Genomic DNA, 56,704 nt, shown 5'->3' on the forward strand with positions numbered 1-56,704 from the left:
CTTTCTGCCGCGTGAAGGCTATCTAAGCTACAGCCATGGCAACTTCGGCGCGGTACTGCGCATGCAGCGCTACCAGACGCTGCAGGACCCCACCAACCCGGTGGCCGTGCCCTATGCCCGCCTGCCGCAACTGACCGTGAACTATCAGCCCGCCCTGCCGGCGCCGTTCCGGCTGGATCTGAATGGCGAAGCCGTCTCCTTCCATCACCCCACCCAGCTGACCGGCGAGCGGGTAGTGGCCTATCCCAGCCTGAGCATGCCCATGGAGCAGGCCTGGGGCTTTGTCACACCCAAGGTCGGCCTGCATCTGAGCCATTACAAGCTGGACGATGGCCGCAGCCTCAGCCGTAACCTGCCCATCTTCAGTGTGGATTCCGGCCTGTATTTCGACCGCGAAGGCCAGTTCTTCGGCAAGGACATGGTGCAGTCGCTGGAGCCACGGGCCTACTATGTGCGCATACCGCACCGTGATCAGTCGGCCTTCCCCAATTTCGACTCGGGCGTGGCCGACTTCAATTTCGCCCAGATGTTCAGCGAGAACCAGTACACCGGCAGCGACCGCATCAACGATGCCAATCAGCTGACCCTGGCACTGACCTCGCGCCTGTTCGAGGCCGATAGCGGTATAGAGCGTGCCCGCGTGGCCGTGGGCCAGCGCTTCTATTTCGACCGTCAGCGGGTCACGCTGAACGAAGCGGCACGCAGCCAGGACACCAGCGCCTCCGACCTGATCGCCACCGCCGGCGGCCAGCCCTTTGATCACTGGTGGATGGATGGCGCCGTGCAGACCGACGGCAACGGCCACCAGACCCGCAAGGCTGCGCTCAACCTGCGCTACCAGCCCGAGGCCGGCAAGCTGCTCAATCTGCGCTACCGGCTTGATCGCCTGACCGATATCAAGCAGATAGACCTGTCGGCCCAATGGCCGGTCAGCGCCCGCTGGCACGTGGTCGCTCGACAGAACTGGTCCATCCGCGACAAGCGTTCTTTGGAGCGCTTGCTCGGCCTCGAATACAATGGCGGCTGCTGGGTATTCCGCATGGTGTCGCAACGCTTCGTCACCTCGGGCAACCAGACCAGCAGCCCCTTCTTCCTACAGCTGGAACTGAACGATGTAGGTCGACTCGGCTCCAATCCGCTGCAAACGCTCAAAGAGAGCATTCCCGGCTACACCAAGTTGAACTGACCATGACCGCTACCTTGTCCCGCCTTGCCGCCGCCCTGCTTGCCGCCAGCCTGCTGGCCACGGCCCATGCCGCCGACCCTCTGACGCTGGATCGCATCGTGGCGGTGGTGAACAAAACCGTCATCACCGAATACGAGCTCAACACCCGGGTACGCAGTGTGACTGCCAACCTGCAGCGGCAGAAGATCGCCCTCCCCGCCGAGGACGTACTGCGGCGCCAGGTGCTGGATAGGCTGGTCAACGAGAAGGTGCTGTCCGACTACGCCGCCGATACCGGCATACGGGTGGATGAGCGCCAACTCGACCAGACCATGGAACGGATAGCCGGCCAGAACCAGCTCAATCTGTCCCAGTTCAAGGCCGCACTGGAAAAGGAAGGCACCAGCTACCCGGCCTTCCGCGAGCAGATACGCCAGGACATGCAGATACAGCGTCTGCGCGAGCGTGAAGTGGATAACCGCATCTACGTCACCGATGCCGAGATAGACCAATATCTGGCGGCCAACCCGGATCAGGCCAAGGCCGAGCTGGAATACCGGCTGTCGCACATTCTGGTCGCCATTCCCGAAGGCTCGGGCCAGGACGTGGTCAACACCAAGGGCCAGCGTGCTGCCGAAGCCGCCCGCCAACTGGCGGCTGGCAAGCCGTTTGCCGAAGTGGCAGCAGCCTTCTCCGATGCGGGCGATGCCCTCAGCGGTGGCGAGCTGGGCTGGCGCTCGGCCGGCCGTCTGCCGCCGTTGTTCCTGGAAGCGCTGAACAAGCTGGAAGCCGGTGGCGTAACCCAGGTGCTGCGTAGCCCGGCCGGTTTCCACCTGGTCAAGCTGCAGGAAAAACGCCAGCGTGATGGCAAGGAAATCATCAAGCAGACCCATACCCGCCATATCCTGGTCAAGGTCAACGAACTGACCTCGGATACCGACGCCAAGAACCGTATCCAGGAGCTGCGCGAGCGCATCGTCAACGGCGCCGCCTTTGAGGAACAGGCCAAGCTGCATTCCGAGGATGGCTCGGCCCAGAAGGGTGGCGACCTGGACTGGATCTCGCCCGGCGATACCGTACCCGAGTTCGAGCAGGCCATGAATGCACTCCAGCCTGGCGAGCTGTCGCAGGCAGTGCGCTCGCCCTTCGGCTGGCACCTGATACAGGTGATGGAACGCCGCGACCAGGATGTGACCCAGGACAAACGCCGTACCCGCGTGCGGATGGAACTGCGCGAGCGCAAGTCGGACGAGCAGTATGAAGACTGGTCACGCCAGCAGCGCGACCAGGCCTTTGTGGAAATCCGCCTGGACGACAAGTAAGCATGACAGCGGCACCGCTACTAGGCAGCTGCCTCTGTGGCGGTGTCCGTTACCAGATAGATGGGCCGCTGTCGCCCATCGATCTCTGCCACTGCGGCATGTGCCGCAAGGCCCACGGCACGGCCTACTCCAGCAATGCCGTGGCGGCTGCAGCCGATTTCCGCTGGCTGGCCGGCACCGCCCTGCTGACCGAGTATGCGTCCTCGCCCCGCCGACGCAAGTACTTCTGCCGCCAGTGCGGCTCCCAACTGCAGATACGCCGTACCGACAGGCCCGAGATCGTGGTGATCTGCATGGGCAGCCTGGACAGCCCGACCGCTAGCCGACCAGCGCACCATGTATTCTGCGACGCCCGCGCAGACTGGGACGAACCGGACGCCGACCTGCCGTGCTACCGCATCTACCCTGGGCACGAGCCCGAGGACACCCCCGCATGAGTACGCCACGCATCGCCATCACCGTTGGCGAGCCAGCCGGCATAGGCCCGGAACTCTGTACCGCACTCCAGCCCGGCCAGCACGCCGCCAGGCTGATACTGCTGGGTGACAAGCCGTTATTGCAGGCGCGTGCGCGCCAGACCGGCAGTAGCGTGCAGTTGGTAGACTACGCGCCGGAGACCCCGCCCGCACCGGGCAGCCTGGAAGTGCTGCATATTCCCCTGCCTGCCCCCTGTGTGGCAGGCCAGCTTGACCAGGCCAACGCCCCACAGGTGCTGGCCCTGCTGGACCGGGCCGTGGCGGGTTGCCAGTCGGGCGAATTTGCCGCCATGGTGACCGCCCCCTTGCACAAGGGCATCATCCGCGATGCCGGCTATGGCCGCTTTACCGGCCATACCGAATACCTGGCCGAACTGACCGACACCCCTCAGGTGGTGATGCTGCTGGCAGGCCGCTGCGATGCCGTCAAACCCGGCTATGCCTTGCGCGTGGCCCTGGCGACCACCCATCTGCCGCTGCGCGAGGTGGCCGATGCCATTACCCAGGCCAGTCTGACCCAGACCCTGCGCATCCTGCATGCCGATCTGCAGCACAAGTTCGGCCTGGCCCAGCCCACCATACTGGTGGCGGGCCTCAACCCGCACGCCGGCGAGGGCGGCCACCTGGGCCGAGAGGAACTCGACACCCTCATTCCCGTATTGGACAGCCTGCGTCGCGAAGGCATGCGCCTGATCGGCCCGCTACCGGCCGACACCCTGTTCAACCCACCGGTGCTGGCACAGGGTGATGCCGTACTGGCCATGTACCACGACCAGGGCTTGCCCGTGCTCAAGCATGCCACCTTCGGCCAGGGCATCAATCTCACCCTGGGCTTGCCGTTGATACGCACCTCGGTCGACCACGGCACGGCCTTGGACCTGGCAGGCACCGGCCGCGCCGATGGCGGTTCGCTGGTCGCCGCCGTAGACCTGGCCATCACACTGGCCGGCAACCAGGCACACGCCCAAAGGGCCGGCTAGCCCGCGCCCCTTCCGCCAGGTTTTTCCTGGGCGGTGCATGGCAGGCGTAATGCCTAAGAGCCTGGCCATGTTCCAACTCAGCCCTATGGGCCAGCGCGCAGCAGCTGGCAGGTGGGTACGCCTAGCTTGCACCACCAGGCCAGCACGGTTTTGTTCGTAGCGCTTAGCTACAGAGGGCCGACGGCCCTACAATACAGCCTATGAGCTCCCATATCCCCCGCAAGCGCTTTGGCCAGAATTTCCTGCAGGACCAAGGCGTGATATCCGACATCGTCAGCTGTATCAACCCGCAGCCGGCCGATGCCATGATAGAAATCGGTCCCGGCCTAGCCGCGCTGACCGAGCCCCTGCTGGCCAAGCTGGACGTATTGCACGCCGTGGAAATCGACCGCGACATCGTCGCCAAGCTGTCCGGCCGCTTCGCGCCAAGCAAGCTGGTCATCCACAATGCCGATGCACTCAAGTTTGACTTTGGCCAGTTGGCCGCACAGATCGCATCTGGCCGCCAGGTGCGCCTGGTCGGCAACCTGCCCTATAACATCTCCACGCCCTTGCTGTTCCATCTGGCCAGCTATGCCAGCCTGATCAGCGACTGCCATTTCATGCTGCAGAACGAGGTGGTGCTACGCATGGTGGCCGAGCCCGCCTGCGCCGATTACGGCCGGCTCTCGGTCATGCTGCAGTATCACTTCCATATGGAAAAACTGCTGGATGTCCCGCCCGAAGCCTTCTTCCCGCCACCCAAGGTGGATTCGGCCATTGTCCGCATGATTCCCCGCCCCTTCCCCACGCCAGTACGCAATCTGGATGCACTGGAGAAGCTGGTGGCACAGGCCTTCGCCCAACGCCGCAAGACCCTGCGCAACAACCTCAAGGGCATCGTCGATGACGCACTTTTCGATGCCACAGGCATAAATGCTGGCGACCGTGCGGAAAACCTGTCGGTACACGACTACGTGCGGCTGACCAACGCCCTGCCAGACTAGCAGGCCAGCCCCCTTTTGTGTGGGCTGTAGCCCACACAAAAGGGCCTGAAAAGGGCTTGAAAACCACCGGATTACTGCGGTTTTCCCTGCTTTCCCCCCATTATTAGGGATTCCCCGCTTGTTGCGCCTATGCCGGCCGCTACACTTTGCCCATCCCGACGAGTCGCCGTATCCACCGGCAGCCCTCCATGACGGTTCAAGGACTTACCTGTCCTGAAGCACAAGGCCAGCCTGCCATCCCTGATGCAGGCTCGCGTATGCCGGCATGTTGCAAGGTCGCAAGACACGCAGCAGTACAAACCCACGGAACCGATACGAATTGATGCCTAGGCCATGCCGGGAGCAGCTATAGTCTTTTCGTGAAGTGCGATGATCGAACAACCCTAAAGGAGCAAACCGCAATGCAGAAGTCCCTGATCCTGTCGGCCGCCGTAGCAGCCGTCCTTGCTGGCGGCGCACACGCCGAGGAGCTCACCGGCACGCTGAAGAAAATCAACGATACCGGCATCATCACCGTGGGCCACCGCGAGTCGTCCATCCCCTTCTCCTACCTGGATGACAAGCAAAAACCCGTCGGCTATGCCATGGACCTCTGCCATCAGGTTGTCGCTGCCGTGAAGAAGAAGCTGAACAAGCCTTCGCTGGTGGTCAAGCTGGTGCCCGTCACCTCGCAGACCCGCATCCCGCTGATGGTCAATGGCACCATAGACATGGAATGCGGCTCCACCACCAACTCCAAGGAACGCCAGAAGCAGGTCGGCTTCAGCTACTCCTACTATGTCACCGCCGTACGCATGGCCGCCAAGGCCAGCGCAGGCATCAAGACGCTGGACGACCTGAACGGCAAGCCCGTGGTGACCACCACCGGCACCACCTCCGACCGCTATATCAAGCAGAACGAGCAGGGTAAGGCCATCGACGTGAAGAACGTCTACGGCAAGGACCATGCCGAGAGCTTCCTGATGGTGGATACCGGTCGCGCCGCCGCCTTCGTGATGGATGACATCCTGCTGGCCAGCCTGATCGCCAACTCGCGCAACCCCAAGGACTTCGCCATCGTCGGCCCTGCCCTGTCGGTCGAACCCTACGGCATCATGCTGCGCAAGGATGACCCCCAGTTCAAGAAGGTTGCCGACGACACCCTGGCCGCCATCTTCAAGTCGGGTCAGATCAATACCATCTACAACAAGTGGTTCATGACACCGATTCCGCCGAAGAACATCAATATCAACCTGCCCATGAGCGACAAGCTCAAGGAAGCCATCAAGACCCCGACCGACGCCGGTATTTGATCTCGTTGTCACCTGCTTGATGGCATTGCCTGCGGCCGCACCCTGCGGTGTGGCCGCTGCGAGGGGAGCGTAATGCTCCCCCTGTGTTTAAGGAGTTACCCATGGGTCAATACCAATGGAACTGGGGCATTATCCTCGAAGAGGTATATGGCACCGGTGAGTACTACTACCAGTGGCTGATAACCGGCCTGGGCTGGACGGTTGCGACCGCCCTCAGCGCCTGGGTCATCGCCCTGATACTGGGTTCGCTGATAGGTACCGTGCGTACCATGCCCAACAAATGGCTGGCTGGCCTGGCCACCGCCTATGTGGAGCTGTTCCGCAATATTCCGCTGATCGTCCAGCTGTTCCTGTGGTTTTTCGTGCTGCCCGAGGTATTGCCCGAGCAGATGGGCACCTGGATGAAGCAGGACATGCCCATGCCCGAATTCATCACCGCCGTGATCGGCCTGGGCCTGTTCACCAGCGCCCGGGTGGCCGAGCAGGTACGCACCGGCATCATGGCCCTGCCACGCGGCCAGCGCTATGCCGGCCAGGCATTGGGCTTCACCCTGGGGCAGACCTATCGCTACGTGCTGTTGCCCATGGCCTTCCGCATCGTCATTCCGCCGCTGACCTCCGAATTCATGAATGTGTTCAAGAACTCGGCCGTGGCGCTGGCCATAGGCGTGACCGAGCTGACCTTCCAGATGCGGCAGATCACCGGCGAATATGCCCCAGGCAACCCGATTGAAGTCATGACCATGGTCAGCGTCATCTACCTGATCATGGCCTTCTCGGTGAACCGCCTGATGGCCTTTATCGAGCGCCGCGCCCAGGTGCCCGGCTACATCAGCGGAGGAAGCAAGTAATGGACTTCAATTTCTCCGCCATTGTCGATTCCAAGGACTTCCTGCTCGAAGGGCTGAAGTACTCGCTCACGCTGACCCTGTTTGCCACCTTCTTTGGCATCGTGTTTGGCACCCTGCTGGCCATGGCTCGCCTATCTAGCATCAAGCCACTCAACCTGGCGGCGTCGGCCTACGTCAACCTGTTCCGCTCGGTGCCGCTGCTGCTGGTGATCTTCTGGTTCTACATCCTGGTGCCACTGATCAGCGGGGTACAGGTGGGGGCAGACAAGTCGGCCTACATCACCTTCGCCATCTTCGAGGCGGCCTATTTCTGCGAGATCATCCGGGCTGGCATCCAGTCCATCTCTCGCGGGCAGGTATCGGCAGGCCAGGCCATGGGTTTCACCTATGCCCAGAACATGCGCTACGTAATCCTGCCGCAGGCCTTCCGCAACGTGGTGCCGCTACTGCTGACCCAGACCATCATCCTGTTCCAGGATACCTCGCTGGTCTACGTGGTGGGCGCCACCGATCTGCTGGGCGCCGCCAGCAAGATCGCCAACCGCGACTACATACCTGTAGAGATGTATGTCACCGTCGCCGTCATCTATTTCACCATCAGCTTTGTGCTGTCGCGCCTGGTCAAGCGCCTGCATACCGCGATCGCAGTGATACGCTAAGGCATTGAGGACTCATACCATGATTTCCATCAAGAACGTTTCCAAGTGGTACGGCAACTTCCAGGTGCTGACCGATTGCACCACCGAGGTCAAGAAGGGCGAGGTCGTGGTGGTTTGCGGCCCGTCCGGCTCAGGCAAGTCCACCCTGATCAAGACGGTGAACGCGCTGGAGCCCTTCCAGAAGGGTGACATCGTGGTCGACGGCATCTCCATTGCCGACCCCAAGACCAATCTGCCCAAGCTGCGCTCGCGGGTAGGCATGGTGTTCCAGCATTTCGAGCTGTTCCCGCACCTCACCATCACCGACAACCTGGCCATCGCCCAGCAAAAGGTGCTGGGTCGCAGCCGCGATGAAGCGCTTGCCAAGGGTGCCAAGCTGCTGGAGCGGGTAGGCTTGTCGGCGCATGCCGCCAAGTTCCCTGGCCAGCTCTCGGGTGGCCAACAACAGCGCGTCGCCATTGCCCGCGCCCTGGCCATGGACCCCATCGTCATGCTGTTCGACGAGCCCACCTCGGCCCTGGACCCGGAAATGGTCAACGAGGTGTTGGACGTGATGGTGCAGCTGGCCCACGAGGGCATGACCATGATGTGCGTCACCCATGAGATGGGCTTTGCCCGCAAGGTGGCCAACCGGGTGATCTTCATGGACAAGGGCAAGATAGAGGAAGACTGCTCCAAGGAGGACTTCTTCGGCAGCCCCCGTGGCGAGCGGGCGCAGCTGTTCCTGTCCAAGATCCTGCAACACTGAGCCAGCGGCCACCGTCCCGTTCATAGCAAGCTGGCCCTACCAAGCAACAGGCCCGAATCGGTGATTCGGGCCTGTTTCATTACCGCGCCACGGCGCCCGTATCCCGCCTCAATGCTTGGCTGCCCCCTGGTAGGGCGCCAGCAGGCCTTGCATGGCCTTGTTGCGTATCAGCCGCTGTATGCCAGCATCCAGCGCATTGCGCAGTGGCACGGCCTGCTTGATGCGGCGGCTGACCAGGAAGTGCAGCCCTACCGGCGCCTCTTCCGGTACCGGCCTGATCTGCAGGCTGCCATCTGTCAGCATGTCCTTCAGACGGGTATCGACCAGATGCAAGGCGGCAATCACCTCGCGCTTGTCCAGAAACAGATCACAGTGGCCGGCATGCAGTTTGGCAATCAGCTGCGGATAATTGGCTGCCCCCACATCCACCTTGGCATTGTCCAGGCCATAGCTCTCGAAGGTGTGTCCCATCAGGCCGCACACCCGGTAGCGATGCAAGTCGTCCAGCAGCCTGATCGGCAAGCCATTGGCGAAGTAACGGCTGCTGTAGAGATAAACGCTGTTCAGCTGCACATAGGGCTCGGTCACCAGAAAAGGCGCCGGGTCGACCTGGGCCGTGGCCACATTCAGCGCCAGGGCATAGCGCCCCGATTGCACCAGGGCCAGGCAGCGTCGCCAGGGCAGCATCTCCACTTGGGCGGCAGGCAGGCCGGCCTCCTGCAGCAGGCGTGCCAGCAAGTCCACGGCCATGCCTATGGTGCGGTTATGCTGGCTATAGCTAAACGGCGGGAGTTGGGCATCGGCAGCACAGGCCAATAGTGGCGCGGGTGCTGCCATGGCAGGCGCTGCCAACAGCAGCAGGGCGATAAACAGAGATAGCAGGCGCGGCATGGCAAAACCCGGTGAGACGCTAGTTCGGTATAGCACCCCGCGCCCCTCCCCGCCCCGCAAACACAGGCGCCCAGGCTGACCGGGCGCTTGCGCCGCTCAGTCGCGGAAGGTCGGCTTTTCCTTCATCACATGTGCCATAGCGGCTGCCTCCAGGTCACGCGAGATCAGCATGGCCGCATTCCAGGTCGCCACATAGCGCAGGCCTTCGGCCACCGTATGGTCACGCGCATAGTTCAGGTTGTCCTTGATACCACGCGTGGTCAGCGGCGCCTTGGCAGCGATCGATTCGGCCACCGTCATCACCTCCATCAGCAGGCTGGCCCGGTCGGCCAGGCAGTTGCTGACCAGCCCCATCCTGGCGGCGTCCTTGCCGCTGACTTCACGGGCGGTGAAGGCCAGCTCGCGGGTACGGCCATCGCCTATGATCTTGGGCAGGCGCTGCAACACCCCCACGTCAGCCACGATGCCCAGGTCCACCTCTTTCAGGCAGAAGCTGGCATCGGCCGAGCAGTAGCGCAGATCGCAGGCGGCGATCAGATCCAGCCCGCCCCCCACACAACTGCCGTGGACAGCGGCAATGACCGGCTTGCTGCAGTGCTCTATGGCGGTCAGGCAATCCTGCAGGTCCAGGATAAAGCGCCGTAGCTTCTCCGCCTGCCTGCCCTGGCAGTCGTCCTGTATGCGGCCCTGCACGGCCATCAGCATGCCCAGGTCTATGCCCGAGCAGAAGTTGGCACCGTTTCCCGATAACACGGCCACCCGTGCAGCCGGCTCGCCATCGAGCCAGCGCATGGCATCGCGCAGCTCGCGCCACATGGGCTCGTTCATGGCATTGGCCCGGTCGGGTCGGTTCAGCGTGATCTGGGCAACATGGTTTTCCAGAGTAAGGGACAGGGTGGTATAGGTAGGCAGGCTCATGGATGGACAGGTATTCGCAGGCAGATACTTACAGGATAGTCAGTTCCTGCCGCACTACACGGCTGCGGCAGGATTATTTCTTTGCCCTCAAGCGACGGGCGTTCAGTTGCGCTTCTTCGGTATCCAGGCCCAGACCATTTCACAGATGATGGGTTCATTACCCGATTCATCGGTCACCGTCACCGGCACCAGTACATCGCCCTTCTCCAGGGTACGGACGCTGTTGATCTGCTCGGCCGTCAGGGCAGCCACAGCCTTGAGGTCGCCCTGGGCGCGCTTCTTGTACTCCACCTTCATGGACTTGAGCAGGGGCAGCTTGTCGTCCGGCAGGTTCATGCCCACGGCAAAGCCGGTGGCCGTCTCAGCCAGCAGCGCCATGGCGGCGGCGTGCACGCCCTTGATATGGTTCTGGTTCTTGCTGACATTGCGGATATGGCAGATCACCCTTGCGGTGCTGACTTCCTCGAAGTCGATACCGGCAGTGCCGGCAAACTTCACATAGCGGCCAAAAGCCTTGGAGCGCGCCCAGCGGCGCAAGGGGCCGGGGACCTTCTCAAACTTGGCGACGATACGGCTGAAGGCATTGCTGAAGGTCTGTTCCATCGTGTTTCCTTGGTGTGTCCCGTTATAGCCAGTGGCCGTTTTGCTCGAACGATACTGCGCGGGCACCGCTTTCAGCGGGCACCCAGGTCCAGCCTGAGCTGCTTCTTGACCGCATCCATCCAGGTCGGATCAAAGCGGGCAAGCTGCAAGGCACCTTGCAAGGTAGCCAGCAGGGTGGCCGCCTTGTCCTCGCAACTGCCAGCGAACTGAAAGTACCCGCCTGCTATGCCCTCGCGCAGCACCCCCAGGCACCATTGGTACAGCTCCTGCATAAAGGCGCGGGCTTCCTCCCGCACCGGCTCCGGCAGGGTAGCCCACTCAGCAGCCAGCATGCCGGTCGGGCACAGCCGTTCGCTGTCGGCATAGTCCATGGTCAGCAGGTCTACATACCATTCCAGTTTCAACCAGGGGTCCTGGGTGGTAGCGGCATGGTGCTCCGCCGTACGCCGTATCCGCCGCCGGTAGCGGCCCACCAACGCCAGGCCCAGATCGGTCTTGGTCGGGTAGTGGTAATGGATAGCCGCATTCTTCAATCCCAAGGGCTGCGCCAGATGGTGGTAGCTGAAGCCATTGAAGCCCCGCTCCAGCCAAAGTGCCTCCGCCAGATCGAGTATGCGTTTCGCGGTATCGTTCATGTGGCGCTCACTGTAACCAAGCAAGTGCTTGAAAGGCAACTAATCCTTACGATATAGCCGGGGCTGACGGCTCCCCTGCGACACGACCGCAGCGGTCGCCCTCGCCACCCTATAGCAGGCTGATACCCGGCAGGCTGCTGGCACAGGTGGCCCTGACAGTATCGACAAAGTCCTCCACATAGGCGAGGCCAGCGCGGCTGGGCGGCACTGCCGCGTACAGCTCGCCAAACAGGCCCTGCTCGCCTATGGGCCTGGCTGTCACATAGCGACGCTCCAGATACGGCGCCACCGCCCACTCCGGCAGGGCCGCCACACCACGCCGGCTGGCCACCAGCTGCAAGATGGCCACCGTCAGCTCACTGCTGCGGCGGCGCGGCTGCACGCCAGCCGGCCGCAATACCTGGCGTATCACATCCAGCATATCGTCCGGCACCGGGTAGGTGATCAGGGTTTCGTCGGCAAAATCCTCGGCCTGCAAGGCAGTACGCCCGGCCAGCTGATGATCATTGGCCAACAGGGCCACGATCTCGTAGCGGAACAGCGGAAAGTAATGCACCGGCTCAGCCTCATCGCGCTCCGAGACGATGCCCAGGTCGGCCTCGTTCTGATGGATCAAGCCCACCGGATCGGCATGAAAGCCAGAGACGATATCCAGCTCCACCTCGGGCCAGCGGGGGCGGAACTCGTCCATGGCCGGCATCAGCCAGTCAAAACAGGTATGGCACTCCACCGCAATACGCAGGCTGCCCGCCGCGCCATCGCGGATACGGCCGATATCACGCAAGGCGTCACCCACCTGGGGCAGCACCTGGTCGGACAGTGCCAGCAGGCGCTGGCCGGCTGGCGTCAGCTTGAGCGGCTGGGACTTGCGCTCGAACAGGCTGAGCCCGAACTGGTCCTCCAACTGCTTGAGCTGGTGCGACAGGGCCGACTGGGTCAGATTGAGCCGCTCGGCGGCGCGGGCCACCCCGCCGGTTTCCACCAGGGCGGCAATGGTACGGAGGTGGCGGAGTTCCAGTGCTGTGCTCATGAGTAATTTCGATAACAAACCGTAAAAAGATGCGTTTTGATCATAGACGGAGCACGCGCATCATGCAAAGCGTTCATTGATGCATTACTCCATCGAAAGGATTACTCATGTTAACCACCCATACCCTGGGCTTCCCCCGCATAGGCAGCCAACGCGAGCTGAAGTTTGCCGTCGAGCAATTCTGGCGCGGCGAGCTGGACGAGGCCGGCCTCAATGCCACCGGCCGCGAGCTACGCCTGCGCCACTGGCAATGGCAGCACGCCGCTGGCTTGCGCTTTGTCTCCGTCGGCGATTTCTCCTATTACGACCAGATACTGGATACCACCGTACTGCTGGGTGCCATCCCCAAGCGCTTTGGCTTTGATGCAGCCCAGCTCAGCCGCAGCCAGTATTTTGAACTGGCGCGTGGCAATGCCGCCCAACCGGCTTGCGAAATGACCAAGTGGTTCGACACCAACTACCATTTCCTCAAGCCCGAATTCGACCATGACACCCGCTTTGACGGCGGCCCGCAATGGCTGCTGGACGAGCTGCAGGAGGCCACCCAGGCCGGCTTCCAGGCCAAGGTGCAGTTGGTGGGGCCACTGACCCTACTCAAGCTGGCCCGAGTACAAGGCATAGACGCGCTGTCCCTGCTGCCGCGCCTGCTGCCTGCCTATGTACGCCTGCTCAGGCAGCTGGCAGCCGAAGGCTGCAACTGGGTGCAGCTGGACGAACCCATCCTGGGCCTGGATCTCGACAGCCCCTGGCTGAATGCTTACGCCCCGGTCTACCGCGAGCTGGCAGAAGCCCATCCCGGCATCCTGCTCACCACCTATTTCAGCAGTGTGGCCGAGCATGCCGAGCTGCTCAAGAGCCTGCCGGTAGCCGGCCTGCACCTGGACGCTGTGCGCGCCCCGCAACAGCTGGGCGCCTTTGGTGACTGGCCCGCCGGCAAGGTACTGTCGATCGGCATCGTCGATGGCCGCAATGTCTGGAAGACCGACTTGGATGCCGCGCTGGACAAGCTCACTCCGCTCTACCACCGCCTGGGCGACAATCTCTGGGTGGGTAGCAGTTGCTCCCTGCTGCATGTACCGGTCGATCTGGACCAGGAAACCCGCCTGGCCGAAGAGATCAAGGATGGCCTCAGCTTTGCCCGGCAGAAACTGGCAGAGTTAGCTACCCTGTCGCGCGCCCTGTGCCTGGGCCGCAGCGTCTGCTTCCAGGCGCTGGAGCAGAACCGGGCGGCACTGGCACGCTACCGCACGCTGCCTGCCCGCAACGATACCGCCGTCGCCCGCCGCCTGGCCAACCTGCCCGAGATTGAACGCGGGCTCAGCTACGGCGAACGCGCCCTGCTGCAGCGCGAGCGCTTGAAGCTGCCACTACTGCCCACCACGACCATAGGCTCCTTCCCGCAGACCAATGCCATACGCGCCCAGCGCGGCGCCTATAAGCGTGGCGAGCTGAGCCAGGCCGATTACACCCGCGCCATGCAGGCGGAGATCGCCCACGCCGTCAGCCGGCAGGAAGCCCTGGGGCTGGATGTGCTGGTGCATGGCGAAGCCGAGCGCAGCGATATGGTCGATTACTTTGCCGAGCAGCTGGCTGGCGTGGCGGTCTGCCAGCATGGCTGGGTGCAGAGCTACGGCTCGCGCTGCGTCAAGCCACCCATGATCTGGGGCGACGTCAGTCGGCCGCTGGCCATGACAGTGGAGTGGACCCGCTATGCGCAGTCCCTGACCCACCTGCCCATGAAGGGCATGCTGACCGGCCCGGTCACACTGGTGCAATGGGCTTTCGTACGCGATGACAAGCCGCGCGCTGAGGTGGCCTACCAGATGGCCCTGGCCCTGCGCGATGAAGTGGCCGAGCTGGACGCCGCCGGCATCGCCGCCATCCAGATAGACGAGCCGGCTTTCCGCGAAGGCCTGCCACTGAAGCGCGCCGACTGGCCGGCCTATCTGGACTGGGCGGTGACCGCCTTCAAGCTCAGCGCCGCTGGCAGCCGACCAGAAACCCAGGTGCACACCCATATGTGCTATTCGGAATTCGAGGACATCCTGCCTGCCATCGCCGCCATGGATGCCGACGTGATCACCATCGAGACCTCGCGCTCTGCCATGACCCTGCTGGATGCCTTTGGCGAGTTCCGCTACCCCAATGAAATCGGCCCCGGCGTCTACGATATCCACTCGCCGCGGGTGCCGCCCGTCGCGGAAATGACCACCTTGCTGGAAAAGGCTCTCAAGGTGATCCCGGCAGAGCGGCTGTGGGTGAACCCGGATTGCGGCCTCAAGACCCGCGCCTGGCCGGAGACCGAAGCAGCGCTGATCAATATGCTGGCAGCCACTCGCCAGTTGCGCCAACGCCTGGCCGCCGGCACGGCAGAAACCCTCGCGGCAGCCAGCGTAGCCACGGCAGCGCATGTGCATGAGGGCGAATGCTGCGGCCCACGCGGGGAGTAATCAGGCCACGGCCGGCTTGCGGGCCTTGGGCGCCTTGGCGGCCCGGGCCCGCGACCGGGCCCGCAACGCCACCTCCAGCGCGGCGCGCGCCCATTGCAGTAGCGCGCCGCGCTCCTCCAGCACCTCGTCCGGTATGCGGTAGTAGTTCATCTTCGACAGCTTGCCGTCCTTGCCGCTGTATTCAAACGGCCCACAACCCTGTGCCGTGTAGGCGGGTATGGTCTGCGCATCAGCCTTCAGGTAGGGCACCTCGTCCACCACGATGGCAAAGATCAGGCCATCGCAATACACGCTCCAGCCACCAAACATGGCCCGGCTGCTCATATGCCCCATGGGCGACAACTGCTCACACAGCCATTCGACAAACTCGTTACGCATCCAGATACCTTCTATGGGTTTGGCCTTTATACCCGGCACCAGCAGGCCCGCTGGACTGGGCTGGCAGCGAACCACCGGGTTCCCATTGGGTTCCCATCAGACTCCCGTCAATCCCCGGCCACCTTGGGCGGCCAGGCCTCGGCGATGCGCTGGTATTCGCCCCGCTGCAACAGCGCCACCATGCCCTGATCAAATAACCGCAGATAATGGGCCGCCTTGGGGTGACGCTTGCTGAACACCGCATAGACGGGGAAGCGCTCGAACACGCCATAGGGCACCACCTTGCCCGCCAAGCCGTGACGGGCAATCAGATAGCGGCCTATCTTCTCGTCCATCAGGGTCACGTCCACCCGGCCCAGGGCGATATTACGCAGGTTCACCGCATCGGAATCTGCTTCGACCTTGATGATATCGCGATCATTGGCAATGGCAGCAGGGTACTCATAGCCCTTGACCACGCCAAACTGGCGATGGCGCAAATCCGCATGCGCCAGACTGCCGCTGACCAGCCCCGGCCGCCCCCAAAGCACGCCCCGGACTTCCAGCAGGGGCTGTTTGGGCCACAGATAAGCAGGCTCGCGGTCTGCCGTCCTGGCCATGTTCAGGGTCAATACATACCTGCCCTGCTGGGTGAGCCGGATACAACGCTGATAGCTACCGCTCTCGAAGCGAGCCGTCACCCCGCCATGGGCAAAGGCCGCCCTGGCCAGCTCAACCGACAGGCCGACCGAGGTGCCGTTCCGTAGGGCGGCGTAGGGGTACCAATCATCCTCAGCGCAGATGGTCAGACTCTCGGCCCTGGCCGGCGCCGCCAGCAGCAAGGCCAACCCACACAGACCGATGGCAAGTCCCTGCGTCAGCAAGCGGTATCGCACCATGGCAGCCTCCTCCCCTCAGCATAGGTGATGGCTACCTCGGTACAGCAAAAACCGGCGCCTGGGCGCCGGTCGGTTGCACGGTGGAATCAGGTCGGCTGGTGGGGATCAATCAGGGGAGAGCCGCTGCTTGAGATGACTCACAGGGTAAGCACCCGGGTTTCCCGGGTGCTAGCACGACATGTCGCCCTGCCTTGCCGTATGAGGCAAACAAAAGGCGCCATCGAGCGTAGCGAGGTTCCCCGCCAGCGGGCGGGGCGGAGGGGTGGGGATCAATCAAGGGAGAGCCGCTGCTTGAGATGACTCACAGGGTAAGCACCCGGGTTTCCCGGGTGCCAGCGCGACATGTCGCCTTGCCTTGCCGCTTGAAGCAAACAACTAGGCTCTCAACCGTCGCTGTTGATCTTAGCCACCAGCTCCGCCAACACCGCCACCGCCTGGTCGTTCTCCACCTGACAGGTGCCGGCCGCGCCGTGGCCACCGCCGCCGTACTTGAGGCACAGCTCGCCGACATTGGTCACCGAACTGCGATCCAGTATGGACTTGCCGATGGCGAAGACCGTGTTCATTTTCTCCCTGCCCCACATCACATGGATGGAGATGTTGGTCTCCGGGAACAGGGCGTAGATCATGAAGCGATTGGTGGCGTAGATGGTTTCTTCATTGCGCAGATCGAACACCGCCAAGTTGCCATGTACGGTGGTGCAACGCAGTATCTGCTCCTTGGCCCTGGGCTCGTGGTCAAAGTACAGCTCCACCCGCTCACGTACATCAGGCAAGGTCAGGATGTCTTCTATGCCATGGGTGCGGCAGTAGTCGATCAGGTCCATCATCAGCTGGTAGTTGCTGACCCGGAAATCGCGGAAACGGCCCAGGCCGGTGCGGGCGTCCATCAGGTAGTTCAGCAGCACCCAGCCTTCCGGGCTCAGTATCTCGTCGGCGGTGAAGTCGGCTGAATCGCCCTTGTCCACCGCCTCCATCATATCCTCCCGCACCCGCGGGAAGGCCTTCTTGCCACCGTAATACTCATACACCACGCGCGCCGCCGAGGGGGCACTGGGGATGATGATGTGGTTGTCGCGCTTGTCGTTGCGCAGGGTTTCCGACAGATGGTGGTCGAACGCCAGATGTATGCCCGGCACAAAGGGCAGGTTGGTGCTGATGTCGCGGTCGGTGACCGCCACCTTGCCGTCCTGCATGTCCTTGGGGTGGACAAACAGGATGTCGTCTATCAGGTCGAGCTCCTTCAGCAGCACGGCGCATACCAGGCCGTCGAAGTCACTGCGGGTGATCAGGCGGTATTTCTGTTGTGACATGGGTGGCTCCTACGGGGTCTCGACGATGGCTTCGCCTGTATAGCGGTGGACGACTTCCTTCAGTTTCGGACTTGCTGCCAGTTTTTTCCAGGCCGCATTTAAACGCTGCAAGGTATCGGCAGGCAGATGCCGCGACACCAGCAGGTGGATATCGAGCTCACCCGCATCCAGCGGCTGCCAGCGCAGGCGGCTGCTGAGGCCGACGCGGTCGGCCGATATCTGCATGGCACTTTCCAGGCCAAAGGCAAACCGCCCACGCCCGGCCACCAGCTTCTGCAGCATCTGTTCCACATCCACCGGCGCGGCGTCCAACACCAGGCCGGTTTGCTTCAGCAGTAACGTATGCGCCGTGGTGCCTGGTATCACCAGCACGGCAGCCCGTTCACCATGCGTCGCCAGCGCGGCCAGGCTGTCTACCCGCAGCGGCTCATCGGCACGGCTCAGCAAGCGCAGCCTTACCCTATGGATGGCCGGTTCCAGTACATGGTAGCGGGCGCCCCGCTCCGGCGTTTTGCCACCGAGGGCCAGATCCAGCCTGCCGGCATTCATTTCTTCCACTACCCGTCGCGCGGTCAGAAAATTATCCAGCCCGACAAACTGCAGCCCAGGGTCCAGCCGCGCCATCTCGCGCAGCAGCTCAACCTCCATGCCGGCCGGCTTACCGTGCTCCAGATAGCTGTAGGGCGGGGTATTGCCCACCCCTACCCGCAGCGGCAGTATCTCGGCCTGGGCCACCAGGGCCACGGCCCAGGCCAGCAAGAGTGCCCTTAGGAACATGGTCAGCTGTTTTGCTGTTTCACCACGTTCATGGCCGTTGCCACCAAGCCGGCCACATCGGCGGCATTGGCCGGCAATATCATGGTGTTGCCTTCCTTGGCGATATTGCCAAAGGCCTCGATATAGCGCTCCGCCACCTTGAGATTGACCGCCTCATAGCCACCTGGCTGGCGTATGGTCTGCGCCACCATATGGATGGCTTCGGCCGTGGCACGGGCCACCAGCCGTATGGATTCCGCCTCACCCTCGGCCCGGTTGATGGCAGCCGCCTTGTCGCCCTCGGACTGATTGATCGATGCCTGCCGCTCGCCTTCGGACGCCTGGATGGCGGCCTCGCGCTGGCCGGTGGCGATATTGATCTGCTCCTGCTTGCGTCCTTCCGAGGCCGCGATCAACGCCCGCTTCTCGCGCTCGGCGGTAATCTGCGCCTGCATGGCATGCAGTATCTCCTTCGGCGGGGTCAGATCCTTGATCTCATAGCGGAGCACCTTCACCCCCCAGTTGGCGGCAGCCTCATCAAGTGCAGTCACCACCGTGTGGTTGATTTCATCACGCTCCTCGAAGGTCTTGTCCAGCTCCATCCGGCCTATCACCGAGCGGAGCGTGGTCTGGGCCAACTGGGTGATGGCCAGCTCGAAATTGCTGGAGCCATATGAAGCCTGCTGCGGATTGGTCACCTGGAAATACAGGATGCCATCCACCTGCAGCTGGGTATTGTCCTTGGTAATACAGATCTGGCTGGGTACATCAAGCGGCACTTCGCGCAGGTCGTGCTTGTAGGCGACCCGGTCAACGAGCGGCACCACGATTTTAAGGCCTGGTTCCAGCGTGCCGTGAAAACGCCCCAGGCGCTCCACAATCCAGGCATGCTGCTGAGGCACAATCTTGATTGCCTTCATGGCAAACACCAGCGCCACCACAAAAAAGACTATGGCAAATTCCATCTAACTACCCTCCTACGCGAGTTTTTATTAAAAGTGATGGTCATCAAGCGGCTGGTGGCTCAGCCGACACCACCCAGGTATTGCTCCGCTGGGCCACGATATAGAGAGAGGTCGGCCTATCTGGCAGGGGCGTCTGCAGGGGCACCAACAGCTCAGCATCCCAGCTAGTGCCGCGATAACGCACCCTTAAGTGGGTGTCCGTCTTCCAGCTTTCCACCTCTACACGCTGCCCTATATCCAGCGAATCGCTGCCCTTGTGCTTCGCGCTCACTGGATGCAAGCGCAACCAGACCGTACCGCTGACAGCCCCGAGCGCACCCACCACCAATTGCGGCACCACCGGCAGCCCAGCCCAGGCAGCAACGCCGCCCAGGGCGCACGCAAGGCCGTACACCAGCAGGTAAAAGGTGCCCACCAGCATCTCCAGCCCTATCAAGGCCGCAGCCAGTACAAACCAGATCAGATAATTTTCCATAAGTCCTTGCAAGATCACACAATCAGTCAGCCCCACGGCCAGGACAGCCCGGCCACTCCCAGTGGCAATCCGCCTTGTACACCCCCCGGGCAGCCCCTATGTTATAGCCTTGGCCAGCCCTGACGACCAGCCCCACACAGCCCCTGTGTGGGTTTTAACCTAGCGCATCAGCCGCAGTGCAGCATTTTGTCGTACAATACCGACCCTTTGCCTTTGATATTCAGGCACTTAACCAACAGGCACCCAATATGCTGTACCCCGAACGTTTCGATGTGATTGTGATCGGTGGTGGCCATGCCGGCACCGAGGCCGCGCTGGCTGCTGCCCGCATGGGCGTGCGCACCCTGCTGCTCAGCCACAATATCGAGACCTTGGGGCAGATGAGCTGCAATCCCTCCATAGGCGGCATAGGCAAGGGGCACCTGGTCAAGGAGGTTGATGCCCTGGGTGGCGCCATGGCGCTGGCCACCGATATGGGCGGTATCCAGTTCCGCACCCTCAATGGCTCCAAGGGCCCGGCCGTGCGTGCCACCCGTGCCCAGGCCGACCGGGTGCTGTACAAGGCAGCCATACGCAGCATGCTGGAGAATCAGCCCAACCTGACCCTGTTCCAGCAGGCTGTGGACGACATCGTGGTCGAGGGCGACCGGGTGGTAGGCGTGGTCACCCAGATAGGCATACGCTTCGAGGCACCAACGGTTGTCCTGACGGCGGGCACCTTTCTGGCCGGCAAAATCCATGTGGGGCTGGAGAACCATACCGGTGGCCGCGCTGGCGACCCCGCCTCAGTCACCCTGTCGTCCCGCCTGCGCGAACTGAACCTGCCAGTAGGCCGGCTCAAGACCGGTACGCCACCCCGTATCGATGGCCGCAGCATCGATTTCTCGGTGCTGGAGGCCCAGCCCGGCGACGACCCCACCCCGGTGTTCTCGGTACGCGGCAATCGCGGCATGCATCCGCAGCAACTGCCCTGCTGGATCACCCACACCAATGAGCGCACCCACGAGATCATCCGCTCGGGCTTTGATCGCTCCCCCATGTTTACCGGGGTCATCGAAGGCGTGGGGCCACGCTACTGTCCTTCCATCGAAGACAAGATCAACCGCTTTGCCGACAAGGATTCGCACCAGATCTTCCTGGAACCGGAAGGCCTGCAGACCCACGAGTTCTACCCCAACGGCATCAGCACCAGCCTGCCTTTCGATATCCAGCTGGCCGCCGTGCGATCCATACGCGGCCTGGAGCAGGCACATATCCTGCGCCCCGGCTACGCCATCGAGTACGATTACTTCGACCCCCGTGCGCTCAAGGCCAGCTTCGAGAGCAAGGCCATCAATGGCCTGTTCTTTGCCGGCCAGATCAATGGCACCACGGGTTACGAGGAAGCCGCTGCCCAAGGCCTGTTCGCCGGCCTCAATGCTGCCTTGCAGGTACAGGGCAAGCCCGCCTGGACCCCCACGCGCGACCAGGCCTACCTGGGCGTGCTGGTGGATGACCTGATCACCCGCGGCGTATCGGAACCCTATCGCATGTTCACCAGCCGGGCCGAATTCCGCCTGCAGCTGCGCGAGGATAATGCCGACCTGCGGCTGACCGAAGACGGCTACCGCCTGGGTGTAGTGAGCGAAGCGCAATGGGCACTGTTCAGCCGCAAGCGCGATGCAGTGGCCCGCGAGCTGGAGCGGCTCAAGTCCACCTGGGTCAACCCCCGCCTGGTCAGTCCCGAAGACGCCCAGCGCGTGCTGGGCCAGCAGATAGAACGCGAATACACGCTGGAACAACTGCTACGCCGACCCAATGTGGATTACGCCAGCCTGCTGACCCTGCCGGTGGCGGGTGAGGCCGTGGCCGACCCACTGGTGGCCGAGCAGGTGGAAATCCAGATCAAGTATGCCGGCTATGTCGAACGACAGAAGGACGAAGTCGCCCGCCGCAGCGACATCGAGGAAGTGCGCTTGCCCGCCGACCTGGATTACAGCAAAGTGCCGGGGCTATCGAAGGAAGTACAGCAGCGCCTCAATCAGCATAGGCCCGAGACACTGGGCCAGGCCTCCCGCTTGCAAGGCATGACCCCGGCCGCCATCGGCCTGCTGCTGGTACACCTGAAGCGCGGCTTCAAGGCCGCGTAAATAAAGAGAATTCACCCCAACCGGCACCCGCCGCCCCGCCTGGGGCGCGGCCGGAACGGGAATGCAACAAAGCTGGCGTAAACAGGCAGCAGGCATTGCCATACAGCCCTGTATCGCAAACACGACGAGGAATCAGCCGCATGATCGGCCAACAACAAGAAGCGCAATTGCGGGAAGGCCTGCAATCCCTGGGCCTGGCACTGGACGACGGCATCGTCGCCCGCCTGCTGGCCTACCTGGCCCTGCTGCTCAAGTGGAACAAGACCTACAGCCTCACCGCCATCACCGAGCCCGAGCGCATGGTGTCGCATCACCTGCTCGACAGCCTGGCGGCACTGCGCCCCATCGCCGGCCGCCAGCCCCAGCGCCTGCTGGACGTCGGCAGCGGCGGTGGCCAGCCCGGCATCCCTTTCGCCATCGTCCAGCCTGACTGGCAGATCACCCTGCTGGACAGCAACCACAAGAAAACCGCCTTTCTGCAGCAAGCGGTAATTGAGCTGGGCCTGCGCCAGGTCAGCGTGGTGTGCGACCGGGTCGAGGATGTGACCGCCGCACCCTATGACCTGATTACCTCCCGCGCCTTTGCCGACCTGGCCGACTTTGTCCGGCTCACCCGCCCGCTGCTGGCGCAAGGCGGCAGCTGGGCCGCACTCAAGGGCGTGCAGCCGTTCGAGGAAATCGCCGCCCTGCCCGCCGATATCGCCAGTCGCATTGAGCCTTTGACGGTGCCGGGCCTGGGCGCCGAGCGCTGCATCGTCTGGATGGAGCCCAAGGCATGAGCCGCGTACTCGCCATCACCAACCAGAAGGGTGGAGTAGGCAAGACCACCAGCGCGGTCAACCTGGCGGCCGGCCTCGCCCAGTTGGAAAAGAAAGTCCTGCTGATCGACCTGGACCCCCAGGGCAATGCCACCATGGGTTGCGGGGTGGACAAGCACTCGCTGGGCCGCAGCATCTACCATATGCTGCTGGGCCACGCCGAGCTGACCGATGTGCGCGTCAGCACCGAGTTTGGTTTCGACCTGCTGCCGGCCAACCGCGAACTGGGTGGCGCTGAAGTCGAACTGATCGAGATGGAGCACCGCGAGGTGCGCCTGCGGGTGGCACTGGAAGACGTACGCCGTGAGTACGACTTCATCCTGATCGACTGCCCACCCGCACTGAATATGCTGACCCTGAACGGCCTGGTGGCCGCCGATGGCGTCATCATCCCCATGCAGTGCGAGTACTACGCGCTGGAAGGCCTGACCGACCTGGTCAATACCTTGCGCAAGGTGCGGCTGGCGCTGAACCCGCGCATCGAGATCGATGGCCTGCTGCGCACCCTGTACGACCCTCGCTCCACCCTGGCGCAGAATGTGGTGGCCCAGTTGGCCCAGCATTTTGGCGACAAGGTGTTCAAGACCGTGATCCCGCGCAATATCCGCCTGGCCGAAGCCCCCAGCTACGGCCGGCCCATATTCGCCTACGACAAATCCTCGCGCGGTGCGCTGGCTTATCTTGAGCTGGCAACCGAGCTGAATCAGCGTTTCGGAAAATAAACCATGGCCAAGCTCAAAGGTCTCGGTCGCGGTCTTGATGCCCTGCTGGGCAGCGCCGCACCCGTGGAAGAAAAACTGCAGACCCTGCCCATCCATTATCTGCAGCCCGGCAAATACCAGCCCCGCACGCATATGGACGAGCACGCCCTGGCCGACCTGGCCGAGAGCATACGCACCCAGGGCGTGATCCAGCCAGTGCTGGTACGCGAGACCGGGGTAGACCGTTACGAAATCATCGCCGGCGAACGCCGCTGGCGGGCCGCCCAAAAGGCAGGCCTAACCGAATTGCCGGCGGTGGTGCGCAAGGTGTCCGACGAAGTCGTGCTGGTGATGGCGCTGATCGAGAACATCCAGCGCGAGAACCTCAACCCGCTGGAAGAAGCCGTCGGCCTGCAGCGGCTGATAGACGAATTCGGCATGACCCATGAAGCCTGCGCCCACGCCGTCGGCAAATCGCGCTCGGCCGTCACCAACCTGCTGCGCCTGCTCAATCTGGCCGAGCCGGTGCGCGAGCTGCTGATGCAAGGCGCCATCGATATGGGACATGCCCGCGCCCTGCTCACCCTGCCCGTCATCAAGCAGGTGGAACTGGCCCGCATGATTGCCGAGAAAGGCCTGTCGGTGCGCGAGACCGAAAAACTGGTGCAAGCCCTGCAGGCCGGCAAGCCAGCGCCAGCCGCCATCGCCGACAAGAAGGTGGACCCCGACCTGGCCCGCCTGCAGGAAGACCTGTCGGACAAGCTGGGTGCCAAGGTACAGATAGCTGCCAATCGCCAGGGTCGTGGCAAGGTCACCATAGAATATGGCTCGCTGGACCAGCTAGACAGCCTGCTGAACCTGCTGCGCAACTAAGGCAGCAGGACCGCTGGCAGGCCCCGCCTGCCCCCCCAAGCAACTGTCCCGGCAGGCCCGCAACCGGCCTGCCAGCAGGTGCACCGAGAAATTCGCCAGAAAAAACAGGCGATTACGCCCTGTTGCGGGGCGCGTGGCTTGACCAATGCACCAACAAAACGCTAATATCCGCGAGTTTTCCGGCCCCCTCTGCCCGGCAGAGAAACTGAGAAAACAGATTCGTGCAGTGCTGATCGCGATGTCGGCCCTTACCGGGGTTGTTGCCGCGGCAGCATTTTTTATCGCCGATACCAAAGCGATGCTCGCCGCCCTGATGGGTGGCTTGAGCCAGATCGCAGCGGTAGTGGCATACGGCCGAGTCAGCCGATTCAATGGAATTCCGGCCCCGAAGGCGATGCTGGCACAGTTCTTACTGGCCGAAATCGTCAAGGTGGTAGTTGCGCTGATCCTTTTGATCGCCGGCTATCTCTTCTTCGGGGCGAATGCACCGTGGTTTGCCGGTGCATTCGTGGCCGCACTGGCGGCCTATTTGCTGGTACTGATTCTCAAATAAATCACAAGATCAACACTATGTCGGCTGAACATCACGCACCCGCCAACGCAACGGAATACATTCAGCATCACCTGCTGAACCTGCGCGCCAATCCCGCCCTGGATCCCGTCGATCCTAGCAACATCCACCTGGACACCTTCTGGATCTCGCTGGTCCTGGGTTTTGTCTTCCTCTTCGTGTTCGGCATGGTGGCCCGCCGCGCATCGGTGGACAAGCCTTCCAAGTTCCAGCTGTTTATCGAGCTGATCGTTGAGCTGGTCGACAGCAATGTGAAGGAAATCTTCCACGGCAAGAGCAAGCTGGTTGCACCGCTGGCCCTGACGGTCTTCGTCTGGGTGGTGCTGATGAACGCCATGGACTTCCTGCCGGTTGACCTGCTGCCCAAGATCGCCACCATGTTTGGCGTCGAGTACCTGAAGGTCGTGCCTACCGCTGACATCAACCAGGGCCTGGCCATGTCGCTGTCGGTCGTGCTGCTGTCGGTGCTGCTGGGCATACAGGCCAAGGGTCTGGTCGGCTTTGTGGTCGAATTCTTCACCGCCCCCTTCCATGCCGAAGGCCTGCTGATGAAGATCATCCTGATCCCCGTCAACGGTGCCATGCAATGTATCGAATACGGCTCGCGCGGCCTGTCGCTGGCCCTGCGTCTGGTCGGCAACATGTTCGCCGGCGAACTGGTGTTCATGCTGATCGCCCTGCTGGGCATGGGCTGGACCGGTGCCAACCCCGGCTCCATCCTGGGTGCGCTGGGTCAGGTGGTAGCAGGCTCCGCCTGGGCCATCTTCCACATCCTGATCGTGATACTGCAGGCCTATATCTTCATGATGCTGACCATCGTTTACTGTGGTCTGGCCGTCGAAGAGCACTAAGCCGCAACTGATTTCGCTGTACCTGGTTCTAACGTTTCACTTTTTTCTTTACATCACCATCCTCACTAGGAGTAACACATGGAACACGCAGTCCTGATCGCTAACGTTCAGCAATTCACCGCTATCGCCATCGGCCTGATGATTGGTCTGGCAGGCGTTGGCGCCGCTATCGGCGTGGCTCTGGTGGGTGCCAAGTTCCTGGAAGGCGCAGCTCGCCAGCCGGAATCCGCCGCTGCCCTGCAACCCAAGCTGTTCGTTATTGCTGGTCTGGTTGACGCCATCTTCATTATTACTGTTGCTGTTGCCCTGATGTTCGCCTTCGGCAACCCGCTCGTCGCCCTGATCAGAACCGCCGCCTAATTTAACCCTCTACAATTCAAGGGGTTAACTCATGAATATTAACGCCTCCCTGTTTCTGCAGGCGTTGGTCTTCGCGGTGCTGGTGCTGGTCACCTGGAAGTTCATCTGGCCGCCGCTGATGGCCACGCTGGATGAACGTGCCAAGCGCATTTCTGATGGCCTTACCGCCGCAGACCGCGCCAAGCATGACCTCGAGCTCGCTGAAAAGCGCGCTGCAGAGGAACTGCGCAAGGCCAAAGCACAAGCGTCCGAGATCATCGCCCAAGCCGAGAAGCGCGCTACCCAGATCGTTGACGAAGCCAAGGACGCAGCACGCGTCGAAGGCGACCGTCTGATCGCCGGTGCCAAGTCGGAAGTCGACCAGCAAGTCCACCACGCCAAGGAAGAACTGCGTCAGCAGGTTTCCGCCCTGGCCGTGGCCGGTGCAGAGAAGATCCTGCGCAAGGAAATCGACGCTGCTCGTCACGCCGATCTGCTCGCTACCCTTAAAGCGGAGCTGTAAACGCTCATGGCTGAACTCATTACCGTCGCAAGACCCTACGCCGAGGCCGTATTCCGGTTGGCGCAGGAAGCGAACAGCCTGCCGGCCTGGTCGGAGGCGCTGGCTGTACTGGCCGCCGCCGCGCAAGACCCGCTGGCAGTCGAGTTCGCCGCCAATCCGAAGTTCTCCGCGAGCCAGGTACATGCGCTCCTGACCGAACTGCTGGGCGCGCGCGCCAACCCGCAGGTCAGCAACTTTGTTGCTACCGTGCTGGAAAGCCGCCGCTTTGTCCTGCTGCCCCATATTGCCGACCTGTTCGAGCAACTGAAGGCCGCAGCAGAAGGTTCGGTTACAGCGCACATCGAGTCGGCTTTCGAACTCAACGCAGCCCAGCTGGAAGAACTCAAGTCCATCCTGGCCCGCCGCGTTGGCAAGAAGATCGACACCACGGTTGCCGTCACCCCCGAGTTGATCGGTGGTGTGCGGATGACCCTTGGTGATGACGTCATTGACGCCTCGGTGCGTGGCAAGCTGGCGGCCCTCTCGGCCCGCCTCACCAGTTAGGAGTGCAAACAATGCAATTGAATCCGTCCGAGATCAGCGACCTGATCAAGAGCAAGATTCAGAACCTGTCCGCTGGCACAGAAAGCCGCACCACCGGCACCGTGATTTCGGTGTCCGACGGCATCGTCCGTGTGCACGGCCTGTCTGACGTCATGCAGGGCGAAATGCTCGAATTCGTGGGCAACACCTTTGGCCTGGCACTGAACCTGGAGCGCGACTCGGTCGGCGCCGTGGTTCTGGGCGACTACGAACACATTTCCGAAGGTACGGAAGTCAAGTGTACCGGTCGCATTCTGGAAGTGCCGGTTGGTCCCGAGCTGCGTGGCCGTGTGGTCAACGCCCTGGGTCAGCCCATCGACGGCAAGGGCCCGATCAACGCCAAGCTGTCCAGCCCGATCGAAAAGATCGCCCCTGGCGTTATCGCCCGTCAGTCCGTGTCGCAACCGCTGCAAACCGGTATCAAGGCGATTGACGCCATGGTGCCCGTCGGCCGTGGCCAGCGCGAACTGATCATTGGTGACCGCCAGACCGGCAAGACCGCCGTGGCCCTGGATGCCATCATCAACCAGAAGGGTAACGGCGTTACCTGTATCTATGTTGCTATCGGCCAGAAGGCTTCGTCGATCGCCAACGTGGTACGCAAGCTGGAAGAGCACGGCGCCCTGGATCACACCATCGTTGTAGCCGCCTCGGCCTCCGAATCGGCCGCCATGCAATACCTGTCGCCGTACGCAGGTTGCGCCATGGGCGAATACTTCCGCGACATCGGTGAAGATGCCCTGATCGTATACGACGACTTGTCCAAGCAAGCCGTGGCTTACCGTCAGATCTCGCTGCTGCTGCGTCGTCCGCCGGGCCGCGAAGCCTACCCAGGCGATGTGTTCTACATCCACTCGCGTCTGCTGGAACGTGCATCGCGCGTCAACGAAGACTACATCGAGAAGATCACCAATGGCGCCGTGAAGGGCAAGACCGGTTCGCTGACCGCCCTGCCTATCATCGAAACCCAGGCTGGTGACGTCTCCGCCTTCGTGCCGACCAACGTGATCTCGATTACCGACGGCCAGATCTTCCTGGAATCAGACCTGTTCAACGCTGGTATCCGCCCCGCCATCAACGCCGGTATCTCGGTGTCGCGCGTCGGTGGTGCAGCCCAGACCAAGGTCGTCAAGAAGCTCGCCGGTGGTATCCGTACCGCCCTGGCCCAGTACCGTGAACTCGCCGCTTTCGCCCAGTTCGCCTCCGACCTCGACGAAGCGACCCGCAAGCAGCTGGATCGCGGCCGTCTGGTGACCGAACTGCTGAAGCAAGGCCAATACGCTCCGTTCAAGGTGTCGCAGCTGTCCGTGACCCTGTACGCAGTGGAAAAAGGCCTGGCCGATGACGTGCCGGTTGAAAAGGCACTGGCTTTCGAAGCTGCCCTGTATGCCTACGTCAAAGCCAACCACGCCGATATCATCGCTGAGATGGACGGCAAGGGTGAGCTGTCTGGCGACAACGACAAGAAGCTGGCGGAAGCCATCAAGTCGTTCAAGGCCAACGGCGCTTTCTGATTTGATCTAACGATAGAAAGGTCAAGTCATGGCAGGCGGCAAAGAAATTCGCAACAAGATCAAGAGCGTGCAGAACACGCGCAAGATCACCCGCGCCATGGAAATGGTAGCCGCATCCAAGATGCGCAAGGCCCAAGCCCGGATGAAGGCGGCTCGTCCTTACGGTGAAAAAATCCGTAATGTGACCGCCCACCTGGCCCAAGCCCTGCTGGACTACGCTCACCCCTTCCTGACCAAGCGTGCGCAAGTGAAGCGCGTCGGCATTATCGTGGTAACCACCGACAAGGGTCTGTGCGGCGGCCTCAACACCAACGTGTTGCGTACCGCAGTCAACCAGATGAAGGCCTGGCAACAGGCCGGCATCGATGTCGATGTCACTGCCATCGGTAATAAAGGCTTTGGCTTCATGCAGCGTACTGGCGGCCGTGTGGTCTCGCACGTTGTGCAACTCGGTGATACGCCGCACCTCGACAAACTGATCGGCCCGGTCAAGGTCATGCTCGATGCATACCAGGCCGGCCAGATCGACGAACTGCATATCGTCTACACCCGCTTCATCAACACGATGAAGCAGGAACCGGTGATGGAACAGCTCCTGCCGGTACCGGCCGACCGCATGAAACCGGTCAGCGACCACCCGTTCGAGTACATCTACGAACCGGCGCCGGAAGTGGTGATTGACGATCTGTTGGTTCGCTATATCGAGGCGCTGGTGTACCAGGCAGTGTCCGAGAACATCGCTTCCGAACAAAGCGCCCGGATGGTGGCCATGAAGGCCGCATCCGACAACGCCGGAACGGTGATTGATGAGCTCAAGCTGGTCTACAACAAGACCCGTCAGGCAGCCATCACCAAGGAACTGTCGGAAATCGTCGCCGGTGCAGCAGCGGTTTGATCGCAGCGCGGAACAGTATTTAACATTAAGGAATGCAACGATGAGCCAAGGTAAAATCGTGCAAATCATTGGCCCGGTGGTTGACGTGGAATTCCCACGCGACGCCATGCCGAAGGTATTTGACGCGCTGACGCTGGCCAACCCCGAACTGACGCTGGAAGTTCAGCAGCAGCTGGGTGATGGCGTGGTCCGTGCAATCGCCATGGGTTCGACCGATGGCGTGAAGCGTGGCCAGGCTGTGCTGAACACCGGCAACCCGATTTCGGTGCCGGTCGGCAAGGCCACGCTGGGCCGTATCATGGACGTGCTGGGCAACCCCGTGGATGAAGTCGGTCCCGTGGTCGCTGAAGAGCGTTGGTCCATCCACCGCAAGGCCCCCAAGTTCGACGAACTGTCGAGCTCGGTGGACCTGCTGGAAACCGGTATCAAGGTGATCGACCTGATCTGCCCGTTCGCCAAGGGCGGCAAGGTGGGTCTGTTCGGTGGCGCCGGTGTGGGCAAGACCGTGAACATGCTGGAACTCATCAACAACATCGCCAAGGCTCACTCGGGTCTGTCGGTGTTTGCCGGTGTGGGCGAGCGGACTCGTGAAGGTAACGACTTCTATCACGAAATGGCCGACTCGGGCGTGATCAAGCTGGACAACCTGGCCGAATCGAAAGTGGCCATGGTTTACGGCCAGATGAACGAGCCTCCCGGCAACCGTCTGCGCGCAGCGCTGACCGGTCTGACCATGGCCGAGTACTTCCGCGACGAGAAGGACGAAAACGGCAAGGGCCGTGACGTGCTGTTCTTCGTGGATAACATCTACCGCTACACCCTGGCTGGTACCGAAGTATCCGCGCTGCTGGGCCGTATGCCGTCCGCCGTGGGCTACCAGCCCACCCTGGCCGACGAAATGGGCCGCCTGCAAGAGCGTATCACCTCGACCAAGACCGGTTCGATCACCTCCATCCAGGCCGTTTACGTGCCTGCCGATGACTTGACCGACCCGTCGCCTGCCACGACCTTCGCCCACTTGGACGCAACCGTCGTGCTGTCGCGTGATATCGCCTCGCTGGGTATCTACCCCGCCGTGGATCCGCTCGACTCGACCTCGCGTCAGCTGGACCCGCAAGTGGTTGGTGAAGAGCATTACCAAGTAGCCCGTGGCGTGCAACAAACGCTGCAGCGCTACAAGGAACTGCGCGACATCATCGCGATTCTGGGTATGGATGAACTGTCGCCGGAAGACAAGCTGGTCGTGGCTCGCGCCCGTAAGATCCAGCGTTTCCTGTCGCAGCCCTTCCACGTCGCCGAAGTGTTCACCGGCGCACCTGGCAAGTACGTGTCCCTGAAGGAAACCCTGCGTGGCTTCCGTGGCATTCTGAACGGTGAGTACGATCACCTGCCGGAGCAGGCCTTCTATATGGTCGGCGGCATCGACGAAGCTGTCGAAAAAGCCAAGACCCTGCAATAAGGGGTAGGAAATGGCCATGACCATGCATGTGGACGTAGTCAGCGCTGAAGAGCAGATCTACTCGGGTACGGCCGAATTCCTGGCCGCCCCCGGCGAGATGGGCGAAATCGGCGTGCTGCCGCGCCACGCTCCGCTGCTCACCCGTATCAAAGCGGGCGCGCTGCGCATCAAGGTCGCCAACAGCAACGACGAGGAAGTGCTGGTCTATGTATCCGGCGGCATCCTCGAAGTGCAACCGCATGTGGTGACGGTACTTGCCGACACCGCTATCCGCGGTAGCGACCTCGATGAGGCGAAAGCGTTGGAAGCCAAGAAACTGGCCGAAGAAGCCCTGGCCAACCGCTCGGGTTCGATGGATTACGCCTCGGCGCAAGCCGAACTGGCGCAAGCCGTCGCCCAGCTGGCCGCGATCAAGAAACTCCGCAATCGCGCCTGACCCGTGGCTTAGCAGTACCAAGCAAAAGGGCAACCCCATGGGTTGCCCTTTTGCTTTGGCATGGTTTACCGTAATGGGCCGCCATCAACAGCAGTGCCCTTTATGAAAATGTACATCCTGGTCCGCGACGATATCCCCCTGGGCTTTGCCATGGTCGCCGTCGCCCATGCCTCCTTGGCCGGCTATCTGGCTTACAAGGACACGCCGGAAGTTGCCCAGTGGCTGGACGGCCCCTTCTTCAAGGCCGTCTGCAAGGTCAACGCCAAGGAATTCGAGAACGCCAAGGCCGTGGCCGACCACGTTGTCCTGACCGAGTCCGCCCTCGATGGCCGCGAAGTCGCCATCGTCTTCAAGCCTCGCGAGGCAGAGGCCTGGCCCAAGATGTTCCGCTTTCTCAAGCTGTATCGGGATTAGGCACGCCATCAGCGCTTGGGCAGCCCCTACCAGACCAAGACGCCACAAACAGCTGGTTCGACCTACGATGTAGCCGCCTATCTATCGCAGCGGCGGGGATTCCGCTTTCCCCCCAAGCCCGCGATAATCTCCCCTCCCATCCACCGCCGGACCGCACACCATGTCCCTTAATGTCATCATCCTCGCTGCCGGCCAAGGCAAGCGCATGAACTCCAGGCTGCCCAAGGTATTGCAACCCTTGGCCGGCAAACCCATGCTGGGCCATGTGCTGGATGCCGGCAGGGCCTTGGCGGCCGAGCGCTTGGTGGTGGTGTATGGCCATGGTGGCGAGCAGGTGCAGGCGGCCTTTCATGGCCAGGTCGATGTACGCTGGGCGCACCAGGCCCAGCAGCTGGGAACCGGCCATGCGGTGGCCCAGGCGCTGCCGGAGTGCAGCGAGGGCGTGGCCCTCATTCTGTACGGCGACTGCCCGCTGATCACGCCGGCCACCCTGCAAGGCCTGCTGGACACGGCGGGTAGCGACAAGCTGGCCGTGCTCACCGCCATCATGGACAACCCCAGCGGCTATGGCCGCATTGTGCGCAACGAGGCCGGCCAGGTGGTCAGCATCGTCGAGCAGAAGGACGCCAGCCCAGCCCAGCTGGCCATACGCGAGATCAACACCGGCTTTATCGCCGCGCCGCTGGCCCGCCTGCGCGAATGGCTGCCACAACTCAAAAACGCCAATGCTCAGGGCGAGTACTACCTGACCGATGTCATCGCCATGGCCGTAGCCCATGGTGTGGAAGTCGCCGGCCTAGTTGCGGCCGACGCCTGGGAGGCAGCCGGCGTCAATGACAAGCGCCAGCTGGCCGAGCTGGAACGGGTTTACCAAAGGCAGCAGGCCGACAAGCTGCTGGCCGCTGGCGTCACCTTGATCGACCCTGCCCGTTTCGACCTGCGCGGCACCATCAGCCACGGCCAGGATGTGGAGATCGATATCAATGTCGTGCTGGAAGGGCAAATACGCCTGGGTGATGGCGTCAAACTCGGCCCCAATGTCTATCTCAAGAACGTCACCCTGGGGAATGGCGTCATCGTCAAAGCCAATACGGTGATCGAGGACAGCACGGTCGGCGCCGGCTCGGACATCGGCCCCTTTGCCCGCATCCGGCCCGATTCGGTGTTGGGCGAGAAGGTGCATATAGGCAACTTCGTGGAGCTCAAGAAGGCTAGGCTGGGCAGTGGCACCAAGGCCGGGCATCTGGCCTACCTGGGCGATGCCGTCATCGGTGAGCGGGTCAATGTCTCGGCCGGTGTTATCACCTGCAACTACGATGGCGCCAACAAATTCGTCACCACCATAGGCGACGATGCCTTTATCGGCACCGACACCCAGTTGGTGGCACCGGTCACCATCGCCGAGCGTGCCTATATCGCCGCAGGCTCCACCATCACCCTGGATGCCCCCGCCGACGCCCTAACCATCTGCCGTGCACGCGGGCAGAAATCCCTGCCTGGCTGGAAACGACCAAGCAAGAACAAATAGACAAGGCCACGCCTACGAAGGCAAGATAAACCCATGAACCAGACCATGCGCCACCCGTGCCAATACCCTAGCCCCTCGGCCCCACCTGCCTAGCGGTCGCACGCGCGCATCTCTACCCCTCATCACGCGGCCGCTCCCAGAGCGGCCGTTTTTATTTGCCTGGTTGTTAGTACCTATCCCCATGGAGCAAGGCATGGTCGAGCAAATCACATTTCCCAACCGTCGCGGCCTACGCCTGGTGGCCGACCACTACCCGGCCCAGACCGACACCGTGGTGGTCATGGCCCACGGCTACACCAGCCACAAGCGCTGGGCTGGCCGCTTTCCCTATATTGCCGCGCAGCTCAACCAGCACGGCTATGCTGCCTTGGCCTTTGATTTTGCCGGTTGTGGCGATAGCGACGACGACAGCCTGCGTGCCGACAAGCTGGCGCAGGATGTCCACGCCGCCGTGGACCAGGCCAGGGCCATGGGTTATCAGCGCATTGCCCTGTGGGGCCACAGCCTGGGCGCGCGGCTATGCCTGATGGCAAAACCGTTATGGGCCACCACCATGGTGCTGAGTGGCGCGGGCACCACCCCCATGCACTACCATTGGCCCGACTACTACAGCGCCGAAGAACTGGCAGAACTGGCCGCCACCGGCCGCATGACTATCGAAGCCGCCCCCGGCTGCCGCCGCCAGACCCAGGTGGTCGAAGCCCAGATGCTGCGTGACTTTGTCGAGTTCGAACAAGCCGCCCTGCTGCACGACCTGCCCTGCCCCGTACTCATCATCAACGGCAACCATCCTGACGATGCCGAGGAGTGCGCCCTGCTGGCCGGCAACCGCCAAGGGCTGCACCTGCTGCCCACCGGCTCCCGTCACACCGTAATCGAAGGCGCGCGCCACAACTTTGCCGACCACCTGCCACAACTGGCCGAGCTGGGCGTAGCCTGGATACGCGAAAGAATGCCCCAATGACACTGAGTTATTCTTTCGTCATATTCATTTCATATATTGCAATGACGAAAACATACTCCCATCATGCGCGACTTTGCCTAGACTTCTAGTCACCCGCTGAAACCGCCCCAGGCGGACTCAGGCACTGACCCAAGTGCAGCAACCCAACACACGGAGAGATACCCTATGTGCGGCATAGTCGGCGCAATCGCGCAGCGTGATGTAGTAGCCCATCTGATTGACGGCCTGAAGCGGCTGGAATACCGGGGTTACGACTCCTCTGGCATCGCCGTGCTCAACGGCGGCATAGAGCGCGTGCGCCGCGTTGGCCGCGTGGCCGAGATGGAATCCGCCGCACAGGCCCAGGGCACCCACGGCAAGCTGGGCATAGGCCACACCCGCTGGGCCACCCATGGCGGCGTGACCGAACCCAACGCCCACCCGCATATCTCCGGCGGTGTGGCCGTGGTACACAACGGCATCATCGAGAACCACGACGAGCAGCGCGAACGCCTCAAGGCCCTGGGCTATGTGTTCGAATCGCAGACCGATACCGAAGTCATCGCCCACCTGGTCGAGCACTACTTGAAGCAGACCGGCGAGCTGTTCACCGCCGTGCAGCAAGCCGTGCGTGAACTGCATGGCGCCTACGCCATTGGCGTGATGTCGCAAACCCAGCCCGACCTGCTGGTCTGCGCCCGCATGGGCTGCCCGCTGCTGATAGGCCTGGGCGAGTCCGAGAATTTCATCGCCTCCGATGTCTCGGCCGTTTTGTCCGCCACCCGCCGCGTCATTTTCCTGGAAGAAGGCGACGTCGCCGCCCTCACCACCAGCAGCGTCACCATACTCGATAAGACCGGCGCCGCCGCCGAGCGTACAGTACACCTCTCCGATGTCTCGCTGGCCTCGCTGGAACTGGGCCCGTACAACCACTTCATGCAGAAGGAAATCCACGAGCAGCCCAAGGCCCTGGCCGACACCATAGAACAGGTGCTGGAAGAAGGCTTCAGCCCCACCCTGTTTGGCGATGCCGACGGCGAGCTGCTGCGCCAGGTAGAAGGCGTGCAGATCCTGGCCTGCGGCACCAGCTTCTATGCCGGCTCCGTCGCCAAGTACTGGATAGAGAGCATCGCCAAGCTGCCCTGCACGGTCGAAATCGCCAGCGAATATCGCTACCGCGAAGCCGTGGCCAACCCCAAGTACCTCATCGTCACCATCTCGCAATCGGGCGAGACGCTGGACACCATGGAAGCGCTGAAATACGCCCAATCCCTGGGCCATGATCTCAGCCTGTCCATCTGCAACGTACGCGAATCCGCCATCCCCCGCGCCAGCCGCCTGGTGTTCTACACCCGTGCCGGCGCCGAAATCGGCGTGGCCTCCACCAAGGCCTTCACCACCCAGCTGGTCGCCCTGTTCACCCTGGCCGCCACCCTAGCCAAGCTGGGCGGCAAGCTCAATAGCGACAGCGAAGCCCACCACCTGGACGCCCTGCGCCAGCTACCCGGCAGCGTACAGCATGCCCTCAACCTCGAACCCCAGATCAAACCCTGGGCCGACCGCTTCTCACCCAAGCACCACGCCCTCTACCTGGGCCGTGGCGTGCACTACCCCATCGCCATGGAAGGCGCGCTCAAGCTCAAAGAAATCACCTACATCCACGCAGAAGCCTACGCCGCTGGCGAACTCAAACACGGCCCCCTCGCCCTGGTGGACGAAGCCATGCCCGTGGTGGTGATCGCCCCCAACGACAGCCTGCTGGAGAAAGTGAAATCCAATATGCAGGAAGTCCGTGCCCGTGGCGGCGAACTGTTCGTCTTCGCCGACCTGGACAGCCACTTCGGCGAATCCGACGGCGTCCACGTCATCCGCACACCCCGCCACGTCGGCGTCCTCTCCCCCATCCTGCACGCCATCCCGGTGCAGCTACTGGCTTACCACACAGCACTGGCCAAGGGGACGGACGTCGATAAGCCGAGGAATTTGGCGAAATCGGTGACGGTGGAGTAGGTATGAGCATCGAATTACCGTCTTTCCGCTACCACCCAAACCCAATAGATACAGGTGCCGTCGTCGAGAGCGACGGTACCTGCCAATGCTGCGGCCAAGATCGCGGCTTCATGTATACGGGATCGATTTACTCAACTGCAGATCTGGATGACATCTGTCCTTGGTGCATCGCCGACGGAAGCGCCTCAGCGAAGTTTGACGCCTCATTCGCCGACGACTACCCGCTCATCGCTGCAGGTATCCAGATGCATGTCGTAGAAGAGGTCGCGTGCCGAACGCCAGGCTACGTCTCATGGCAGCAAGATTCCTGGTTAGTGCATTGTGGTGACGCGTGCGAGTACCACGGCGATGCTTCCAGGGAGGACATCTGCAACGTGTCGGAGAACACGAAGGCAGCCTGGATGGCCGAGTACAAGCTGGACGACGAAGACTGGCATCAGATCACCGACAGCTACACACCAGGTGGCGACCCCGCGATCTACAAGTTCGTTTGCCGCCATTGTCGGCAGATCCTGTTCGGCTGGGACTGCTCGTGATTAGGATCAGCGCCGCCTGAGCCAGCCGAAAGTGTTGAGCTGGCGGCAGACATGCCCATCAAACGGACTTGACGAACAAGGAAATCGTCGCAAATCAATACATTGCACAATCACACCAATTATTTTTGGTGGCATACGCTCAGGTCAATGATATTGACTGCAGCCATCTACCGTGAATCGCACTGAATCTCCCTGGGGAATTCCTTCGTCGATTCGGAAACAGCCTTTGTTGATCGTAAAACTCATGGTTGTCTCCTTCTTATGGATAGAGTGAATGCTAAGCGTTGAATTCAGCGGCCGCCGTAGGCGGTCCGCTGGACTGAACGGTTACACGGCTGGGCAGCGTCCTCTCGATGGAAGGGTTAGGCCGCACGCACACCAATGCCGCCTCAGAACCAGTAGTCAGCGACGCATCGACCATCGCGAGGCAGGTCATCGAATGTATCCAGGCCGTCGAAGTGATCGATGGGAATGTGGGCGACGGCCACAGGTTCAGCCAATCGCAGGTTGACGGCGATTCTCCTGCGGCCTTGTTCATCTAGGTGCTTGCCCCGCCAGAAAGCCACACAGCCACAGGTGGGACAAAAGTGAAACTCAAGTGCGTTGCCTCTCGAGAACGGGTAAGTCGTACCCGAGACCTTGATTCCTTCGTTCTCGTAGTCATACGCCCAGAGAACGCCATATCGTCGGCACGCAGTGCAATTGCAAGCTGTGGCGCCATCGGGCTCACCTTCAAACGTCCAGCGGGCGGCACCACAGAGGCAGGATCCTTCAAGCATGGTTTTGTCCTCGTAACGTAGGGCGGATAGTCCTGTGCTGCCTAATGTTTTACATGAGGGGCCGTAAAGGGCACCAGACCTTGGCCGCCCCCCCTCAATGAAAGGGCTAGGCACTGGGCGCCGTGGCCAGTGATCGCAAACCTAATCAGATCATTTTTTTTGCAGAAGCAACTTGACCTTCTGTTGAATGTCTTCGCAATTTCTCTTGTACGCATCGGATTCTGGATCCGCATACCTGACAAAGCCTTTTGCTGTTTCAATGCCGCTTCTGAAGTCCGCTTTGAAGTGCTCGGGCGTATAGTGCGGCACTTTAGTTTGCGCTAGCTCACGGGTTGCAGCGAACTTGAGATCGAAGAGGTTCTTGATTTCTTCCGTCGACAACTTGCAAGCTTGGGCAAAGCCAAAGAGTGTTCCGTCTGCCCTTACTTTTGCGACCAGCTCAGACTCGTCGTCTTGATGCGGTTGGGCTAAAGCCAGACTATTTGCGAAGAGAGTAAGCGCGACTGCCGCGACCTTGTATCGGTAGTTGGAACGTAGGTTTGTCTTCATGGTGTAAATGGCTCAAAGAACGAGTGATATGAAGCGCGTCTTGCCGCTGCTTTGCGGCATCAATGGCGCCAGTTCGCAGCGGATGCGCCTTGCTTCCTCCCAAGTTACTTCTTCAGTCATCCTTGCGGTGTCCATGCTCTCCAGCCCAGTGATAGGGCTGATGCGAGGCGTTCGGACGTTCCCCTCCATCTGCTGCGGTAAGTAGCCGGCGCGCGCAAACTTCTTTGCTCCATCGATAGCCAGGTGTACCGGGAAAAGCAGGGTGCGTTCAGTCCCGCTGCCGCCCAGAAAGGACACGCTCAGTGATCCACCGTCTCGGTAGGTGTCGAGACCGGTGGGTGAGACGACTGCCATGCGCGGCAAGCCTACCGAGAACAGGCGCTTGATCGAACGAATGGGCACTGAACTGACTCCGCTTGATGGAAGGCACCATGAGGCATGTGAAGCGTATGTCATTGCGCCACCGCACCAGTTGATGCTTGAAATCTACGCAGGGTAACCGCTGCCGCGCCGAAAGCGCCAGTGTGGCAAGCAGGGGTGGGCCTGACGTAGGCTGCATGCGCTATTCGAAGCCTACGCGCACCATGCTGCTAACACGCGGCACTAAACAGCGCCGTCCGCTCCAGCTGGCGCCGCAGCGTCCACAAGGTTGGGCTGCCCACATCAAACACCTTTACTTGCAATAATCGCCGACTAAGCTCAATGCACACGCAGCGCGTGTCGTGCTTTTGACCATATCCACTTTCTTGCGTCTGCGGCGCTAGTCGCTAGCGTAAGGTAGACCGTCAGCGATGCAGCTAGAGGCGCGTTTCTGCTTGCCTTTGGCAGGTGCGTCTATTCGGTTCGGCATCGTGTTGCCGGTACCCAATGGGCGTGATGTTTTCGCATCGGGGTTCGGGCTTGGCGGATAGTTCGGTTGCAAGTGACAGCAGTTTTCGGCCCACACTTTTATTATGGAGCTAAGTTCCCCATGAGATCTCTGCACACCCGCCCAACCCCCAGTATGCGACTGCGCCCGCTCACCCTGGCCTTGGTCATGATGCTGTCCACATCGGTGTTCGCTGTACCCATGTTCAGCAAGACGACCACCACGCCAAACCGCGCAGTTGGCGCCAATGTCACGCAAACGCTAACGCTGACGCCCACCGCCCTGAATGACGCCGGCATGATGGCACAAGCTCAGGTGGAAACGGTAACCATCAATGGGACGGTTACGGATGGCGACACCTTCAGCATTACCCTGCCCGGCACGGCGACGACCATTACAACCACAGTAGCCGCCACAGACACTCCGGCCAGTATGGCGACGGAACTCCACGGGCTCATCACTGCCCATGCCGACTATCTCAGCAATACCACCTACCAGGTGACTGACAACACCACAGGTACCTTGACCTTCACGGCCACCACACCGGGTACGTCGTTTGCGATGTCCTTCCCTACCGATGCGGGCAGCCTAGCCACAAACTCATCGACGGCGACCATAGACGGCGCGGAGACACAAGCGAATGTGCCGGCCGTACCGGCGCAGAGCCAGATCGACACGCTGACCATCGGCGGCAGTGTGGATATCGGGGATGTCTTTAGCATTGCCCTGCCAGGGTCGGGAACAGTCAGCTTTACTGCCACCACCACCAGCACGGCCGATGTGGCTACCGGCCTGAATGCCGCCATCCAGGCCGACCCCGGCGTAGCCTATGCAGCGCAGGACTACACCACCAGCGTCACCGGCAGCGATATCGTGTTCACGGCCAAGAGTGCCGGCACCGGTTGGACCCTGGGCGCGACGGGGAGCACCAACGCGACTGCCGTGGCACAGGTTGATACGCTGACGCCGTCATCCATCGTGGCTGGCAACACGTTTGCCGTGACGCTCAATGGCACTACCTATACCTTTGTGGCGACCACAACCTCGGCCACGGATGTAGTGAACGGCCTCATCGCCGCCATACCCAGCACCACGGTGACCCCTACGCTGAACACCGGTACGCTGGTGCTGACCGCCAACACCCCCGGCACCGCCTTTACCTCCGTAGCAGCCGCTGTCGACGTCGCCACGGCGGCCCAATCGACCTTGACCGTCGGCACCCCCAGCCTGATTACGGCAGGCACCACGTCGGCCATACTGACGCTGAAGGATGCCAGTAGCACCAGCCTGTTCAATGTCAGTGCCAGCGGCGCCACCATTACCAGCAATAGCGCCAGTTGCACGGTAGGCAGCCTAACGCGCAGCACGACCGATGGTACCGTCACCGCCACCATTACCGCCGTCAGCCCAGGTAGCTGCATTATTGGTGCAACCTTGAATGGCAGCACCGCTGTGACGGCCACCCAAGCCGTTACGGTGACTGCTTCTAATACCACGATCACTGGCGGCACCGGCACCATTGACGGTACGGGTACAGTGACAGGATCGGCGAATGTCACAGTGACTGCGGGTAGCACGGTAGATGTGTCGGCGACCGGCGCCAGCGGCAGCACCCTGACCGTCGATGCCTCCACTAGGCCGGTCAACCTCAATCTGGGCGGTACTAGCTCAACAATTGCGGTCTCTACCAACTCCGGTGGCGGTGTGCTGAGTGTGAAGCCTTCTTCCAGCAGCGGCCAGAATGTGTTGGCGCTTACCAACGGCACCATGTCTTTGTCCATAGGCGGTAGCGGTTCTCTCCTGGCCGTGGGTGACAGCAGTCCTGCGCAAGTGGTTCTCACTTCGGGTAGTGGCGGTGCGTCCATCAATGCATCGGCAATCACTGGAGGCGGCACGACGGTGAAGGTGAATTCGGGCACGGTAACCACGCCCCGTAACTGCGGGGCACGACCAACCGCACCGGTCTCACCGCCGCCGGGGAGCAAGTCCAGTGCATGGACTAATTACTTCGCCAGCGTATCGACCTATCAGAGAGCCCTGTTGTCTTACTCGCTGTGCCTCTCCGATGTCGCGGCGGTAAGCGTAAGAAGCGCGTTGACCAGCGGCCGTGCCAACATACTGTCGTCGTCCTCCTTGCTTCTGTTCGCGGGTGAAACCATCACTTATGACAGCGAAGGGAATGAACAAGGCATCATCCTTGCCGATGGTGGCGCTGGTGTGGCACAAACCCTTAGTGCCATCCCTGCCGGCATGACGCTGGAGAGCATACCGGTGTCCATAGACGGCACCCCTGCCCGCTTGAATGGGTCGGCGCTGGGCAGCAGCATCATCACCAACCTGAGCCAGCAGCTTGGTATCCAGCTCACACGCGGCAGCAATAGCGTTATCGGTGGCATGACCATGTCTGCACCAGACGGCACCTGGATAGCCGGCGTTCCTGTTGGATCGCTACGGGTTGCGCCCGGCATAGCCAGCGGGCTGCAGAGCAATGGGCTGATGCGTGTTGTGGTGAAGGGCGCGATGGTGGAGCTGGCCCCCAGCCTGGTCAGCCCCAGCAGCTTCGCCACGCAGCTCATGAGCCTGGATAGCCAGGCCACCGGGATGATCACGGCCAACGGCTTGATCAAGGCAACGTTGGGTGGTGCGAAATACGTGGCCCGGCCGGCATGGACTGCTACACCCAGCAGCCTGAATGGCTTCTCGTACGACGGTGCCGGCCATCTGATCCATGGCGATGGCAGTATGCAGCAGACGCTCTACCCAGCATTTGCCAACATTGATGTTGTGGCGGCTGCACTCAGCGGCATCATAGGGGCAACTGGGCCAACCATTGGCGTTGATGGTGCCGTTACCACCAAGATAGGGAATGTCGACTACACACTGCGTGCGGGTTACATGCTCATCAACACCCCGGAAGCCCATGCTACCGATACCTGGTGGCAAGACGGTAACACCTTCTATATCAACAATCAGGATGGTACCGCGCAGTCGTTCTCGGTTGAGTAAACCGTATTACCCAAGCAGCTAGTCTCAAGGCGCAACACTCGCATGGGTGTTGCGCCTTTTTACATAAGTGATGGCCTATAGAAGCTGCGCCCACACGCAGCCCGGCGCTAGCTTTGCATCAGGCTTGCCAGCCTCGCCGCCCGGCCAGCCGCTGGCCGGCCTGCCGCAATATCTTCTCGGTGGTCGGCCAGCTCACGCAGGCATCCGTCACCGAGCAGCCATAGCGCAGATCGCCCAGGTCGGCGGGTATAGGCTGGTTACCCGCCTCGATAAAGCTTTCTATCATCACCCCCCGGATCGATTGGCTGCCTTCGCGTATCTGGTTCACCACATCGGCCAGCACACCAGGCTGCAAGGCATGCTGCTTCCAGGAATTGGCGTGGGCACAGTCGACAATGATATTGGTCGGGATATGGTGCTTCTCAAGCGCCTTCTCGGCGAGGTGGATGCTGACCGTATCGTAGTTGGGCCGCCCGCCGCCGCCGCGCATGACCAAGTGGCAGTAACGGTTGCCCTGCGTGCGGACAATGGCCGGCCTGCCTTCCTGGTCCATGCCCATGAAGGCATGGGGGCAGGCTGCCGACAGGATGGCATTGACGGCCGTCTCGACGCTGCCGTCGGTACCGTTCTTGAACCCCACGGGCGTGGCCAGGCCCGATGACAGCTCCCGGTGTACCTGCGATTCGGTAGTGCGCGCACCGATCGCCGTCCAGCTGATCAGGTCGCCCAAATAGTGGGGTGATAACGGGTCCAGTGCCTCGGTAGCAACCGGCAGGCCCAGCGCATTGACCGCCAGCAGAAACTGCCGGGCGCGCGCCATACCCTCGCCTATCCGGCAGGAGTCATCCATATGCGGGTCATTGACCAAGCCCTTCCAGCCCACCGTGGTACGCGGTTTCTCAAAATACGCCCGCATCACCACATACAGGGTATCTGAGAGCTCGTCGGCCAAGGCCGCCAGCCGCTGCGCATAGTCCAGGCCTGCTTCGGTATCGTGGATGGAGCATGGCCCGACCACCACCAGCAAGCGGTCGTCCTTGCGGTCCAGGATGTCGCGGACCGCCTGCCGCCCGGCCTGTACGGTCGCAGCAACCCGCTCAGACGCCGGCATCAGCCGATACATCTCCGCCGGTGCGGGCACCTGCTCGAAGACGGCATCGGGCATGCCGCCCGGCCCTCTCGGATACACCGCTCCCGTCCGGCCCATTGCTGTCAAGGCTGTTGTCATGCTTCCTCCGGTATACGCGTGGTCGTGGGCCTGGGGCTTGCCTGTCTGCCCTCGCACAGGCCGCAAGGCCCGCACCTGTATGCACCCCGCCCGTGACCCACTGGGTTTCTTGCAAGCATCATGCAGCTATAAATAATGAGAGTCAATCTCATTTGCATTTAGATTTTTTTACCGTTACGATGCTTCGCCTATCCGGCGCCTGGCTCGCGTACTCAGTTGCAAACCATGCCACCGCGACGCCATCGCTCCGCTACCGGGCACCAACAAGAATAGCCATCCCGCCCGGCGCAAAGCACGCCTGCCGCAGCTGATATCCAGCCGCAGCAGCGGTATTGGTCTTTCATGAGGAGCCACTATGCAACCATCCCAGCACGATTCCGGCTTGACTACCCCCAAAGCCACCGACCTGCTCCGCCTCTACCCCAACGGCGGCTCGCTGTTCACCTCGCCACGCCGCACGGTACTGACGCTGGGCCGCCATGCCACGCTCACGCACGGCCCGGCCGACACCCTGGCACAACGTGCTGCCCAGCTGCTGCGGCAGGCGCAGGCGGAAGGCTTGGTACAGCCCATCCTGCTGGGTGCCATCCCGTTCAATGCCCAGGCACCGGCGCATCTGTTCATCCCGGAGAGCACCGTGCAAGGGCGGGGTGCCGGTGAAGCCGGGCTGCCGACCCAAGCGGAAAGCAAAACCCTGCGCGACATCAGCAGTGAGGCACTGCCCCACCCCGACCGATACCGCGACAATGTGGCGCAGGCCCTGAGCCAGATAGACGAGGGCGGGCTGGACAAGGTGGTGCTATCGCGCTCGATCAAGGTCGATGCGAACATTGCCGTGCCCTCACTGCTACAGCGCCTGGCCAACCGCAATACCAACGGCTATACCTTCGCCATCGACCTGCCGGCACCCGACGGCGAGCGCCGTACGCTGGTCGGCGCCAGCCCCGAGCTGCTGCTGTCGCGCCGTGGCAAGCAGGTGGTGTCGCACCCGCTGGCAGGCTCCATTCCCCGCAGCAGCGACCCGGCAGAAGATGCACGGCGCGCCGAGCACCTGTTCGGCTCAGCCAAGGACAGGCACGAGCACCAGTTGGTGGTCGATGCTGTGGTAGCCGCGCTGCGCCCCTATTGCGATGCGGTACATGTACCCAGCGGACCCTCGCTGGTCTCCACGCCCAGCATGTGGCACCTGGCCACCGAGATACACGGCGACTTGGCAGACGAGGCATGCAGCGCGCTGGAACTGGCGCTGGCCTTGCATCCCACCCCCGCCGTCTGCGGCCACCCCACGGCGGCAGCGCGCTCATTCATCGAGACGGTAGAAGGCTTCGACCGTGGCTTCTTCACCGGCCTGGTGGGCTGGTGCGATGCCAGCGGCGATGGCGAGTGGGCCGTCACCATACGTTGTGCCGAAGTGGGTGAGCACACTGCGACGCTCTATGCCGGAGCCGGTATCGTGGCTGGCTCAGAGCCACATCTGGAACTGGCGGAGACCAGCGCCAAGCTGCGCACCATGCTCAGTGCCATGGCCTTGGAGAGCGTGCTGGAGGGAGCGGCATGAGCCATCTGACCGGTTTTACCCCCTGGCCCGAGCAGGACGCGCAGCACTACCGCGAGTTGGGCTACTGGACTGGCGAAACGCTGGGCGCCATGCTGCAACGCAAGGCCGGTGAACACCCCGACCGTATCGCCATCGTCTGCGGTAAACGGCGGTGGTCCTATGCCGAACTGGATGCGAGGGCAGACCAATTGGCCGCTGGCTTCGCCCGCCTGGGCATAGGTGCGCAGGATCGTGTGGTGGTGCAACTACCCAATGTGGCCGAGTTCTTCTCGGTCTGCTTCGGCCTGTTTCGCCTTGGCGCCCTGCCCGTCTTCGCCCTGCCGGCGCACCGCCGGGCAGAGGTCAGCCACTTCTGCCGCTTTGCCGATGCCAAGGCCTATGTCATTGCCGACATGGACGGTGGCTTTGACTACCGGACGCTGGCGCGGGAAGTGCAGGCAGAAGTCCCGGCCTTGCGCCATGTCGTGGTGGTTGGCGATGCCGCCGAGTTCACCGCGCTGGCAGACCTGCACGACACACCCATTCCCTTGGCCGGCCCCATGGCCGGCGAGGTGGCCTTCCTCCAGCTATCTGGCGGCAGCACGGGCCTGCCCAAGCTGATTCCGCGCACCCATGACGACTACCTCTACAGCGTACGCGCCAGCGCCGATATCTGCGGGCTGGACCAGGATGCCGTCTACCTGTGCGCCCTGCCGGTGGCGCACAACTTCCCGCTCAGCTCACCCGGCACCCTGGGTGTGCTGCATGCCGGCGGACGCATCGTGCTGGCGCGTCGACCCAGCCCCGATGAGGCATTCCCCCTGATCGGGACGGAAGGCGTGACCATCACCGCCCTGGTGCCGCCGCTGGCCATGGTGTGGCTGGAATCGGCCCGGCAGCGCCGGCCGGAACTGAGGACACTGAAGCTGCTACAGGTAGGCGGAGCCAAGTTCGGTGCCGAGGTGGCCTGCCGCGTGCTGCCGGAACTGGGCTGTCGCCTGCAGCAGGTCTTCGGTATGGCCGAAGGGCTGGTCAACTACACCCGGCCTGAGGACAACGACGAGCTGCTGCACCATACCCAGGGCCGCGCCATCTCGCCGCACGATGAAGTCCGCGTGGTGGACGACGAGGATCGTGACCTGCCCGATGGCGAGCTGGGCCATCTGCTGACCCGTGGCCCCTACACCATACGCGGCTACTACCTTGCCGATGAACACAACGCACGCGCATTCACCGCCGACGGCTACTACCGCACCGGCGACCTGGTGCGCCGGCTACCCAGCGGGCACCTGACGGTGGAGGGCCGCGCCAAGGATCAGATCAACCGTGGCGGCGACAAAGTTGCGGCAGAAGAGGTAGAGAACCATCTACTGGCCCACCCGGCCGTGCACGACGCCGCTCTGGTTGCCATGCCAGACGCCTACCTGGGCGAGCGCAGCTGCGCCTTCATCGTCACGCGCGGCGTAACCCTGCGCCCTGTCGAGCTGATGCGCTTTCTGCGCGAGCGCGGTGTTGCCCAGTACAAGATACCCGACCGCATCGAATTTCTGGCCGAGTTTCCCAAGACCGGTGTGGGCAAGGTCAATAAGCGGGCGCTGCGCGAGCGGATTGCCGAGCTGATCGCGGCCACCAGCTAAGCCATGAGCCGGTGCAGGACAGCGCCACGCCCGCCGGGTGGCGCGTAGGTACCGGCTCCCCATCATCCTCTTCGATCGCCCTGTTTACACAAAATGACCATACCCCGGATTGCCACCTATCCCATGCCCACCACCCTGCCGGAAAACCGGGTGGATTGGCTGCCAGAACCCAGCCGCGCTGTGCTGCTGATCCACGATATGCAGCAGTATTTCCTCGATTTCTACGACAACGCGGCGGCGCCCATACCCTCGCTGATCGCCCATATCCAGGCAATACGCCAGGCCTGCGACGCGGTGGGCATACCGGTGGTGTACACCGCCCAACCGGGTGAGCAAGCGCCCGAGGAACGGGGCCTGCTGACCGAATGGTGGGGGCCGGGCATTACCGCGCAGCCGCAGCTTGCCCCAGTAGTAGCCGCCCTGGCACCGCGCGAGCAGGATGTGGTGCTGACCAAATGGCGCTACAGCGCATTTGCCCGCAGCGACCTTGAATCGCGTATGCGCGCGCAGGGCCGCGACCAGCTGATCATCTGCGGCATCTATGCCCATATTGGCTGCCAGGTGACGGCCGCAGATGCCTTCATGCGCGACATCCGCCCCATCTATGTGGGCGATGCGGTTGCCGATTTCTCGGCCGAGGAGCACGCCGGCGCGCTGGCCTATGTCTCGCGGCGCTGTGGTGCGGTGCGCAGCACCCAAGAGGTGCTGGCAGCGCTCCGCCCCCAGGGCAAGCTGCCGGCCGACCAGGCGGCGCTGCTGGCCGAGGTGGCCAGGATGCTGCAGATGCAGCCGTCGGATCTGTATGCCGACGACAACCTGATCCACGCCGGGCTGGACTCCATCCGCCTGATGAGCCTGGTCGAAGGCTGGCGGGCGGCGGGGGCCCAGGTCGGCTTCGCCGAAATGGCCGAGCAGCCCACCATCGCGCAGTGGTGGGCCTTGCTCAGCCGGCAGGACAGCTAGCCATGGAGTTCGCGGGCAGGATTGCATTGGTAACCGGCGCGGCACAGGGCATAGGGCTGGCGGTGGCAACCATGCTGGCAAGCCGTGGCGCACGCGTGGCCGTGCTGGATAGACAGGCCGATCGCATTGCCACCGTGGCAGCCACCCTACCCGGCCAGGGCCACCTGGCCCTGGCGGTTGACCTGACCGATGCCGCTGCCATCGACGCCGCCGTGGCACAAACCGAGCGCGAGCTGGGCGAGATCGATCTGCTCGCCAGCGTGGCCGGCGTGCTGCATCTGGCCAGCACGCAGGGCACGACTGACGCACAGTGGCAGCAGACGTTCACCGTCAACACGACTGCGGTGTTCCAGCTCTGCCGGGCCGTGGCGGGACGGATGCAGGCGCGCCGCCGTGGTGCCATCGTGGTTGTCGGCTCCAATGCGGCCAGCACACCACGCTTGAACATGGCCGCCTATGCCGCCTCCAAGGCCGCAACGGCACAGCTGCTGCGCTGCCTGGCACTGGAGCTGGCGCCGCACGGCATACGCTGCAATATCGTGTCGCCCGGCTCCACCGAGACCGATATGCAGCGCCAGCTATGGACCAGTCCGGACAGCGTGCAATCCATCATCGCCGGCTCGGCCGAAGGCTACAGGCTCGGCATCCCCCTGGGGCGCATCGCACAGCCAGAGGATATTGCTGAAGCGGTCTGTTACCTGGCGTCAGACCGGGCCCGCCATATCACGCTGCACGACCTGCGGGTGGATGGCGGCGCGACGCTGGATGCTTGAGGGCCTGGTGTGAGTTTGCAGGTGGAGAAGGGTAGTCAAGGCTTGCACAGGCACCAGGGGAGCCCTGGTGCTTACCGCTCGCTAAGCTCAAACAGCGACCCTCCCTTGATTGCGTCCTTCCCCCTCCGCGTGGAGCGTCGTCAATTCTCGATCACGCAAACGCCTAGGCAGCCTTAAGGGATAGTCCTTTAGGTCTGGTTCATATCCAGCGCCAAGGCGGCGCTGACGCCTGCCATACCCAGGTCGAGGCGCTTGAGCTGAATGGCACGGGCAGGCTGGTCATGCCAGTGCAGCAGGTATTCCGGCACGGCTTGTGGCAGCACCGTGACGCTGGCCAGGTGGTCGGCCACGCCGACTCCCCAGGCCTTGAGCAAGGCCTCCTTGCCGCACCAGATATCGAAGAATGCCGCCACGTCCTCCCCCGCTCGGCAGCAGGCCTGTTCCATAGGGGTATAGGCCTCCGCCAGCAGGGCCAGCGGGTGCCGGGTGCCGTGCACTTCCACGTCCACGCCTACCGGATGGGTATCCGAAATCGCGATCAGGGCGTGTTGCCCCGCGTGGCTGACGTTGAACTGAGGGCCCGCCATCCGCAGCACCGGTTTGCCGTGCGGGCCTGCTTGTATCTGCAGGCTGCTACCGGGTTGATCCAGATACACGCCCAGCAACTGCCGTAGCGTCGCGCGGGTGATGGCATAACGCAGGCGGTCGGCAGGCTGCCGATAGCGCAGGCAGGCAGCCTGCTCGGCCTCGCTCAGTTCGGCCCATGCGGCAGGTGGGAGCGGTGCTGCCAGATCCAGCAGCAGGTGCCAGACCGCCACCCCGCTGAAACCCAGCGGCTGGATATCCAGTTGCCGACACTGCACCCTCCCGCCATCCAAGCTCATTCACGCCCTCCTGTTCAGGCTGATCAGGCCACCATGGCCTTGGCCACAGGCTGGCGCCAGTGGCGTAATCGAGCGGCCAAGCCATGCGTCAGCAGATAGGCCAGCGGCACAAAGAAAATCGCCAGCAAGGTCGCCGTCACTACCCCACCCAGCACGCCGGTGCCGACCGCATGCTGGCTGGCCGAGCCCGGCCCTGTAGCCAGCACCAAGGGCACGACGCCCGCGCCAAAGGCCAGCGAGGTCATCAGGATAGGCCGCAGGCGCAGGCTGGCACCCTGCAGTACGCCGTCCAGCGCGGTGGCACCATTGCGTACGGCAGCCTCGGCGAACTCGATGATCAGGATGGCATTCTTGGCGGACAGGCCTACCGTGGTCAACAGCCCCACCTGGAAGTAGATGTCGCTGGGCAGGCCTCGGATGCTGACAGCCAGCATGGCCCCGACCACGCCGAGCGGTATGACCATCAGTACGGCTACCGGTACCGACCAGCTCTCGTACAGCGCCGCGAGGCACAGGAAGACGAACAGTATGGAGGCGGCATACAGCATGGGGGCCTGGCCGCTGGACAGCTTGTCCTGGTAGGAAAGGCCGCTCCACTCATAGCTGGTGCCGGGCAGGCGTGCCGCCAGTTGTTCGATAGCCGCCATGGCATCACCGGAGCTGACGCCTGGCGCGGCAGAACCGAACACCTGGGTGGCCATCATGCCATTGTAGCGGCGCAGCTGTGCCGGGCCTTCCTCCCAGCGTGTCTGGGCGAAGGCGCTGAATGGGGTCATCTGGCCGCCGCCGCCACGTACCGCCCACAGCCCGATATCCTCGGGACGTGAACGGTACGGTGCATCCGCCTGCACTATGACCTTCTTGACCCGGCCCTGGTGGATGAAGTCGTTGACGTAGCTGCCGCCCCAGGCCGTACCCAGGGTGCTGTTCACATCAGCGAGGTCCAGGCCCAGTACGGCGGCCTTGACCTGATCCACCTCCACCCGTAGTTGCGGCATGCTGTCGTTGCCGTTGGCTCGCACCGCCATCAGGCGCGGGTCGCGCTGGGCCTTGGCAACCAGTTGCTCCCTGGCCAGGGCCAGGCTGGCCTGCCCCTGGCCGCTGATATCCTGCAGCCAGAAATCAAAGCCATTGGTCTGGCCCAGGCCTTCGATGGGGGGCAGTACCATGCTGAACACATCGGCATCGCGCAACTGGCTCAAGGCCTGGTTGGCACGCTCGGCAATCGCCAGCGCGCTGTTTGCTTCGCCCTGGCGCTCGGACCAATCCTTGAGTGAGATAAAGGCCATGCCGGCATTCTGTCCAGGCCCGCCAAAGCTGAAACCGGCCAGGGTGTAGATGGCATCAACGTTGGCTTGCTCGGTCTCCAGAAAATGCCGTTCCACCGCCTCCACCACCTTGGCCGTGCGAGGGTAGGTGGCACCGCTGGGCAGGGTGAACTGCACCATGACCGTACCCTGGTCATCGTCGGGTATGAAGGCCGTAGGCAGGCGGTAATGCAAGACCCCCATCAACCCGACGATGGCCAGGTAGACCAGGCCGTAGCGCACCGGCCGTGCCAGCAAGGCACCCAGCCAGCCGCCATAGCGCCGTTGCGCGGCATCGAAGCCGCGATTGAAGCGCCCCAGCAAGCCGCCCTGCCGCACAGCGTGGCCAGGCTTGAGGAAGGTGGCGCACAGCGCGGGCGTAATGCACACCGCCACCAGCACCGACAGCGCCATAGCCGCCACAATGGTGACCGAGAACTGGCGGTAGATCACACCGACCGAACCGCCGAAGAAAGCCATGGGCAGAAAGACCGCCCCCAGCACCATGGCGATGCCGACCAGGGCACCGGTGATCTCCCGCATGGAGGCCAGGGTGGCCGCCCGCGCATCGAGGCCGCGCTCCAGCATGATGCGCTCGACGTTCTCGACCACCACGATAGCGTCGTCCACCAGCAGGCCGATGGCCAGTACCATGGCAAACAAGGTCAGGGTGTTGATGGAGTAGCCCGCCACGGCCAGCACGCCAAAGGTGCCCAGCAGCACGATGGGCACGGTGATGGCGGGAATCAGCGTGGCGCGCCAGTTCTGCAGGAAGAGGTACATCACCAGCACGACCAACGCCACGGCCTCCAGCAGCGTCTTGCAGACCTCGCGTATGGAGAGCTTGACGAAGCGCGAGGTATCTTCAGGGAAGGACACCTCCATGCCCGGCGGGAAAGCCTTGCGCAGCTCGGCCACCTTGTCCTTGATCGCCTGGGCTGTGACCAGGGCATTGGCGTCTGGCGCCAGCATGAAGGCCAGCCCGGAGGCAGGGTAGCCGTTCAAGCGCGAGGTACTGCCATAGTCCTCGCTGCCCAGCTCAACCCGGGCGACATCGCCCAAGCGCACCACCGCGCCATAGGGGCTGGTCTTGATGACGATATTGCGGAACTGCTCGGGCGTCTTCAGGCGCGACAGTGCCGTCACCGTCGCGTTGAGCTGCTGGGTATCGGCCGATGGCCGTGCCCCCATCTCGCCTACCGAGACTTCGGTATTCTGCTTGGCAATGGCGTCAGTCACATCCAAGGGCATCAGACCATGGCTGCGCAGCTTGTGTGGGTCCAGCCAGATACGCATGGCATAGGGCGCGCCGAAATTCTGCACCCGGCCCACGCCCTCCACCCGGCTCAATGGGTCTTGCAAGGTGCTGGCCAGCCAGTCCGAGATATCGGTGTCGCTGCGCTGGCGCGTGGTGTCGTAGAAGGCCGCTATCATCAGGAAGCCGCTCTGCAGCTTGGTGACAGTCAGCCCGTTCTGCTGCACCGGCCCCGGCAAGCGGCTGGCCACCTGGCTGGCCTTGTTCTGTACCTGTACCTGGGCGACGTCAGGATCGGTGCCCTGCTTGAACGTCAGCATGATTTCGGCACGCCCGGCGCCGCTGCTGTTCGAGCTGAAGTACATAAGGTTGTCGAGGCCTTTCAGCTCCTGCTCAAGCACCTGGGTAACGCTGTTTTCCACCACCTGGGCCGATGCACCAGGGTAGCTGGCGCTGATCATCACCGATGGCGGGGCGATGTCGGGATACTGCGAGACAGACAGGCGGCTGACCGCCACGGTGCCGGCCAGCATGGTCATGATCGCCAACACCCAGGCAAACACCGGGCGCTCGATGAAGAAGCGAGCCAGCATGGATCAGCCCCCCTTTCCGCGCCCGGGCGCGGGCGCATCGGCACCTGCCACAGCCTGTACGGCCTCGACCGGCTGTCCCGGCCGCACCCGCTGCAAGCCGTCGACAATCAGCCGGTCGCCGCTGCGCAAGCCGGCGGTGACCACCCAGTGATTGCCCAGGCTGCCGTGCACGGCCAGTTGCCGCGCTTCGGCCTGGTTGCGGGCATTGACCACCAGCGCCGTGGGCTCGCCCCTGGCGCTGTAGGCCACGCCTTGCTGCGGCACCAGGAAAACCCGCCGCTGTACCGCCTGCTCGACCTCCGCCCGCACATACATGCCGGGCAGCAGCAGGCCATCTGGGTTGGGAAATTCCGCCCGCAGCGTCACCGCACCGGTTGCCGGGTCCACCCCCACCTCGGCGAACTTCAGCACACCCACGTGCGGGTAGCGCTGGCCGTCCTCCAGCCGCAGCGTGACCTTGGCACCCGCCGTGCGCAGCCCACCCTGGGGAAAGGTTCGCTTGAGACCAAGCAGCGCCTGGCTGGACTGGACGATATCGACATAGATGGGATCAAGCTGCTGTATGGTCGCCATCGCCCCACCTTGCCCAGCGGAGACCAACGCGCCCTCGGTCACCTCGGAGCGACCTATGCGCCCGCTGATCGGCGCCGTAATCCGGGTCCGCTCCAGCTCCACCTGGGTGGCCTTGGTGCTGGCGCGCCGCGCCGCAGCGGCCGCTACGCCCTGCTGATAGGCAGACTTCATGTCGTCCAGCGCCTGTGGGCTGACGAAATTGAGCTTGCTCAGCTCCTCATAGCGGCGCACCTTGCCTTGCAGGCTGGCCAGGTTGGCCTCGGCATCGGCCAGGTTAGCCTGCGCCTGGTCGTGCGCCGCCTGGTAGCTGCCCGAGTCGATCTGGTACAGCACCTGGCCGGCGCGGACCAGGGCACCCTCCTCGAACAGCCTGCGCTGCACGATGCCCGATACCTGTGGCCGGACTTCCGACACACGATACGCCGCCGTACGCCCGGCCAGCTCGGTCAGCACCGGTGCGTCCTGGGCCGCCAGTGTCAAGACGCCGACCTTGGGTGCCATGGCGGGCGGGCCTTCGGCTGCCGGGTCGCCTGCGGGGGCCTTGCTACAACCCAGCAGGCCTAGCGGCAGCAACAGGGCAAGACTTTTCTTCAGCATGGTCGATAGCCTGCCGTCAGCAGCTGCGCTTGCGCGGGCTGCCATGGGCAAGCGACTCCTTGTTCACAGTGGGGAAATGGATCTGGAAAGCCGGTCGGGCATCTACTCTGGACCCGTGCGCGGCAGTAAGCCGCGTTGCCATGATTTTAATGATAATACTTATCATTCGTAATAGAATTGCGCATGCAGGCTGCCGCTGTCAATCGCTGGCGCCGCCCCCCTTCCCCTCAAGACCCTGGAAAACATGCGTATCACCAGCCTATTCAAGCGAGAAGCGGTTTCTTACTCCACGGCAGCCTGGCTGGCCGCCTGCCTGCTGCTCGCCCTGCTGGGTGGCTGCGGCCAGCAGGCCGAGGCCCCCGTCACCACCCAATCCAGCCCTGCCAACGGCTGGCCCCGCAGCATCATGACTGCCAAGGGTGAAGTCGTCATTGAACGCCCGCCACAGCGCATCGTCTCCACCAGCGTCACGCTGACCGGCACCCTGCTCACCATCAACGCACCTATCGTGGCCAGCGGCGCCACCCAGGGCGGCACCGCCATCACCGACGAGCAGGGCTTCTTCACCCAGTGGTCTGACGTTGCCGAGGCTCGCAAGCTGCAACCGCTCTATCGCGGTGAGCCGAACGCCGAAGCCATCATCGCGGCCAATCCTGACCTCATCATCGTGGCCGGCACCGGTGGCGACTCGGCGCTCAAGCTGTATGAGCAGCTGAACCTGGTGGCCCCAACCCTGGTGGTTAACTACGACGACAAGAGCTGGCAGGAGCTGGCCACACTGTTCGGCCGCGCCACCGGCCACGAGGCCGATGCCGCCGCTGCCATCCAGCGCTTCGACAGCCTGGCGGCCGCCACCCGCGCCAGCCTGGTGCTGCCGCCGCAACCCACCACGGCCCTGGTCTACTACGAAGACGATTCCGGCGCCAATGTCTGGACCGGCGCCTCGGCCCAGGGCAAGCTGCTGACGGATCTGGGCTTCACGCTCGCCACCGTGCCGGACTCGGTCAAGGGCGACAAGAGCATGGGCGTACGCAAGGACATCATCCAGCTGTCGGGCGAGAAGTTCGCCGACGGCCTGCAGGGCCAGACCCTGCTGCTGTTCTCCGGCAACGCGCAGACCGCCGCGCAGGTGAAGCGCAATCGTTTCCTGGCGGGCAGCCCGGCCATCAAGGCCGGTCACGTCTACCCCATGGGGCTGGACACCTTCCGCCTCGACTACTACAGCGCCACCCAACTGCTGCGGCATATGCAGACGCTGTTCCACGGCAACCAGGCGGTCAGCGGTGAACAGGACAAAACAGCAAGCAACCCTGCCAACCAGGGATAGGCAGCAACGACACGCCTGATGAGGGGTTGCGCCATGGACAGGCTCATGCGCTGCACCCGATACCTGGCGAACCTAGGCCTCGCCTGCTGGCGAGGCCTAATCAGATAAATAGGCTAGCGTTACCAGCTGGCACCGGCTGGTGCGTGACAGCAAGCCACGCTCCCGCCAGACGCTCTTACTCCGCAGCAGCGGCCGCAGGCAGCGGTGCCGGCGCAATCGGCGCCTGGCCGCCCAGCCGGCGCAGGGTGCCAAAGCCCAGCCCCATCAGCACGACCAGGCCGGCAGCGATGCCCCCCAGCGTGGCGGCGGCACCCAGGGGTGCCACGACGCGTGCCAGCGCGCCCACACCCACCGCCCCAGCCGCATCGCCTACCACGTCCTGCGCGTTCCACAGGCTGTTGATACGGCCCAGCAGGTGATCGGGGGTATGGCTTTGCACCAGGGTGAACTGCAGCAGCGAGGCGATGGAACCCAGGTAGCCGATGATGGCCAACGCCATCAGCGCCGGCAGGATATGGCCCACCAAGCCCAGGACAGACACCGCCAGGGAAGAGCCCAGCACAGCACCCAGCATCACCCGGCCAGGCCGGCGCAGGCCGCCCACCCAGCCACTCGTAAAAGCCCCCAGCATGGCGCCAAGGGGCACGGCGCCATACATCAGGCCCACTTCAAACGCGCCGCCGCCGTAACCGTCCTCCGCCAAGGCAGGGAACAGCACGCGCACGGCACTCAACAGCGCCTGTAAAGTACCCACCGCCACCACGGCGCCTACCACCTTGTTCTGCCACAGGAACTGCACTCCCTCGCGCAGCGCCTGCAGCGGGTGCTCCGGCTCGCCCCCTTGCGGCAGCAGGGTGGGCAGGCGAGTCAGCGGCAGCAGCGTGCACAGGGTGCCGACACCGGCCAGCAGGTAGTTCCAGCTGACGCCCGCACTCACGATCAGCACCCCGCCTATGGCCGGGGCCAGCACCGCGCCAAAGCGCACGATCAGCATGCTCAAGGCGCCGGCGGCTGGCAGGTTCTCACGCCCCACCAGCGCAGGCGTGGCCGCCATCAGCGCCGTAATGCCCATGGCCCCGAAAAAGCCATCCCATAGCGATACCAGATAAAGCGCCGTCAACGACGGCGCGGCTATAAAGCTGTTGGCGGCCAAGGCCAGGAAGCCGATGCCGCACAGCCCCCGCGCCAGCAAGATCAAGCTGCGCCGGTCGTACCGGTCTGCCAGCACGCCGCCGCACATCAGGCCCACGAACATGCCGATACCATCCAGCGCCATGGCAAGGCCAACCTGCAGTGTGGAGCCGGTCAGCTGGTGGATCTGCACCGGCACGGCCACCATCAGGATGCCGAGTGCCAGCACCGACATCATGCGGGCCACGAACACAGCCCGGAAATGGGCGTTCTGCTTGAGCAGGCTGAAATCCAGGAAAATGCTGGGGCGACTCATAGGCGGGCGATCCGATGGGCTGAGAGAATGGCGGCAAGGCGAGGCGCTTGCCGGGCTTTTGCCGGCCCGGCATGTTAACATGGTCAAATCTAAATACGAATGATTTGCATTTGTTAATGCATAAAGCTCCCCTGCCCACCACCTTACCTGCCGCCAACCGGCTGGCCTGGCTGGTGCTTTGCCTAGGACTGCTTGCGGTGCTGGTCCTGCTCAGCCTGACCCTGGGCGCCAAGCCCATCGCCCTGGCGGTCGTGGCCGACAGCCTGTTCGGATCTGGCCTGCACCCCGACGCCATCATCATCACCCAAGGCCGCCTGCCACGTACCCTGCTGGGCCTGTTGGCCGGTGCTGCGCTGGGTCTCTCCGGCGCCATCATCCAGGCGCTCACCCGCAACCCGCTGGCCGATCCCGGCATACTGGGCGTCAACGCTGGCGCCAGCTTTGCCGTGGTATTGGGTGCCGGCGTCTTCGGTATTACTTCGGCAGCG

Annotated in this window: 54 protein-coding genes (2 of these 54 cut by a window edge); 35 read left to right on the plus strand and 19 right to left on the minus strand. The window is 62.8% G+C overall.

Annotated elements, in window-relative coordinates:
* The 9 genes from V7714_RS08345 to V7714_RS08385 all read left to right on the plus strand — a co-directional run.
* A protein-coding gene (locus V7714_RS08345) for an LPS-assembly protein LptD (RefSeq protein ID WP_335709302.1) crosses the window boundary here: on the plus strand, positions 1-1,186 show its 3' portion. 932 nt of this gene lie to the left of the window's left edge; 1,186 of the gene's 2,118 nt are visible here — the last part of the coding sequence; the start codon falls outside the window, past its left edge; its stop codon occupies positions 1,184-1,186.
* A gap of 2 nt (positions 1,187-1,188) precedes the next feature.
* Positions 1,189-2,487 (plus strand): peptidylprolyl isomerase, encoded by a 1,299-nt coding sequence (locus tag V7714_RS08350; RefSeq protein ID WP_335709303.1) that lies wholly within the window; start codon positions 1,189-1,191, stop codon positions 2,485-2,487.
* Positions 2,488-2,489: 2 nt separating this feature from the next.
* The gene (locus V7714_RS08355; protein WP_335709304.1) at positions 2,490-2,924 is read left to right on the plus strand and encodes a GFA family protein; all 435 of its coding nucleotides are present in this window, start codon (positions 2,490-2,492) and stop codon (positions 2,922-2,924) included.
* Complete coding sequence (pdxA, locus tag V7714_RS08360; protein WP_335709305.1) at positions 2,921-3,943, plus strand: 4-hydroxythreonine-4-phosphate dehydrogenase PdxA; 1,023 nt, start codon at positions 2,921-2,923, stop codon at positions 3,941-3,943. Before V7714_RS08355 ends, pdxA begins: the two co-directional genes overlap by 4 nt.
* A 200-nt stretch (positions 3,944-4,143) precedes the next feature.
* Complete coding sequence (gene rsmA, locus V7714_RS08365) at positions 4,144-4,929, plus strand: 16S rRNA (adenine(1518)-N(6)/adenine(1519)-N(6))-dimethyltransferase RsmA (RefSeq protein WP_335709306.1); 786 nt, start codon at positions 4,144-4,146, stop codon at positions 4,927-4,929.
* A gap of 401 nt (positions 4,930-5,330) precedes the next feature.
* Positions 5,331-6,221 carry a transporter substrate-binding domain-containing protein gene (locus V7714_RS08370; protein ID WP_335709307.1) on the plus strand — a complete coding sequence of 297 codons (891 nt, stop codon included), beginning with the start codon at positions 5,331-5,333 and terminating at the stop codon, positions 6,219-6,221.
* Positions 6,222-6,322: 101 nt separating this feature from the next.
* Positions 6,323-7,072, plus strand: coding sequence for an amino acid ABC transporter permease (locus V7714_RS08375; RefSeq protein ID WP_335709308.1), 750 nt, complete (start codon positions 6,323-6,325; stop codon positions 7,070-7,072).
* Complete coding sequence (locus tag V7714_RS08380) at positions 7,072-7,731, plus strand: amino acid ABC transporter permease (protein ID WP_335709309.1); 660 nt, start codon at positions 7,072-7,074, stop codon at positions 7,729-7,731. The genes V7714_RS08375 and V7714_RS08380 overlap by 1 nt, the downstream gene beginning before the upstream one ends.
* Before the next feature lie 19 nt (positions 7,732-7,750).
* Positions 7,751-8,479, plus strand: a complete 729-nt coding sequence (locus V7714_RS08385) for an amino acid ABC transporter ATP-binding protein (RefSeq protein WP_335709310.1) — start codon at positions 7,751-7,753, stop codon at positions 8,477-8,479.
* A gap of 108 nt (positions 8,480-8,587) precedes the next feature.
* On the opposite strand, the gene V7714_RS08390 is transcribed toward V7714_RS08385, so the two are convergent.
* The 5 genes from V7714_RS08390 to V7714_RS08410 all read right to left on the minus strand — a co-directional run bounded on the left by V7714_RS08390 (position 8,588) and on the right by V7714_RS08410 (position 12,556).
* Positions 8,588-9,370 carry a substrate-binding periplasmic protein gene (locus V7714_RS08390; protein WP_335709311.1) on the minus strand — a complete coding sequence of 261 codons (783 nt, stop codon included), beginning with the start codon at positions 9,368-9,370 and terminating at the stop codon, positions 8,588-8,590.
* Between the two features lie 96 nt (positions 9,371-9,466).
* The gene (locus V7714_RS08395; protein ID WP_335709312.1) at positions 9,467-10,288 is read right to left on the minus strand and encodes a crotonase/enoyl-CoA hydratase family protein; all 822 of its coding nucleotides are present in this window, start codon (positions 10,286-10,288) and stop codon (positions 9,467-9,469) included.
* 102 nt (positions 10,289-10,390) lie between these two features.
* Positions 10,391-10,891: a DUF4442 domain-containing protein gene (locus V7714_RS08400; RefSeq protein ID WP_284195264.1), complete on the minus strand. Its 501-nt coding sequence runs from the start codon at positions 10,889-10,891 to the stop codon at positions 10,391-10,393.
* A 71-nt stretch (positions 10,892-10,962) separates the two neighbouring features.
* Positions 10,963-11,526 (minus strand): TetR/AcrR family transcriptional regulator, encoded by a 564-nt coding sequence (locus V7714_RS08405; protein ID WP_335709313.1) that lies wholly within the window; start codon positions 11,524-11,526, stop codon positions 10,963-10,965.
* A gap of 109 nt (positions 11,527-11,635) precedes the next feature.
* Positions 11,636-12,556 (minus strand): LysR family transcriptional regulator, encoded by a 921-nt coding sequence (locus tag V7714_RS08410; RefSeq protein ID WP_284195266.1) that lies wholly within the window; start codon positions 12,554-12,556, stop codon positions 11,636-11,638.
* A gap of 107 nt (positions 12,557-12,663) precedes the next feature.
* Here V7714_RS08410 and metE point away from each other — a divergent pair, with 107 nt between their 5' ends.
* Positions 12,664-15,006, plus strand: coding sequence for a 5-methyltetrahydropteroyltriglutamate--homocysteine S-methyltransferase (gene metE, locus V7714_RS08415; protein WP_335709314.1), 2,343 nt, complete (start codon positions 12,664-12,666; stop codon positions 15,004-15,006).
* Here metE and V7714_RS08420 read toward each other — a convergent pair whose 3' ends face one another.
* The 6 genes from V7714_RS08420 to V7714_RS08445 all read right to left on the minus strand — a co-directional run bounded on the left by V7714_RS08420 (position 15,007) and on the right by V7714_RS08445 (position 19,771).
* On the minus strand, positions 15,007-15,384 hold the full coding sequence (locus V7714_RS08420) for a TfoX/Sxy family protein (RefSeq protein ID WP_335709315.1): 378 nt from the start codon (positions 15,382-15,384) through the stop codon (positions 15,007-15,009).
* Positions 15,385-15,491: 107 nt separating this feature from the next.
* The gene (locus V7714_RS08425) at positions 15,492-16,262 is read right to left on the minus strand and encodes a substrate-binding periplasmic protein (protein ID WP_335709316.1); all 771 of its coding nucleotides are present in this window, start codon (positions 16,260-16,262) and stop codon (positions 15,492-15,494) included.
* Positions 16,263-16,645: 383 nt separating this feature from the next.
* The gene (locus V7714_RS08430) at positions 16,646-17,575 is read right to left on the minus strand and encodes an exopolyphosphatase (RefSeq protein ID WP_335709317.1); all 930 of its coding nucleotides are present in this window, start codon (positions 17,573-17,575) and stop codon (positions 16,646-16,648) included.
* A 9-nt stretch (positions 17,576-17,584) separates the two neighbouring features.
* The gene (locus V7714_RS08435) at positions 17,585-18,352 is read right to left on the minus strand and encodes a substrate-binding periplasmic protein (RefSeq protein WP_335709318.1); all 768 of its coding nucleotides are present in this window, start codon (positions 18,350-18,352) and stop codon (positions 17,585-17,587) included.
* 2 nt (positions 18,353-18,354) lie between these two features.
* Positions 18,355-19,296 (minus strand): SPFH domain-containing protein, encoded by a 942-nt coding sequence (locus V7714_RS08440; RefSeq protein ID WP_335709319.1) that lies wholly within the window; start codon positions 19,294-19,296, stop codon positions 18,355-18,357.
* A 43-nt stretch (positions 19,297-19,339) separates the two neighbouring features.
* Positions 19,340-19,771, minus strand: coding sequence for an NfeD family protein (locus V7714_RS08445; protein WP_335709320.1), 432 nt, complete (start codon positions 19,769-19,771; stop codon positions 19,340-19,342).
* Positions 19,772-20,019: 248 nt separating this feature from the next.
* Between V7714_RS08445 and mnmG the strand changes: the two genes are divergently transcribed.
* The 18 genes from mnmG (at position 20,020) to V7714_RS08535 (ending at position 36,893) form a co-directional block, all read left to right on the plus strand.
* Positions 20,020-21,900 carry a tRNA uridine-5-carboxymethylaminomethyl(34) synthesis enzyme MnmG gene (mnmG, locus tag V7714_RS08450; RefSeq protein ID WP_335709321.1) on the plus strand — a complete coding sequence of 627 codons (1,881 nt, stop codon included), beginning with the start codon at positions 20,020-20,022 and terminating at the stop codon, positions 21,898-21,900.
* Between the two features lie 140 nt (positions 21,901-22,040).
* The gene (gene rsmG, locus V7714_RS08455; RefSeq protein WP_335709322.1) at positions 22,041-22,679 is read left to right on the plus strand and encodes a 16S rRNA (guanine(527)-N(7))-methyltransferase RsmG; all 639 of its coding nucleotides are present in this window, start codon (positions 22,041-22,043) and stop codon (positions 22,677-22,679) included.
* Entirely contained in the window at positions 22,676-23,440 is a 765-nt protein-coding gene (locus V7714_RS08460) for a ParA family protein (protein WP_335709323.1), read from the plus strand. Before rsmG ends, V7714_RS08460 begins: the two co-directional genes overlap by 4 nt.
* Positions 23,441-23,443: 3 nt before the next feature.
* Complete coding sequence (locus tag V7714_RS08465; RefSeq protein WP_335709324.1) at positions 23,444-24,292, plus strand: ParB/RepB/Spo0J family partition protein; 849 nt, start codon at positions 23,444-23,446, stop codon at positions 24,290-24,292.
* Positions 24,293-24,437: 145 nt separating this feature from the next.
* Positions 24,438-24,845 carry a hypothetical protein gene (locus V7714_RS08470; RefSeq protein WP_335709325.1) on the plus strand — a complete coding sequence of 136 codons (408 nt, stop codon included), beginning with the start codon at positions 24,438-24,440 and terminating at the stop codon, positions 24,843-24,845.
* A 17-nt stretch (positions 24,846-24,862) separates the two neighbouring features.
* The gene (atpB, locus tag V7714_RS08475) at positions 24,863-25,714 is read left to right on the plus strand and encodes a F0F1 ATP synthase subunit A (protein WP_335709326.1); all 852 of its coding nucleotides are present in this window, start codon (positions 24,863-24,865) and stop codon (positions 25,712-25,714) included.
* 78 nt (positions 25,715-25,792) lie between these two features.
* The gene (gene atpE / locus V7714_RS08480) at positions 25,793-26,074 is read left to right on the plus strand and encodes a F0F1 ATP synthase subunit C (RefSeq protein WP_284195280.1); all 282 of its coding nucleotides are present in this window, start codon (positions 25,793-25,795) and stop codon (positions 26,072-26,074) included.
* 31 nt (positions 26,075-26,105) lie between these two features.
* Positions 26,106-26,576, plus strand: a complete 471-nt coding sequence (locus V7714_RS08485; RefSeq protein ID WP_284195281.1) for a F0F1 ATP synthase subunit B — start codon at positions 26,106-26,108, stop codon at positions 26,574-26,576.
* 6 nt (positions 26,577-26,582) lie between these two features.
* Complete coding sequence (locus V7714_RS08490) at positions 26,583-27,119, plus strand: F0F1 ATP synthase subunit delta (RefSeq protein WP_335709327.1); 537 nt, start codon at positions 26,583-26,585, stop codon at positions 27,117-27,119.
* Between the two features lie 11 nt (positions 27,120-27,130).
* Complete coding sequence (gene atpA, locus V7714_RS08495) at positions 27,131-28,672, plus strand: F0F1 ATP synthase subunit alpha (RefSeq protein WP_284195283.1); 1,542 nt, start codon at positions 27,131-27,133, stop codon at positions 28,670-28,672.
* A 28-nt stretch (positions 28,673-28,700) separates the two neighbouring features.
* Positions 28,701-29,567: a F0F1 ATP synthase subunit gamma gene (atpG, locus tag V7714_RS08500; RefSeq protein ID WP_284195284.1), complete on the plus strand. Its 867-nt coding sequence runs from the start codon at positions 28,701-28,703 to the stop codon at positions 29,565-29,567.
* Positions 29,568-29,607: 40 nt separating this feature from the next.
* Positions 29,608-31,026 (plus strand): F0F1 ATP synthase subunit beta, encoded by a 1,419-nt coding sequence (gene atpD, locus V7714_RS08505; protein ID WP_284195285.1) that lies wholly within the window; start codon positions 29,608-29,610, stop codon positions 31,024-31,026.
* 10 nt (positions 31,027-31,036) lie between these two features.
* A complete protein-coding gene (locus V7714_RS08510; protein ID WP_284195286.1) occupies positions 31,037-31,462 on the plus strand; it encodes a F0F1 ATP synthase subunit epsilon in 426 nt (141 codons plus the stop codon).
* A gap of 102 nt (positions 31,463-31,564) precedes the next feature.
* The gene (locus tag V7714_RS08515; protein ID WP_335709328.1) at positions 31,565-31,876 is read left to right on the plus strand and encodes a peptidyl-tRNA hydrolase; all 312 of its coding nucleotides are present in this window, start codon (positions 31,565-31,567) and stop codon (positions 31,874-31,876) included.
* Between the two features lie 160 nt (positions 31,877-32,036).
* Complete coding sequence (glmU, locus tag V7714_RS08520) at positions 32,037-33,404, plus strand: bifunctional UDP-N-acetylglucosamine diphosphorylase/glucosamine-1-phosphate N-acetyltransferase GlmU (protein WP_335709329.1); 1,368 nt, start codon at positions 32,037-32,039, stop codon at positions 33,402-33,404.
* Positions 33,405-33,597: 193 nt separating this feature from the next.
* On the plus strand, positions 33,598-34,368 hold the full coding sequence (locus V7714_RS08525) for an alpha/beta hydrolase (RefSeq protein WP_335709330.1): 771 nt from the start codon (positions 33,598-33,600) through the stop codon (positions 34,366-34,368).
* A 165-nt stretch (positions 34,369-34,533) separates the two neighbouring features.
* Positions 34,534-36,357, plus strand: a complete 1,824-nt coding sequence (glmS, locus tag V7714_RS08530) for a glutamine--fructose-6-phosphate transaminase (isomerizing) (RefSeq protein WP_335709331.1) — start codon at positions 34,534-34,536, stop codon at positions 36,355-36,357.
* A gap of 2 nt (positions 36,358-36,359) precedes the next feature.
* A complete protein-coding gene (locus V7714_RS08535; protein WP_335709332.1) occupies positions 36,360-36,893 on the plus strand; it encodes a CbrC family protein in 534 nt (177 codons plus the stop codon).
* A gap of 389 nt (positions 36,894-37,282) precedes the next feature.
* On the opposite strand, the gene V7714_RS20615 is transcribed toward V7714_RS08535, so the two are convergent.
* The 3 genes from V7714_RS20615 to V7714_RS08545 form a co-directional block, all read right to left on the minus strand.
* Positions 37,283-37,672 carry a GFA family protein gene (locus V7714_RS20615; RefSeq protein ID WP_290333639.1) on the minus strand — a complete coding sequence of 130 codons (390 nt, stop codon included), beginning with the start codon at positions 37,670-37,672 and terminating at the stop codon, positions 37,283-37,285.
* A 150-nt stretch (positions 37,673-37,822) separates the two neighbouring features.
* Positions 37,823-38,221, minus strand: a complete 399-nt coding sequence (locus V7714_RS08540; RefSeq protein ID WP_335709333.1) for a hypothetical protein — start codon at positions 38,219-38,221, stop codon at positions 37,823-37,825.
* Positions 38,222-38,233: 12 nt separating this feature from the next.
* A complete protein-coding gene (locus tag V7714_RS08545) occupies positions 38,234-38,623 on the minus strand; it encodes a hypothetical protein (RefSeq protein ID WP_335709334.1) in 390 nt (129 codons plus the stop codon).
* 568 nt (positions 38,624-39,191) lie between these two features.
* Here V7714_RS08545 and V7714_RS08550 point away from each other — a divergent pair.
* Positions 39,192-42,095, plus strand: a complete 2,904-nt coding sequence (locus tag V7714_RS08550; RefSeq protein ID WP_335709335.1) for a beta strand repeat-containing protein — start codon at positions 39,192-39,194, stop codon at positions 42,093-42,095.
* A 118-nt stretch (positions 42,096-42,213) separates the two neighbouring features.
* Here V7714_RS08550 and V7714_RS08555 read toward each other — a convergent pair whose 3' ends face one another.
* The gene (locus tag V7714_RS08555) at positions 42,214-43,260 is read right to left on the minus strand and encodes a 3-deoxy-7-phosphoheptulonate synthase (protein ID WP_335709336.1); all 1,047 of its coding nucleotides are present in this window, start codon (positions 43,258-43,260) and stop codon (positions 42,214-42,216) included.
* Between the two features lie 418 nt (positions 43,261-43,678).
* Between V7714_RS08555 and dhbC the strand changes: the two genes are divergently transcribed.
* From dhbC to V7714_RS08575, 4 genes are all read left to right on the plus strand, one after another.
* A complete protein-coding gene (dhbC, locus tag V7714_RS08560; protein ID WP_335709337.1) occupies positions 43,679-44,881 on the plus strand; it encodes an isochorismate synthase DhbC in 1,203 nt (400 codons plus the stop codon).
* On the plus strand, positions 44,878-46,497 hold the full coding sequence (locus V7714_RS08565) for a (2,3-dihydroxybenzoyl)adenylate synthase (RefSeq protein ID WP_335709338.1): 1,620 nt from the start codon (positions 44,878-44,880) through the stop codon (positions 46,495-46,497). Before dhbC ends, V7714_RS08565 begins: the two co-directional genes overlap by 4 nt.
* 93 nt (positions 46,498-46,590) lie before the next feature.
* Positions 46,591-47,460 carry an isochorismatase family protein gene (locus V7714_RS08570; protein ID WP_335709339.1) on the plus strand — a complete coding sequence of 290 codons (870 nt, stop codon included), beginning with the start codon at positions 46,591-46,593 and terminating at the stop codon, positions 47,458-47,460.
* A 2-nt stretch (positions 47,461-47,462) separates the two neighbouring features.
* Positions 47,463-48,233 carry a 2,3-dihydro-2,3-dihydroxybenzoate dehydrogenase gene (locus V7714_RS08575; protein WP_335709340.1) on the plus strand — a complete coding sequence of 257 codons (771 nt, stop codon included), beginning with the start codon at positions 47,463-47,465 and terminating at the stop codon, positions 48,231-48,233.
* Between the two features lie 188 nt (positions 48,234-48,421).
* Here the strand turns inward: V7714_RS08575 and V7714_RS08580 are convergent, their stop codons facing one another.
* Genes V7714_RS08580 through V7714_RS08590 form a run of 3 tightly spaced genes read right to left on the minus strand, consistent with a single transcriptional unit; the run spans position 48,422 to position 53,487 of the window.
* Positions 48,422-49,117, minus strand: a complete 696-nt coding sequence (locus V7714_RS08580; RefSeq protein WP_335709341.1) for a 4'-phosphopantetheinyl transferase family protein — start codon at positions 49,115-49,117, stop codon at positions 48,422-48,424.
* 23 nt (positions 49,118-49,140) lie between these two features.
* Positions 49,141-52,272, minus strand: a complete 3,132-nt coding sequence (locus tag V7714_RS08585) for an efflux RND transporter permease subunit (protein WP_335709342.1) — start codon at positions 52,270-52,272, stop codon at positions 49,141-49,143.
* A 3-nt stretch (positions 52,273-52,275) separates the two neighbouring features.
* A complete protein-coding gene (locus V7714_RS08590; RefSeq protein WP_335709343.1) occupies positions 52,276-53,487 on the minus strand; it encodes an efflux RND transporter periplasmic adaptor subunit in 1,212 nt (403 codons plus the stop codon).
* Positions 53,488-53,686: 199 nt separating this feature from the next.
* Here V7714_RS08590 and fepB point away from each other — a divergent pair, with 199 nt between their 5' ends.
* The gene (gene fepB / locus V7714_RS08595) at positions 53,687-54,769 is read left to right on the plus strand and encodes a Fe2+-enterobactin ABC transporter substrate-binding protein (RefSeq protein ID WP_335709344.1); all 1,083 of its coding nucleotides are present in this window, start codon (positions 53,687-53,689) and stop codon (positions 54,767-54,769) included.
* 175 nt (positions 54,770-54,944) lie between these two features.
* On the opposite strand, the gene entS is transcribed toward fepB, so the two are convergent.
* A complete protein-coding gene (gene entS / locus V7714_RS08600) occupies positions 54,945-56,216 on the minus strand; it encodes an enterobactin transporter EntS (protein WP_335709345.1) in 1,272 nt (423 codons plus the stop codon).
* 116 nt (positions 56,217-56,332) lie between these two features.
* Here entS and fepD point away from each other — a divergent pair, with 116 nt between their 5' ends.
* Positions 56,333-56,704 carry the 5' end (the start) of a Fe(3+)-siderophore ABC transporter permease gene (gene fepD, locus V7714_RS08605; protein ID WP_335709346.1) on the plus strand. 657 nt of this gene lie beyond the right edge of the window, so 372 of the gene's 1,029 nt are visible here — the first part of the coding sequence; the start codon lies at positions 56,333-56,335; its stop codon lies off the right edge, out of view.

This window comes from Chitinimonas sp. JJ19 (genome assembly GCF_036961565.1).
In the GTDB taxonomy this organism is placed as follows: Bacteria; Pseudomonadota; Gammaproteobacteria; order Burkholderiales; family Chitinimonadaceae; genus Chitinimonas.

Bases quoted from the DNA above. Each gene is read 5' to 3' on its own strand.
- V7714_RS08350 (WP_335709303.1), top strand. From the start codon at position 1,189: ATGACCGCTACCTTGTCCCGCCTTGCCGCCGCCCTGCTTGCCGCCAGC.
- V7714_RS08355 (WP_335709304.1), top strand. From the start codon at position 2,490: ATGACAGCGGCACCGCTACTAGGCAGCTGCCTCTGTGGCGGTGTCCGT.
- pdxA (WP_335709305.1), top strand. From the start codon at position 2,921: ATGAGTACGCCACGCATCGCCATCACCGTTGGCGAGCCAGCCGGCATA.
- rsmA (WP_335709306.1), top strand. From the start codon at position 4,144: ATGAGCTCCCATATCCCCCGCAAGCGCTTTGGCCAGAATTTCCTGCAG.
- V7714_RS08370 (WP_335709307.1), top strand. From the start codon at position 5,331: ATGCAGAAGTCCCTGATCCTGTCGGCCGCCGTAGCAGCCGTCCTTGCT.
- V7714_RS08375 (WP_335709308.1), top strand. From the start codon at position 6,323: ATGGGTCAATACCAATGGAACTGGGGCATTATCCTCGAAGAGGTATAT.
- V7714_RS08380 (WP_335709309.1), top strand. From the start codon at position 7,072: ATGGACTTCAATTTCTCCGCCATTGTCGATTCCAAGGACTTCCTGCTC.
- V7714_RS08385 (WP_335709310.1), top strand. From the start codon at position 7,751: ATGATTTCCATCAAGAACGTTTCCAAGTGGTACGGCAACTTCCAGGTG.
- V7714_RS08390 (WP_335709311.1), bottom strand. From the start codon at position 9,370: ATGCCGCGCCTGCTATCTCTGTTTATCGCCCTGCTGCTGTTGGCAGCG.
- V7714_RS08395 (WP_335709312.1), bottom strand. From the start codon at position 10,288: ATGAGCCTGCCTACCTATACCACCCTGTCCCTTACTCTGGAAAACCAT.
- V7714_RS08400 (WP_284195264.1), bottom strand. From the start codon at position 10,891: ATGGAACAGACCTTCAGCAATGCCTTCAGCCGTATCGTCGCCAAGTTT.
- V7714_RS08405 (WP_335709313.1), bottom strand. From the start codon at position 11,526: ATGAACGATACCGCGAAACGCATACTCGATCTGGCGGAGGCACTTTGG.
- V7714_RS08410 (WP_284195266.1), bottom strand. From the start codon at position 12,556: ATGAGCACAGCACTGGAACTCCGCCACCTCCGTACCATTGCCGCCCTG.
- metE (WP_335709314.1), top strand. From the start codon at position 12,664: ATGTTAACCACCCATACCCTGGGCTTCCCCCGCATAGGCAGCCAACGC.
- V7714_RS08420 (WP_335709315.1), bottom strand. From the start codon at position 15,384: ATGCGTAACGAGTTTGTCGAATGGCTGTGTGAGCAGTTGTCGCCCATG.
- V7714_RS08425 (WP_335709316.1), bottom strand. From the start codon at position 16,262: ATGGTGCGATACCGCTTGCTGACGCAGGGACTTGCCATCGGTCTGTGT.
- V7714_RS08430 (WP_335709317.1), bottom strand. From the start codon at position 17,575: ATGTCACAACAGAAATACCGCCTGATCACCCGCAGTGACTTCGACGGC.
- V7714_RS08435 (WP_335709318.1), bottom strand. From the start codon at position 18,352: ATGTTCCTAAGGGCACTCTTGCTGGCCTGGGCCGTGGCCCTGGTGGCC.
- V7714_RS08440 (WP_335709319.1), bottom strand. From the start codon at position 19,296: ATGGAATTTGCCATAGTCTTTTTTGTGGTGGCGCTGGTGTTTGCCATG.
- V7714_RS08445 (WP_335709320.1), bottom strand. From the start codon at position 19,771: ATGGAAAATTATCTGATCTGGTTTGTACTGGCTGCGGCCTTGATAGGG.
- mnmG (WP_335709321.1), top strand. From the start codon at position 20,020: ATGCTGTACCCCGAACGTTTCGATGTGATTGTGATCGGTGGTGGCCAT.
- rsmG (WP_335709322.1), top strand. From the start codon at position 22,041: ATGATCGGCCAACAACAAGAAGCGCAATTGCGGGAAGGCCTGCAATCC.
- V7714_RS08460 (WP_335709323.1), top strand. From the start codon at position 22,676: ATGAGCCGCGTACTCGCCATCACCAACCAGAAGGGTGGAGTAGGCAAG.
- V7714_RS08465 (WP_335709324.1), top strand. From the start codon at position 23,444: ATGGCCAAGCTCAAAGGTCTCGGTCGCGGTCTTGATGCCCTGCTGGGC.
- V7714_RS08470 (WP_335709325.1), top strand. From the start codon at position 24,438: ATGCACCAACAAAACGCTAATATCCGCGAGTTTTCCGGCCCCCTCTGC.
- atpB (WP_335709326.1), top strand. From the start codon at position 24,863: ATGTCGGCTGAACATCACGCACCCGCCAACGCAACGGAATACATTCAG.
- atpE (WP_284195280.1), top strand. From the start codon at position 25,793: ATGGAACACGCAGTCCTGATCGCTAACGTTCAGCAATTCACCGCTATC.
- V7714_RS08485 (WP_284195281.1), top strand. From the start codon at position 26,106: ATGAATATTAACGCCTCCCTGTTTCTGCAGGCGTTGGTCTTCGCGGTG.
- V7714_RS08490 (WP_335709327.1), top strand. From the start codon at position 26,583: ATGGCTGAACTCATTACCGTCGCAAGACCCTACGCCGAGGCCGTATTC.
- atpA (WP_284195283.1), top strand. From the start codon at position 27,131: ATGCAATTGAATCCGTCCGAGATCAGCGACCTGATCAAGAGCAAGATT.
- atpG (WP_284195284.1), top strand. From the start codon at position 28,701: ATGGCAGGCGGCAAAGAAATTCGCAACAAGATCAAGAGCGTGCAGAAC.
- atpD (WP_284195285.1), top strand. From the start codon at position 29,608: ATGAGCCAAGGTAAAATCGTGCAAATCATTGGCCCGGTGGTTGACGTG.
- V7714_RS08510 (WP_284195286.1), top strand. From the start codon at position 31,037: ATGGCCATGACCATGCATGTGGACGTAGTCAGCGCTGAAGAGCAGATC.
- V7714_RS08515 (WP_335709328.1), top strand. From the start codon at position 31,565: ATGAAAATGTACATCCTGGTCCGCGACGATATCCCCCTGGGCTTTGCC.
- glmU (WP_335709329.1), top strand. From the start codon at position 32,037: ATGTCCCTTAATGTCATCATCCTCGCTGCCGGCCAAGGCAAGCGCATG.
- V7714_RS08525 (WP_335709330.1), top strand. From the start codon at position 33,598: ATGGTCGAGCAAATCACATTTCCCAACCGTCGCGGCCTACGCCTGGTG.
- glmS (WP_335709331.1), top strand. From the start codon at position 34,534: ATGTGCGGCATAGTCGGCGCAATCGCGCAGCGTGATGTAGTAGCCCAT.
- V7714_RS08535 (WP_335709332.1), top strand. From the start codon at position 36,360: ATGAGCATCGAATTACCGTCTTTCCGCTACCACCCAAACCCAATAGAT.
- V7714_RS20615 (WP_290333639.1), bottom strand. From the start codon at position 37,672: ATGCTTGAAGGATCCTGCCTCTGTGGTGCCGCCCGCTGGACGTTTGAA.
- V7714_RS08540 (WP_335709333.1), bottom strand. From the start codon at position 38,221: ATGAAGACAAACCTACGTTCCAACTACCGATACAAGGTCGCGGCAGTC.
- V7714_RS08550 (WP_335709335.1), top strand. From the start codon at position 39,192: ATGAGATCTCTGCACACCCGCCCAACCCCCAGTATGCGACTGCGCCCG.
- V7714_RS08555 (WP_335709336.1), bottom strand. From the start codon at position 43,260: ATGCCCGATGCCGTCTTCGAGCAGGTGCCCGCACCGGCGGAGATGTAT.
- dhbC (WP_335709337.1), top strand. From the start codon at position 43,679: ATGCAACCATCCCAGCACGATTCCGGCTTGACTACCCCCAAAGCCACC.
- V7714_RS08565 (WP_335709338.1), top strand. From the start codon at position 44,878: ATGAGCCATCTGACCGGTTTTACCCCCTGGCCCGAGCAGGACGCGCAG.
- V7714_RS08570 (WP_335709339.1), top strand. From the start codon at position 46,591: ATGACCATACCCCGGATTGCCACCTATCCCATGCCCACCACCCTGCCG.
- V7714_RS08575 (WP_335709340.1), top strand. From the start codon at position 47,463: ATGGAGTTCGCGGGCAGGATTGCATTGGTAACCGGCGCGGCACAGGGC.
- V7714_RS08580 (WP_335709341.1), bottom strand. From the start codon at position 49,117: ATGAGCTTGGATGGCGGGAGGGTGCAGTGTCGGCAACTGGATATCCAG.
- V7714_RS08585 (WP_335709342.1), bottom strand. From the start codon at position 52,272: ATGCTGGCTCGCTTCTTCATCGAGCGCCCGGTGTTTGCCTGGGTGTTG.
- V7714_RS08590 (WP_335709343.1), bottom strand. From the start codon at position 53,487: ATGGCAGCCCGCGCAAGCGCAGCTGCTGACGGCAGGCTATCGACCATG.
- fepB (WP_335709344.1), top strand. From the start codon at position 53,687: ATGCGTATCACCAGCCTATTCAAGCGAGAAGCGGTTTCTTACTCCACG.
- entS (WP_335709345.1), bottom strand. From the start codon at position 56,216: ATGAGTCGCCCCAGCATTTTCCTGGATTTCAGCCTGCTCAAGCAGAAC.